This window comes from Geobacillus sp. DSP4a (assembly GCF_013096875.1).
GTDB lineage: Bacteria > Bacillota > Bacilli > Bacillales > Anoxybacillaceae > Geobacillus > Geobacillus thermophilus.
Window position 1 is genome coordinate 1 of the sequence record NZ_SDLD01000029.1, and the last position, 47523, is coordinate 47523.

Genomic DNA, 47523 nt, shown 5'->3' on the forward strand with positions numbered 1-47523 from the left:
TCAATACAAACCGAATCGGGAAATCTTTCATCATATCACCTACTTGATGAAGAATCGTCAACGTCGTTTTCCCTTATCGTATCAACGGTTTGCGACCATTGTAAAGATGTTTTGTCACGGATTCAGGTGAAGTAAAAAAAACTGGTAGATGGGAACATCGCCCATGTCCTCTTTCAAGATGAGTCGATGATTCGTGATTACCAAGCGATTCAAAAAACATGGTTTGTCAAAGGAAAACAACGAATCATTCCGACGTTTGGAAAACATCAAGGGCTGAAGGTGATTGGCACGTTAAACTACGAAACAGGGGAAGTGTTTTGCATCGAAGAAGAACGCTATGACGCGGAAACATTTCTTCGATTTCTTCAACTTGTGTTAGAACGCTATCCCACAGGCAAAATAGTGATGATTTTAGATAACGCTCGAATTCACCATGCCAAACTCATTCAGCCATTTTTAAAAGAACACGAAGATCGGTTAGAGCTCGTCTTTTTGCCACCATACAGTCCGCAATTGAACTTGATTGAAGGGCTATGGAAATGGCTAAAATCAGACGTGATTTACAACGTGTTCTATTCGAGTGTGCAAGAAATTAGAAAGAATGTCCAAGCCTTTATTCAGCGAATCAACCAGAAACCAGAACAAACGATCGATCGTTTGTGTGTTCAGTTGTAAATCTTTAATTCAACTTATATAGGAGGATTTAGTATGAATTTTTTTAAGGATTTTAAGATTGCCTTTTTCTCACCTGGGTCTCGCCCCCTGCTGATTGCTTCTTTTTTGTCTAATATTGGAGATTGGATTTATTTCGTCGGTATGTCAGCGTTGCTATACAATACAGCTGGTGCTTTAGCCATGACAGCGTTCATTATTATTCGGCAATGTATGTATATTGTTTTTTCTCCGTTTACTGGCTACATCGCGGATCGTTTTCCCAGAAAATCACTGATGCTAATTACAGATCTTCTAAATGGGATACTGATGTTTATCTTAAGTTTCCTCTCAATTCAACAAATAAATTCTATTTCGCTGTATATTACTCTTATTTTATTAGTTGTCATATTTGGTCTAATTAATCGCTCTGCTAGATTAGTGGTAATTCCAAAATTAGTGGAAAAAGAATTTCTTTTATCATTAAATGCTCTAACTAATATAATTGGAACTACGTCTTTAACAATTGCTCCAGTTATAGCTGGACTAGCTATGAAAATGGGGGGAGTGAGTTGGACATTTCTAATTAATGGAATTTCCTTTCTGTTAAGTCTATTATGTAGTTTAGCTCTACCAAGTAGTCTAAATAAGATTGAGGGCGCTAAGAAAGATATGGCTAACAGTTATACAACTAAATTTAGAGAGATTACAGAAGGGTTATCCTTTGTTATAAGAGTTTCGAAAGCACGTTCAATTACTTTTTTTCTTATTACCTCGCATTTAGTAGTAGGAGCCACATGGGTATTCATCCCTGAACTATCCAAACTACTACAGCAAGGAGATGCAGGAATTGGTTATCTAAATTCTGCAGTAGGAGCTGGTTCTGTACTGGGTGTATTCATTGGTGCTTGGATTGGAAGCAAACGACTAGGAACATCTGCAATAATTGGTGTTATAGGACTGAGTTTGTCTGTTCTTCTTTGCTCCATTAGTTCTATCTATAGTTTTAGTCTACTCATCGCTACTTTAGTAGTATATGGATCTGTAACCCTAATGGGTATTTTTGCGAACATTGCTGATGCTCCGTTATGGACAATGATTCAGCAGGTTACTAACGACAGTAATGCAGGTAGAGTTTACTCAGCAGTTGATGCCTTGACTGTAGGCGGGATGGCTTTAGGTTCATTTTTAGCAGGTTGGATTATTTCCCATCTATCTTTATCTTTTACCTTAGTCGTAATTTCTATTATTTCCCTGATCATGACAGGAATTTTCATTCCGGGCATTGTTCGAAGCACACAAAAAGAGAAATCAATTAGTCCTTCAGGTGAGAGTTATGGAAAATGAACAGTTACAAAAAGTAGTATAAAGATTGGAGATTATCAAAATCAACTAGAAGTAGATTCTTTTACAGAGCTTTACTTAAAAAATTTTTGACACAACTCCAGAACCACAATAATAAATTATGAAAGTAACCAATAAGATCTGATAAAAGATGGCTCAATCGAATTCTTCATGCTGCGTTTGTTTTATTGAGAATGTGTGAAGGTTTAAGTAGGTTAAAAAATATCATTCTACTCTACCTATATAAGTTTCAATAAAGATTTTCCGATTGTTCGATTCTGTTTTCCTTCATAACAAGTCATTTTGATAGAATGCGGTGGGCGCTCTACTGGATGTAAAACAAAGTTTCAACTTATATAGGTGAAATATTTTAAAATGTCAATACTTTTTTAAGGCGCCAAACAGGCAAAAGCATGAAGAAGAGGGATGGCGACTTGGGCTTTTATTAAGGGTTTGAACATGAAAAAGGAAGGCGGCGCTCATGCTGATGGAGCGCCGCCTTCCTTGATCCTATTTCGCCTAAATTTTCATAATCCCCCCCGTGCTCGCCGAGGTGACGTGTTTCGAGTAGCGGGCGAGATAGCCGGTTTTCACTTTCGGTTCAAAGCCTTTCCAGTTCGCCTTCCGCCGTTCGAGCTCTTCATCGGACAGCTTGACGTTGATCGTCCGTTTCACCGTGTCAATCTCGATGATGTCGCCGTCTTGGATGAACGCGATCGGCCCGCCTTCGGCCGCTTCCGGTGAAACGTGGCCGACGGATAGGCCGCGCGAGGCGCCGGAGAAGCGGCCGTCAGTGACAAGCGCCACTTTGGTGCCGAGCCCCATGCCGACGATTTGCGACGTCGGCGCCAGCATTTCCGGCATCCCTGGGCCGCCTTTTGGCCCTTCGTAGCGGATGACGACAACATGTCCCGGCTTGATTTTCCCGCTGGCAATGCCCTCGAGCGCTTCCTCTTGGGAGTCGAAGACGATCGCGGGCCCTTCATGGCGCGTGATGCCGCCTTGCACCGCCCCGGTTTTAATGACGGCGCCGTCCGGCGCCAGGTTGCCAAACAAAATGGCGAGCCCGCCCGTTTCCGAATACGGGTTGTCAATCGGCCGGATGACGTCATAGTTTTTCACTTCGCAGCCGGCGATGTTTTCCCCGAGCGTTTTGCCCGTGACGGTGAGCGTATCTAAATGAAGCGTGCCTTCTTTTTTCGCCAGCTCGTTCAACACGGCCGAAACGCCGCCCGCTTCATGCAAGTCTTCGATGTAATGGATGTCCGACGCCGGGGCGAGTTTGGCCAAATGCGGCACGCGCGCCGCCACTTCGTTGATGCGCTCAAGCGAGTACTCGATGCCGGCTTCGTTGGCGATCGCCAGCGTATGCAGCACCGTATTCGTCGAGCCGCCAAGCGCCATGTCGAGGGCAAACGCATTGTCGATCGCTTTTTCGGTGACGATGTCGCGCGGTTTAATGTCATGCTCGATCAAATACATGAGCTGTTTCGCCGACTGGCGGACAAGTTCTTTGCGCGCCGGGTCGACCGCCAAAATCGTGCCGTTGCCCGGCAGTGCAAGCCCGAGCGCTTCAGCGAGACAGTTCATCGAGTTGGCCGTAAACATGCCCGAGCACGATCCGCACGTCGGACAGCCGTACCGTTCGAGTTCTTCAAGCCCTTTCTCATCGAGCGTTCCCCCTAAATACGCCCCGACGCCTTCAAATACAGATGACAGTGAAATTTTCCGCCCATCCTTCGTCACGCCGGCTTTCATCGGTCCCCCGCTGACGAAAATCGTCGGAATGTTAAGACGCATCGCCGCCATCATCATTCCCGGCGTAATTTTGTCGCAGTTCGGAATGCACACCATGCCGTCAAACCAATGCGCCGAGATAACCGTTTCGATCGAATCTGCGATGATTTCCCGGCTCGGCAGCGAATAGCGCATCCCGATATGGCCCATCGCAATACCGTCGTCAACGCCGATCGTGTTCATTTCAAACGGCACGCCGCCCGCTTCGCGAATCGCTTCTTTCACGATTCTCCCAAACTCTTGCAAGTGAACGTGCCCCGGAATAATGTCGATGTATGAATTCACCACCGCAATAAACGGTTTATCAAAGTCTTCTTCTTTTACGCCCGCCGCTCGCAATAGGCTTCGGTGCGGAGCACGGTCAAATCCTTTTTTGATCATGTCGCTGCGCCGTTTTTTCATCATCGGTCCCTCCATCATGCGGTTTGATTGATTGCTAGTATTGTACCACTTTTTCTAATAGAAAGACAATTACCTTTATTATGAATGCGATTTCAAAATCCACTTCGACGAAAAAACAAGTCAGAAAAATCAGCCTTTCCTCTTGACAACCGGAGCATTTGGCGTCATAATTTCTTACAAATTGCACTCCTTGACAAGAAAACAACAGGAACGGCACGGGACTAGTAAACCGAGGGAACGCGCCAGAGAGTGGAACCCATAGGCTGGAAGGTTCCTCGCGGGAAGCCGGTTGAACCTGCCCTAGACGGCCGCTTATGCAAACATAAGCCGCACGCCTGCGTTACAGGCTCGAGGGGGCGCTTTAGGCGCCAAAAAAGGTGGTACCGCGGAACGCTTTTCCGTCCTTTTGCGAAAGGAGGAAAAGCGTTTTTTATTGGCCGGCCGCTTCGCAGGACGGCTAGGCGATCCAACTCATGCCATTCAACACGCAAAGGAGGGAGGAGCGCGATGAAACGGCAGCGCGTAGTGGTCAAAATCGGCAGCAGCTCGCTCACCGATCTGAAAGGTGGCCTTTGCCGCGACAAGCTGAACGGCCATGTTGAAGCCATCGCCTATCTGAAACAGCTCGGCCATGACGTCATTCTCATCACGTCCGGCGCTGTCGCCGCCGGGTTCGGGCCGCTCGGCTACCCGGCGCGGCCGACGACGATCGCCGGCAAACAGGCCGCGGCTGCCGTCGGGCAAAGCTTGCTCATGCAGGCGTACAGCTCGGCGTTCGCCCAATTCGGCTTTACGGCCGCTCAGCTGTTGTTGACGCGCAGCGACTTTTACAGCCGCGAACGGTTTCGTAACTTGTTCGCCACGATGACGACGCTGCTCGAACACGGGGCGATCCCGATCATCAATGAAAACGACTCCGTTTCCGTTGAAGAATTGACGTTTGGCGACAACGATATGCTGTCGGCGCTTGTCGCCGGCTTTTTGCACGCCGATGCGCTCATGTTGCTTACCGACATTAACGGGCTGTATGACGCCAACCCGAAAACGAATCCACAAGCGAAAAAATACGCCTTTTTGCCGCACATTACCGACGAAATGATCGAAGCGGCCGGCGGCAGCGGCTCGGCAGTCGGCACCGGCGGCATGCGCTCAAAGCTTCTCGCCGCTCAAAAAGCGTTGTCCTTCGGCGTCAGCGTCTTTATCGGCACCGGGCGAGGCAAAGAAGCACTCGCCGATATTTTAGCCGGAAAAGGTGATGGGACGTACATCGGCGCCCCATTTCCGAAGCAAATGCAAATGCACAAGCAATGGATCGCGTATCACGCGCCTGTCGCCGGCACGATCACCGTCGACAGCGGCGCGGAGGAAGCGCTCCTTGCGCGCGGCAAAAGCTTGCTTCCCGCCGGCGTCACGGCCGTTTCCGGCGACTTTCATGCGATGGATGTCGTCGATGTTGTCAATGAGAAAGGGATCACGATCGGCCGCGGCCAAGTGTATTATGCCGCCGCCGATTTAGAAAAAGTAAAAGGACTTCCGAGTGAGGAAGCGCGGCAATACTCTTACCTTCACCGCCCGGAAGTCATCCACCGCGACAATTGGGTCACGTTGCGAAAGGAGAGTGTATCGAAATGAGCGAACTGCTCGAAAAAGCCGAACGGTTGAAAACGGCGTCACAAACGTTAGCCATGCTGTCTACGAAAGAAAAAAACGCCGCATTGGAACAGATCGCCAAAGCCATCGACCGCGAACGCGCCTTCATTTTGCAAGAAAACGAAAAAGATATGGCCCAAGGCCGCGAGCAAGGGCTGTCACCGGCTCTGCTCGACCGGCTGCAGCTCACCGACGAACGAATGGATCAAATCATCGGCGGCGTCCGCCAAGTCGCTTCCCTCCCCGACCCGGTCGGGGAAGTTGTCAGCGAGTGGACGCGGCCGAACGGGCTTCGCATCCAAACGGTGCGCGTGCCGCTCGGAGTGGTCGGCATGGTGTATGAAGCGCGACCGAACGTCACGGTCGACGCCGCCAGCCTTTGCCTGAAAACCGGAAACGCCGTCCTGCTCCGCGGCAGCTCATCAGCGCTTCATTCGAACAAAGCGCTCGTTCGCGTCATGAAAGAAGCGCTCCGCACGACGACCGTTCCGGAAACGGCGATTGAACTGCTCGAAGACACGAGCCGGGAAACGGCGCAGCGTATGTTCCGTCTCAACAACTACTTGGATGTGCTCATCCCGCGCGGCGGAGCCGGGCTCATCCGCTCGGTCGTCGAAAACGCCACCGTGCCGGTGCTTGAGACCGGCGTCGGCAACTGTCATATGTTCATCGACGAATCAGCCGAGCGGCAAATGGCGATCAACATCGTCCTGAACGCCAAATTGCAGCGTCCGTCCGTCTGCAACGCCATCGAAACGGTGCTCATCCATGAGCGTTGGCCATATGCCGACGACTTGCTTGAGGCGCTGCACGCCCGCGGTGTGGAGCTGCGCGGCGACGACCGCCTCGCGTCATCGCACCCGTTCATCAAACCGGCGACGGAAGACGACTGGCATGCGGAATATTTGGCGCCGATTTTAGCGGTTAAGCTCGTCGCCGATGTCGATGAGGCGATTGCCCATATCCGCCGCTACGGGACGAAGCACTCGGAAGCGATCATCACCGAAAACGAAGCGAACGTCCGCCGCTTTTTCCAAGCGGTCGACGCGGCGGTCTTGTACCATAACGCCTCCACCCGCTTCACGGACGGCGAACAGTTCGGCTACGGAGCGGAAATCGGCATCAGCACGCAAAAGCTGCACGCCCGCGGTCCGATGGGGCTTGTCGCCATCACGACAACGAAATCGCTCGTGTACGGGACGGGGCAAATTCGGGAGTCATAACGATGGCTGCAACGAAGACGGTTTTCACTAAGTTTCTAAAGCATAAAACGATCCGGACCCAACGCATGGCTTCCGGATCGTTTTCTTATTTTCCCGTCTCCACAAAAACCCAATAACGGCTGCCGATAAAGTTCACCGCCATCCCGGCGATTGTCGCCGCCAGTTTCGCCAGCCAGAGCGGCGCGAGCCGTTCCGCGGCCAGCAAAACGGCAAGCGATGCACCGAACGACAGCCCGTTGACGACAAGAAAGCGCAAAACTTCCTTTATATTGGCTTTCCGTTTGACTTGAAACGTCCAACGCCGATTCCAAATGTAGCTGTTCGCCATCCCGGCGCCGTAGGCAACGGCTTGGGCAACCGCCGCCTTAGCGCCTGCAGCAGTCAACAAAAAAAAGACGGCGAAGTCCACCGCGGTATTGCTCACCCCAACGAGGCCAAACCGCCATACGGCTTGTTTTTCTTTACGGAATATACGAAGGCTTTCGTTCATGTTTCGTTCCGACTCCCCACGTTTCATTGACAATATAGAGCGGACGCTCTTTCACTTCATCGTAAATCCGGCCGATATATTCGCCAATCGCGCCGAGCATGAGCAGTGTCACCCCGTTGCCAAGAAGCACGGCCATCAACAATGACGCCCAGCCAGCGACCGTTGAATGAGCAAACCATTTAAGATAAAGGACAACGAACATCCCTACAACGCTGGCCGCCGACAACAAGAACCCAAGCCAACTCGCCAGCTTCAGCGGCTTGTATGAAAACGAGGTGATGCCATCAAGCGAAAACCGAATCATCTTTTTGAGCGGGTATTTCGTCTCGCCGGCGAAACGCGGCTCCCGTTCGTATTCAACCGCCGTCTGCCGGAAGCCGACCCAGCTTACCAGCCCCCGAACAAACCGGCTTCGCTCTCTTATATAGCGTAACTGATCGCACACTTTCCGGTCAATAAGGCGAAAATCGCCTGTATCGACCGGAATGTCGATTTCAGTCGCCGCTCGCAGCAACCGGTAAAACACGTAAGCCGTCCATCTTTTGAACACCGTCTCGCCCTTGCGCTTGGCGCGCCGGGCATACACCACTTCATACCCTTCCTTCCAGCGCTCGATCATCTCTAAAATAAGCTCGGGGGGGTCTTGCAAATCAGCGTCAATGACGATGATCGCTTGACCCGAGGCATAGTCCATCCCCGCAGTAATGGCGATTTGGTGGCCAAAATTGCGGGAAAAGTCAATGTACTTCACGGTGTCATCCTTCACGGCCAATTCCCTCAAGATCTCCAGCGTCTCATCCGTGCTGCCGTCGTTAATGAACAACAATTCATACGGTTCGTCCGTTTGCTCCATGACGGTTTTCAACCGCCGGTACGTCTCGCGGATGACCAGCGCCTCATTATATACAGGGATAATGACAGAATAGGTCGCCATTCATGTCCCCTCCTTCGTTCGCTTCTTGCCTTTTTCTGCGAAAAGACAGCTCACACACGCCTCTATCCTCACACCCGAAAAAAGAGAGCGATGCAAACCGCATCGTTTTTGCACCATCGTGCTCAAAGCGCAGCTTTTCGCGTGCGACGTCCCATGATTTCGCGAAAAACCGCACGGCGCTTCCGTTGCAAGTGGAAAAACGTTATCGAAGTATTCGCCAACATACTCGAGCACCAGATGCTAGCCGTTGTACACGTACAGCGTCATTCCTCCGCGGCCCATGCCGCCAAAGGTCTCGCTTTGCCCACCGCCCCATTGTGACGACGGCACTTCTTGACAATGCGTTTTGATCCATTGCACCAGCTCATTGTCGCCCCGTCCCTCTCCAGAGAGAAGGAAATACTTCACCTCGCCGTTTTGGACCATCTTCTCCAGCTTCGCGGGGGTCAACACTGGATCGGTTCCCCCAAATCCACCCATCGCCATCACCGCGCGGTCGGTATGAAGCATCATCTCCGCCGCTTCGGTTGCTCGAATGGTCGCGGCCAAGTATTTGGCTTTTCCAGCATGTTGCTCTAAATAAGCCACTAAAGCGGCCAATGAATGGCGGCCTCCAAGCTCAGTCCCTTCATCCGACCGCACATCCCTTTGCCCTTGCCGCCAGCGCCCGTCCTGCCCCGCCGGCATCGCTGCAGTCAGCATGGCGCCTCCTTCCCGGCGCAAATCGGGCCCTGCATATGGAATCGTGCTGTTCGTTCCGTACAACACAGGTGTGAGCGACCAATACGCCGGCAGCACAAGCAAACCAAACAGCGCGGCCGCATAGACGATTCGCTGCCAGCGCTCGCGCCCTTCTATCGCCAACCAGAGGCAAACGATCGCCAGTCCGTAAAATCCGACCGCCATCGGCCACACGGCCGACAATGAGTGGTTGTATTGCCAAGCAATCCATATATCAAACGCATAAGTGGCCAAAAGAGCCGTCGGAAACAGCCATGACATTCGACGTTCACCGGTTCCAAACGAAGCGAGCATCTTTCCTCCGGATCCCACCAACACTGCAATCGCCGGAGCCAGCATACTTAAATAGTAACGATGGTAAAACCCGGCGATGCTAAAAAACACCATCATCGGTCCAAGCCAAGCAAGCCAAAAGAGCAAGAAACGATGAAACAACGTTATTTGGCGGCGGCGCCATACATCAGCCATCCATCCGACAGCTACCACCATAACAAACGGCAGCAGCCAACTCGCTTGTCCGGCTAAAGGAAGCTGGAACAGCCGAAAAACGCCGGGATCGCCAATCTCTCCGCGGCCGATGCCGCCCATGCCGCCTCCTGGAGCAGAAGGAGGGGCTCCTGGCGCTCCGGACATCGAAGGCGGTGCTCCTTCTGAAGGAAATGCGCCATTCTCTCCACCGTTTGGCGGTGCAGTGATGCCGCTCGTTTCTGTCAACCTCTCTCTCCCATTAAAATCCGTCCCCATTCTGCCGCCCGGCCCGGCCTCCCCCGTCAGCCGTTCAATGCCGTTGTAGCCTAGGGCCAGCTCCAACACCGAATTGGTTTTGCTGCCGCCAATGTATGGGCGTTTATCGGCCGGAATCAAAGCGACAGCTCCCGCATACGAAAGGGAAACGGCAAGCAGCACGACTGTGGCCATCGCCAAATGGCCCGTCCGTTTTTTCCACGATGTTTTCGCCGCCAACCAATAGAACAAGTAAAACGCCGGCAGCACCATGTATGCCTGCAACATTTTCATATTAAACCCCACCCCAACGACCGCAAAGCTGCCGATCAGCCATGCGAGCCGCTTGGTCATGACGGCTTTCATCAACATCCAAACCGCGACAAGCAGCGTAAACACCAATACGGCATCAATGTTGTTCGTACGCGCCACGGCAACAAACACCGGGGTGCAGGAAAAAATGAAGCTTGCCCAGCGCGCCGCTATCCGCCCCGCCCACGGCTTGACGATCACGTACATCATCCACGTCGAGGCAACCCCCGCCAACGCTTCCGGAAGAAGCACGCTAAAATCGCTCACTCCGAACACTTTCACGCTCAACGCCTGCAGCCAAAGCGCCGCCGGCGGCTTATCAACGGTAATGAATCCCTCCGGATCAAGCGCGGCGAAGAAAAACGCCTTCCAACTTGCGGCCATGCTTTTCGCCGCCGCCGTATAATACACATTGGAACCGCTGTTTCCAATTTGATAGAAGTGCAAAAAAGCTGACCAAGCCATGATCGCAGCAATCCATCCATCCCATTTCCATTGTATTTTCTTCATCGACTCTCCCTTTCCGTCATGTTCTTCGTCTCCTGCCGTTACGTTACCCCGTGTTGGTGAAAGTTTGGTGAAAAAATCGAGCGAATGGACAAGGTTTTCATTTCGCTGACCGCAGACGTGTGCTATGATAAAAGGCGAAAGGAGGTGAATCGTGTGGAAGGAGCCACCATCGTGCAACAAATTTTAAAGGCGCTCGACTTGCATTCCGGAAAAATCCAACAACAAATGAAGGAAATGGAAGATCGGCTGCGCACCGAAATCCAAGATACTGAAAGCCGACTGCGTGTTGAAATTCAAGATACGGAAAGCCGGCTACGCGCTGAAATTCAAGACACGGAAAACCGACTGCGCGCGGAGATCCAAGATACGGAAAACCGACTGCGCGCGGAGATCCAAGATACAGAAAATCGGCTGTATGCCAAAATTCGCGAAACGGAAGACCGGTTGCACCAAAAACTCTTGGATCTGGAAAAACGCACCGACGCTCGGTTTGAGCGCTTGGAAACGAAAATGAACTATTGGCGCCTTGAATGGTCGGAAACACAGGAAACCGTCGACTTCCTCGCCCGCAAAACCCTCCAACATGAACGAAAACTCCGTTCCCGGGCTGGACAAAACGAAATCTCTTAAAAAACGAAAAAAGCCAAACCGGCCGCCGGCACTTTCCTGCTTGACGATCGGTTTGGCTTCTGCCTTCTGTTGTTTGAACAGGCGCCTGCTTTGATGAATGATCGCGATGTCGAGAGGAGGCAAGCCCTTTTCTTTTTATTCCACTCCCTGCTGCTTTGCGATGTCCACGCGTGAAAACGCCTCTTTCATCACCTCATACGACTGCTTCAGCCGCTCATGATAGCGCGGCGCCTCCCACACCGGCCACGTGTACTCATAAAATCGCGCGGCCGGCAGCACATTCCCGTTCATCGCCGGGAAAGAAAACGAATCGTCTCCATCCTCAACGTACAAACCAAGACGAATGCCTTCAACGATGACACGGCTTTTGAGCCCGCCTTTCGACCACATGTCGCCCATCACCTCGCGCCGGCTCGGATCGGTCACGTTCAAAAGCGCCCATGGCAGGCGGATTTCGTACATATCGCCATCGCGGCTGACGCTGATATCCGTGAGTGAATCGTATGCCTCATCGTCGGGGTTGGCCGTGCCAAACCGCAACACCCCTGTTTCATATGAGTCGAACGGCACAGCCTTGCCGCGGGCTTCCTCCAATTTTTTGTTCAACGTCAGGCGAATCGGGTGGTAGACGCCGTTATCTTTGCGATTGGCGTACGGGGCCGCCGGCATCATATGCAGCTCTTTTCCGTAATGGAAGTAAAACGTGTCATAGTAGCTGTCGACAAGCAGCCGGGCGCTCTGTTCTCCATGAATGACCAAGGCAAAGTCAATTCCCGCTGTCCGGACGCCAGACAGGCCGGGCAGGAGCGATTGCCCTTGGTTCGGAATCGTGTCAAACGCCATGTAGACCGTCGTCCGATCGGTGATGCGTCCGCTGTCAAGCCGCACATACAAATACCCTTCATCGCTTGTGACGTACAGCGCCCGCTTGCCCTCTGTCCAAGCCGGCCGGATTCCGTTGAATGTCCAATCGTCTTTTCGGCCGTCGACCTTCATCATCGCGGCTGCGCTTGGACCTGGCTCAAACCGAAGCAATCCAAATTGTTGTTCGTTCGTCTGCACGTTCAGCCAAAACGGGCGGCGGTCCTGGTTGTCATAATCCATTGTGTTCCATGTCCGCTTGAACCATTCATCCTGCCAGGAAAACAACAGCCCTCCCGCCATCCACTCATGGACGATGTCCTCAAACAGCTCCCGGTCGATCGTTCCTTGTTCTTGTTCCGACAAAAACCCCTGATTTTTCCCGTGTACATTTCGATGCGCCATGCCGCGCGAAGAAGGAACGCCAAATTCAGCGACCAAAATCGGCATCCGGTGCGCCGCCTTCATGTCATGCAAGTAGGCGGCATAGCTGTTCTGCTCGCCGCGTTGGTCAACATAGCTGACGTATTTTTCCTCACGATTCAAAAAGTCAGGGTAATACGGATAAATATGGTATGACGCAAACAACCCGGCCTGCAGCTCGTGAGTGGCGTACATGACATTGGGGTTGACGGAAACAAAATCTTCTTTCACAAACGGTTCGGCCGGATGGCGGAGGAGGTCGGTCGTCACCCAATTCGTAAAACTGACCGGCCGCTGCCAGCCGTATGTTTCCGTTTCATACGCCACCGCTTCGTCGATCATACGGGCCAGCCATGCCTCAAACGGGCTCGCTCCTTTCGTGTATACGTATTTGCCGCGGTAGTCGCCCTGCTTCGGGTGTTTTTCGTTCGTCGCCGCCACAACGTCCGGATCCCACTCGACACCGAAAATCCAGCCGAGAACATACGGAGAAAGGTCGTATCGGTACATCCCGCCGGCATGCCCAGGCCGTTTTGCAATGCGGGCCTTGCCATGAACGAGGTCAATCGTACGGCGAATGTCCGTGCGAAACACCTCACTCACCTCAGGCGCCCACACATCCTTCGTCCGCAGCATCGCCCCTTCATCGATCCAGACGCCATGGAACAAATAAAGCGGCTGCTTCGCTATTTGGTTGTACTCGTAAAGCGCTTCGTAAAACGCCGGCGGGTGGATCGTATAGACGCGGATGGCATTCGCCCCCATCGCCCCGATGTACTGCAGCCAGCGGAAATATTCTTCCTTCGTAATCTTCGCCTCTCCCGGAAACGCGCCGGGTTTGCTGATGCCGAGGTTGACTCCTTTGATGAGCAGCGGCTCCCATCTCCCGTTGCGGTATACTTGCAAATAGTCGCGCCCGACCGTTCCCGCCAAGCGGACGCCGCTTTGTTCCACCGTTTGAACGGCGTCCTGCAGCTTGCCATCTTCCTTATATGCCTTGATTTCCCGCAAAATCGCTTTCATCATCGGCACGTACGCCTTCCAGTAAAAGGCCGCGCCGTTGTCCGAGCGGCCGTCCTCCGTCCATTTGCGCCATACATCCAGCCCCACGGTCTGATAAACGGAAGGCAGTTCCCCTTGATCAGCGTAATCGCCGCAAAAGTAATACGACTGATACGTCTTTGTCTCATAGCGGACAACGGCCGGAAAGGAAAACGGCAGCCCGATCGCCCGCAGCTTCTCTTTCCCGCGCTCAGACAGCGACAGCGTGTACGTTGCGAGCACCATGCGCTCATCAAGCGGCTTGACGATGTCAAACCAATACGAATACGATGTGCGCATCTTGCCGCCCCAACGGGCTTCCCCCGCTTTTGTGGAGGAAAACATGACGCCACCGCCGCCAAGGTCGCGCCGATCGAGGACAAGAAGCCGATCCGACTCATCGACCAACACCATACCCGGCCCGCGGAACGAAAACGCCTTTCCGTATTGCGCTTTGTAGTTTTCTTTCACCCACACTGGCACTTCCTGGCTGTTCAAATCAGGAAAATAACGGCCGATCCAGCCGGTCCACTCAAGGCCGAACAGCTGGGCAAACGAGGCGCGCACTTCGTTTTCTGTCGGATGGGCCATCGAATTGAACTCGGCGATCAACGTTTTCCCGCCTTGGCGGGCAAACCGCCAAAGCGACTCCATCTCCTGCCGCTCAAGCCCGCCGTACACTTTCGCCCGCGCGCCGTCCGTTTGCTTGTGGACAAACTCTTCCTCATATACCCCATATGTGTCAACGATATAGACCGCATCGTACCGTGCCATCTCCTTTGGCAGCGGCCGCACCTCGTACGTTTCATCCTGTTTCGGCGCAAACCCGGCGTAATCGCGCGCAGCTTTGTATCGCTCTCCGTTGCCGTGGACGTATTTTTGCTGATTCAAGACCCAAACGAGCCCTTGATGCTCGCGATACGACCGATCGGGCACCGTTTTGTCGACAATGAGCAAATTAAGCTTTGTTTCTGGTTTCAGCCACCAAAGCCAATAGGGCGCGAACAGAACCAGCACTGCCAAGACCATATACACATAAAGCCAGCTGAACACCCGCTTCTCCATCTCCCCACTCTCCCAATCTTTCACCTATTTCCCCTATTTATAACAAACGAAACGATTGTCCGGCAAGAACAGGCGGATGCGGCATTCGAAATTTCTTTTTTGGTCAACCGAAGTCCATTTCCAATCAAGTGGCGGCAACCCTTGCCAATGAGGAAATCAAAAAAGCAAGCCCCTTTGCCTAGGAGCTTGCTTGCCCGCGGCTAAATCCTCTCAACGGTTCGGCTCGTACACATCCCATGTCCATTTAATCGACTGAACAATTTGGTCCGCCGCCTGTTCAGCCTCGAGCTCATTGATAATGACGCGGGAATGATGGAGCGCATAGGCTGATTGGCGCTGGAAAAAGAGCTGCTCCACTTCTTCCAACGTTTTGTTTTTCAACACCGGCCGGCTGTCGACAATAAGCGGCAGCCGCTCTTCCTTCCAATGCTCCCACGACAAGTCAAGGAAAAAGACGATGCCGTGGGCCAAACAGGCGCGCCGCACGTCTTCCTGCAAATACGCGCCGCCGCCGAGCGAAAGAATTTTCAACCTCGTATTCGTACATAAATCAACGATCAGCTCGCGCTCAACCTGCCGAAAATACGCTTCCCCTTTTTGCGCGAACATCTCCGGAATCGTCATCCCGTGCCGCCGCTCGATTTCCGCGTCGACATCGATGAAGTCGCGGTACAGCTTCTTCGCGACAAGCTGCCCGATCGTTGTTTTCCCCGCCCCCATAAAGCCGATCAAAATGATATTTCGCTCGCGAAGCGGGATGACCGTCTGCCTCTCCACGCTGCTTCACCTCTTTTCCTCTCTCTTCCCAGAAGACTGGCGAATGACAAGCTCCGGATGCAAAATCGTCCGTTTCGGTGCACTCGCATCCCCTTTCATGCGTTCATGCAGCTGCTTGGCCGCATAGGCGCCGATCTTCTCAGGAAACGCGGCGACAGTTGTGAGCGGCGGCTGAAACAGCGCCGATTCTTGAATATTGTCAAACCCGACGACCGCGATGTCGCGCCCTGGAACGATCCCTTCCTCTTTTAAGCCAAGCATCGCCCCAAACGCGACGACATCGTTGTAACAAAAGAGCGCTGTCGGCGGGTTCGGGTGCTGCAACAGGCGTTTGACCGCCATCCGCCCGCCTTGCCTTGTCGTCGCCGATGGCACAAGCAGCGTGTCATCCATCTCGATGCCCGCCGCACGCAACGCTTCACTGTACCCCGACCGGCGCGCTTTCCATACGGACGATTGCGGAGACCCACCGATAAAGGCGATGCGCCGATGGCCGCCTTCGAGCAAATGCTCGACCGCCATCCGCCCGCCGGCTATATTATCGATCCCAATATAATCAAACTGTCCGGCCGGAAGTTCATCACGGGCAAACAATACAACAGGAATATCCCACTGCCGCAGCCGCTCGAGCATCTCTGCCGAACATCCAGGAACCGGGCTCATGATCACACCGCCCACCCGATGCTCCAGCATCGTCGACAATAAGGCGTCTTGTTTTTCCGGCCGGTCAAACGTCGTGCCTAAAATGACCGTATATCCTTCCTGATCGAGCGCCTCATGGACGCCAACGAGCAATTCGGAAAAAAACGGGTTGTCAAGTTCGGTGATAATAAGACCAACTGTCGACGAACGCTGCGAACGCAAATTGGCCGCCACGCGGTCATAGACGTAGCCAAGCTCTTTCATCGCTTGGAGCACTTTTTTTCGCGTTTCTTTCGAAATATTCGGACTCCCACGGACGACAAGCGAGGCGGTCGCCCGCGACACGCCGGCGTGTTTGGCGACTTGTTCGAGCGTCACGCGGGAACGCTTTTTATCTGACACCGTTCGAATCACCTGCTTTACCGTCGCTTTCACCTATCAAAAGTATAAAGGCTGGCGGCAAGCAGTGTCAATGCAAGGCGTGGGCTGCCGGGAAAACAAACTTCGAAACAAAAAACCCGGCAGCCTCGCACAAGGCAAGGAGCCGGGAAGGCGGCAAGCCGCCGTTCGTTCATTCATATGATCTCGTTTTCTCGCAGCCGCTCAATGTCTTCCTTGGACATGCCAAGCATCGTTTGCAAAATCTCTTCGGTATGCTCGCCTAAATCCGGAGCAGTGCGGCGGATGGCACCTGGTGTTTTTTCGAATTTCGGCACAATGCCGGGCATTTTAATTTTGCCAAGGCGCGGATGGGCGACTTCGATGATGTTTTCCCTTGCTTGGTAATGCGGATGCTCAAAAATATCTTTAATGCTCAAAATCGGGCTGACCGGCGGACGGTCCGGATACCCTTGCAAATACGTAAACCCGCTGAACGCCGTCGCCGGCGTGCCGAATCCGGCTTTCTCGCGAAACGGACCTGTTTGCCCGTAGCCCGAGACGCGAATCATCACCAGCTTCGGATTGATCCGCTTCAGTTCTTCATATCCGCCGCCCCATTTTTCGAGCGTGCCGGGGCGGAAATTTTCGATGACAATATCGACGTGGCGGACAAGCTCTTTAAAAATATTCATTCCTTCTTCTTTGCGCAAATCCAACGTGAGCGACCGTTTATTGCGCGCCAGTCCGGGCCAGCGGAGCGGCTCCCCATCCTTGAACGGCCCGACATGGCGGAGCGTATCCCCTTTTCCTGGCAATTCCACCTTGATGACATCGGCGCCAAAATCACCGAGCAAAACCGCCCCAAACGGCGCCGCGATCATTGTCGACACATCGAGCACTTTGACGCCTTCCAGCGGCAAACGCGCCATGACAATCTCCTCCCCCATTTCGATTTATTGTCCGTATGTCATGATGACCGACAACGCGGTCCGGACGTCTTCAATCGGAATTTGCCCCGGCGCCGAGCTTTGCCGTCCGACTGCAAAGGTGACGGCAGAGCCGAACAATCCGCCTGCCAGGCGGGTGATGGCGCCCAATGCCCCCATCGACATCGTGATCAGCGGGATGTCCACCTCTTTTCGCGCTTCTTCCGTCGCCTGCAGCAGCGTGAGCACATCCCCCCGCGTTTTCGGCATCACAGCTGCTTTCGCGATGTCGGCGCCGCATTGTTCCGCTTGACGCATTTTCGCGACAAGCTCTTCCTTCGATGGCGTATGATCAAAATTGTGGTAAGACAACACAAGGCGCACTCCATAGCGGCGCGTCAGCTCCCGGACGATCGGGATGCGCGTCCCATGGGCAAGCTCGTAATCAAGCAAATCGATCGCCCCGCTTTCACAGACGGTTTCAAACAACCGAATCTTTTCCTCTTCCGTCAACGAAATCGGTTGCCCGCCTTCCTGTTCGGAACGAACCGTAAACAAAATCGGGATGTCTCCGGCAATCGCCCGCATCTTTCTCGATGTGGCCGCCACTTCCTGTTCGTCCCGAATCGCCTCGAAAAAGTCCGCCCTCCATTCAATGAGATGCGGCTTTTTCTCCGTGATTTGCCTTGTTTCCTCCAACACTTGCTTCGCGTCCGCTCCGACGACCGGGGCGCAAATGCACGGTTCGTCTCCCCCGATCAAGACATTGCGCACACGGACAGCACGCTTTGCAATCGCCATATGCTCTCCCCCTTATGGTCGATAACCTAGTTTTTCGGAAATGGCTTGTGCTCCTTCTTTTACGAGCCTCTTGAATTGTTCCATCACTTCCCGTGTAAATCGATGCGCCGGCCCAGAGACGGACAAGCAGGCGCCCACTTCCCCGCGGATGTCGAAAATGGGCGCCGCAACGGCCGCAGAGCCGACTTCCCGTTCATCGATGCTAGACGCAACGCCGCGCTCCCGAATCGCCTCAAGCTCCGCCGCTAGACGATCCAATCGTTCCTTTGTCGGCACTTGCGCAAAAATCCGCTCTTGAACTTCGGGCGATTGATAGGCCAACAATACTTTTCCTCCCGCGCCCGCCCAAAGCGGCAGCCGCTCGCCGATTCTCACCATATGGCGCAGCGCCTGAAGCCCCTCGCACTGTTCGACGCAAACGCGGGCATCTTGTTCCAGCACGTATAAGTTCACCGTCTCCCGCGTCTCGTCGCGCAGCCGCTCCATCACCGGCCGCGCGATTTCCCGCACTTTAATCGATTTGCCGGCAATATATCCTAAATAGTACAATCCTTGTCCAAGACGGTACTTTAACGTCTCCGGATCTTTGACGACCAAGCGGTTTTGCTCCAGCGTGGCGAGCAGGCGCGTCGTCGTCGATTTGGCGAGCGAAATCTTTTTCGCCCCGACGCGAAACCAGCCTCCAAGCCCAGCGAGCAGCGGAGACCGGGCCAGCATCTCGACAAACAACCCGGCTCCTAAAAACATGAAAAAGTAGTTTCCCAATCCCTCTGTCCGCTCTTTCCAATGGCAGAGCGCCATCACCGCATACCGCTTCACCCGGCGCACAAGCAGCGCCCATCCGAAACAAAACAATCCAACACCAAATGCAAAAAACAGAGCTCCCGACACCTGGTACACCCCGCGGGCGAAAAACGCGGACACAATAAACGCTGACAGCGCTGCAGCTCCCATAGCATAGTGAACGGGGGCCGTCTCGACAAACCGGGCCACCATATACAGCGCCACCGCCGCTGTATACACCGGCACCCGCCACATTCCAATCCAGTCTTGAATGCGATCGTGCGTCATTGTTCTCCCCTTTCGTTGCCATACGTTGAGATGATGATGCGACTGTTGTCCATAAGCGGCGAAAACGATTCCCCTCTCCGACAGCACACATTCACGTTTCAGCAGACGGGGCAAGCACCGGAAACCTGAGCCTCTCTACATCCAAAGCGATGTGGTGAACGTCCAATCGAAAAAAACGGGTGCCGCTACACCCGTTTCGCAAGCAGCCGCTCAAGCCCCGCCGCCACCCCATCTTCTTCGTGGGAGGACGTCACCATGTCGCAGATGGCTTTCAGCTCCGGCTCAGCATTGTCCATCGCCACGCGATAGCCTGCGACCTTAAACATCGACAAATCGTTATGGCTGTCGCCAAAGGCGACCGTGTCGCGCACATCGATGCCGTAATGGGCGGCGAGCTGTTTGAGCGCCTCGCCTTTTGTCGCTCGTTCGTTGTTCATCTCAATATTGTGCGGGTGCGACGAGGTGACCGTGACGCTACGGAGCGCGGCGAATCGCGACGCTGCATCACGCAGCCGCTCGCGGTCGAGGGCGAAAATCAGCAGCTTATACATCACCGTCTGCGGGTCGTCCCACACCGTGCGGATGTCATCGACATACATCACCCGCGCCTGCTGGAACTGCTTGTTCACGAGCCACTTCACCTCTGGCGCCGCATCGGCCATCCCGGAAGCGAGCGCCTCCCATTGGGCGCGGTTGTGCAGGCCGACATAGACCGCATCGCCCGTGTACGTCTCGCAATACAAATCGGACTGTTCGCGCACCCACTCAAGCGTCGGACGGACGATTGTCCGCTCGAGCGGCGCCTCGCTGATGACCGTGCCGTCTTCGAGCGAAACGACCGCGCCGTTTAAGCTGGCGATCGGGCAGATAATGCCCGCCTCGCGAAGCGGGGCGAGCGCGTCTTTGCGCGCCCTCCCTGTCACGACGGCGACGATGTGGCCCTGCGCCTGCGCTGCAGTGATGGCCGCCCGGTTTCGTTCACTGATTTTTCCTTCCCCGTTTAATAGCGTTCCGTCCATATCGAGTGCAATCAACATGTTCATCCCTCTTTCTGCGTCGTGCAAAGCGCTCTTAGAAAAACGGAATCCTGGCAGAAGCAGCGGGCTAGTGGAAAGCCGGAAATTCCTGCGCTTTTCACTCCGTACCCCAGCGCCTGCCCCCATCATCTCCTGTTCGGCATCACGATCGGCTTCTTCTTAGAATTCCGGTGAAAAACAGTTGCCACGCGCAAATCAGCGGCATTTCACCAAAAAAGAAGACTGATTTCGCAAGGTTTTCTAATTAAGAAACAACCGGAACTAACAGTGTTTTCTACTAAATCACTAGACCTTTAGATCGCAAACTGTTCAAACAATTCCCTCACTTCATCGGAACGAGGGGTTGGGCCTGTGCTCATATTCACACCCAACTCGCGCAAAAGCGGGGCCAGCAGCGGACCGTGTTCCTTCGTGACGCGCACATGGCTCGGTACACGCCCGAGCGCGCGAGCAAATTCAAGAAAACTTTGTTGCAGCGTCTTCGCCTCCAGCTGGCCGCGAAACACTTGGTGATGCAAAATGACTCCGCTCGCTGCATCGGCAGCCAGCGCCAGCAGCGGAAAATACGGGCGCTCCCAGCGTCGCTCCTGAATCGGCTTGTTCACATAAGCGATCGAAAACTCCGCAAACAGCGGGGCGCGATCGAGCGCCTTGACCTTTTCCAACTCGTCCGTTCCGATTTCAAGCACCGGTGTTTCCTTTTTCTTCGCCTTCGGGCGCGACACCCAGCCGTCGCGCCAATGAAGCCCGTCTTCTCTCCGTTCGGCAATCCGGGCAAACAATCGGTTGCCGCGAGCGGACAAAGCTAGGGACAGCTCGCCATCGCGCAGCCGCTCGGCGACAACGACCGCTTGTTCCAATGCCATAGCCGCCCATGCCGCTTCCTGTTCCGAAAGAAACCATGGATAATATCCAGGGGCAAAACTGCGGAACATCGGCAACAGCTGTTTTCCACTCACAGGAATGTGATACTTCCGCAACATCGCTTTATCGTCTCTTTCCAAGTCGTTTCGGGGCGCGAACGACACGAGCAATGCGCGCTCTTTAAACACAGCGTCTTTTGGATGCAACGTTCCAGATAAAATATCTTGCAAGCATGCATACCCTTCCTCACCGATGTAAATGACAAGGCCGTACTCCTGGCCAAGCGCCCCGATCACCGTACAATACAACGATTCCCCATCAGGAGTCACCACGGCAAAAATTTGATCATCGTCCATCCATGTCCACGGGGCCAAGTCCCTGTAGGCGAGCGCTTGATCGAACAGCGTTTTCCATACATCCTGTTCCACTTCTTCGACTCTGCCTTTGCTTGCGGCTCGTTTCGTTTTTTTCGCCTCACCTTCTTCCTTCACCACTTTTCGTTGAAACGGGGCGAGCGCCACATTCACGTTCGCCGTCAGCTCCGCTGTGCTCATCTCTTCCTCTATGGCTTGCACTTCTCCCCAGCTGTCCTCTTTCAAACCCACTCGCACGGCCTTGATACAGCACGGATACAACGCGTCGGGAACTGGATCGACGATCTTTTCCAAAACGATGTCATGCTCCCACATATCTCCAAAATCATACACGTATTGGGCGCGGTCGCCTTCTTCGACAAACCATTGCCCAATCCTTTCCTCCTGCTCATCGTAATCGGCGCCGTCCCATCCAGCCGCTTCGTTGCCGATTTCAATGCCCAGCCGCGCTGTTCCGCCGACCTTTGTCATGTAAAACGTATGCAAATGTTGGTCCATCCAGCCGAATGCGGCTTGCAACACGCCATGCAGCTCGGCGAACGTCATCTCCCCCGGCACAAGCAACCGACGCCAAATGGGAGGGCGCGTATGCTTCAATTGCACTTTGAGTTGATAAATCATTCTCTTCTTCCTTTCTCATTGGCTTGTCTTGTCCTCTATTATAACAGATCAACGGAAACATGATGAAATCTTCCCTCTTTTCGTAGTATAATAGATGGGCTCTTCACCAAAAGTTGTACTTGATTTTTTCTGAACATACCCTATTTACGCTTGTGAGGGAAAATCAGCACTTTTTGCCTATCCTTACGCAGGAAACCGCATTGCTTGTCAAGTACATGTTGTGGTGAAGAGCCAATAGATGAAAAAATTCTCAACGAAAGCGAAGGGATCGATATGTGGATCGTGTATGCTTTGTTGGCGGCGGTGTTTGCGGCGCTGACATCGGTGCTGGCGAAAATCGGCATTGAAAACGTCAATTCCCATCTCGCGACCGCTATTCGCACCGTTGTCGTGCTCGTGCTCGCATGGCTGATCGTCTGGATGACAGGCGCCCATCAAGGCGTCAAAGTGATCTCAACGAAAAGCTGGGTGTTTCTCTGCCTCTCAGGAGCAGCAACCGGATTGTCGTGGCTTTGTTTCTACAAAGCAATCCAAATCGGCGATGTCTCGCGCGTCACCGCCATTGACAAGTCGAGCTTGGTGCTGACGATCTTGTTTGCGGCGATGTTTCTCGGCGAACCGCTGTCCGCGAAAGTGGTGATCGGGGTGCTGCTCATTACCATCGGGACATTGATCATGATGTTTTAGCCAGCCGCCTTCTCAATCGTTTAGCCTGTTCTTCTCGAAATATTGCCGCCATACTCAATTTTGGCAGTTTTCCATCAAGCCTATAGACAGGACAATCCAAAAGATGTTATGATAAATTTTATAGTGACCTAGAGCTTTTCTCCGCCCTCCGCATCATTTCGGCATAGAGGACAGCTTTGGGGATCACCTTATGAAATAAGGTCTTCGTTGCGACCAAGAGTGTGTGAATGGCTTCACCGCTGCTTGTCAAACGGAGAGTAGTTTGAAAGGAGATCACTGAATGAATGATTTTCACCCGTTCGGCTGGTACGCGGCGAAAATGACCCCGTATTTGCCGAAAAAAGCGTTTCAACCCGTGAAGTCCCGCTTGTTTGGAGGTCTGGCTTATGTAGGGCTCGTCATCGCCGGCATCCTCGCTGTGTCCCTTTTCCACCTCCATCCTGTATGGAACCTCCTCATCTCGGTTGTGCTTGGTTTCAGTTTTGCTGCGTTAGGATTTTTAGGACATGAAATTTTGCACGGCACCGTCGTCCGTACACCATGGCTGCGCGATCTTCTCGGAGCGATCGCCTTTTGGCCGCTTTGCACCGGTCCGAAGTTGTGGAGAAAATGGCATAACGCCAGCCACCATGTGCATACCCAGCATGAAGAAAAAGACCCGGACGCGTGGCCAAGCATGGAGAAATTAGCGAAAAGCCGCCTGCTCTCTTGGGTATACCGCATCCCGTTTCCGATTCGCGCGTTTTTCTCGTTTAGCTCCTTGTCGGTGATGTTTACCCTTCATTCGGTGCGGATGCTGTTTTACTTTTTCAAAGACTTTCGCTGGAAAAACCGCGCGGTTGTCCTGTTTCAATTTTTCTTGCCTTGGGCGACATGGCTCGGGCTGTTATGGCTTGTCGGCTGGGAAAAATGGCTGTTCGCCTTTTTGCTTCCGCTGCTCGTCGCCAACACGATCGTCATGAGCTATATCGCAACCAACCATCGTCTCAATCCGTTAGTGCCGGTCAACGATCCGTTGGCGAACAGTTTGTCGGTCACCGTGCCAAAGTGGGTGGATATCCTTCACTTCCACTTTTCGCACCATACTGAACATCATCTCTTTCCAGCGATGAGCTCGAAGTACTACCCGCTCGTGAAAAAACACATCAAACAAATGTGGCCCGACCGCTACCACGAAATGCCGATGGGAAAAGCGTTGGCCGCCCTTTGGAAAACGCCGCGCGTCTACTACGAGCACAACGAGCTCATCGAGCCGAAGCAAGGCCATGTGTACGGCACGCTCGGCAATGGGCTCAACCCTGACCGGATTGTGCATCGCGAGCTGGAAACGGAAAAACAGCCGCGCGCAGCCAAAAAACGGGCAAAAACAAAAAAAGCGGCGGGGCAAGAGAATTTGTAGAAAGGATGGGCTTTGCGGCCGTCCGCCTCCTATGTGGATCAAATAGCGGCGAAGAGGGGAAAAGAGCGCTTTTCTTTCGGCAAACCTGCGTTTCCGTTTATATGTGCACAACCAAAAGGTGCCCCGTCTGTGGGACACCTTTTTCCTTTTCACTGACGGCATTGGTCAATGCAAGCGACCAACCTTTTCTCAATATCTTCCGCGATTTCCTTCAACGCCGGCTCGTTCACCATGCCAACAAGCATTGTCGGCTTCGGCATGCCGATTTTCGTTGTGCCGTTCTCTTGATAGACGACGAGTTTGCACGGCAAAAAGTAACCGACCAACAAGTTTTCATTTCACACCCGCGCCGCTTCTTGCGGGTTGCACACTTCGAAAATGACCATCGGCGTGGAAAAATCAAGCCCCTTTTCTTGCAGCTTTTCGGTCACGCTGAACCGCCAGAGCACGCCAAACCCTTCTTGTTTCAAGTTCTCTTCCAAACGCTCGATCGTTTCGTCCATGCCTGTTGGCACGTCAACCGTGTAATGGAACATCGCTCATTCTTTCCTTCCGTTATGTTTTCCCGTTGTTTAGCATGCCCAAATCGATCGCTCACCATCACGCAGAAAACGGACGGCGACACATGATCAGTTCCAGCGTTCACATGTCTTTTCCCATGACCCGTCGCCTTTCAAGCGCTTCGATCATAAAATATCCACCCAAATTTTCACCGCCGTCGCCAAAATCAACACGGCAAGGATGACTTGCAGCACTTTCGTGTTTAGTTTTTGCCCCGCTTTCGCTCCTAGCGGAGAGGCAAGCAAGCTCGCGACGACCATGATGAGCGCCGGGATGTAATCGACTTGGCCGGTGGCGATTTTCCCGAACGTAGAGCCAATGGAGGAAATGAACGTAATGGCCAAAGACGTGGCGATCGTCATTCGCGTCGGGATTTTTAGGACAACGAGCATGACTGGCACAAGCAAAAACGCCCCCGCCGCCCCGACGATACCGGACCCGACGCCGATGAGGAACGCCAAGGCGGCCGCCACCCCTTTGTTGAACGTCACTTGGTCAAGCGGAATGTCATCGATCCCTTTTTTCGGCACAAACATCATGATCGCGGCTAATGCCGCCAAGACGCCGTAAACGACGTTAATCGTTCCCTCGCTCATCAGCTTCGAGCCGTAACCGCCGACAAAACTGCCAACAAGAATGCTTGCGCCCATATAGAGAATGAGCGATTTGTTCAAATAGCCGCTTTTTCGATACGCCCACACGCCGCCGATCGTGGCGAAAAACACTTGCACCGCGCTGATTCCCGACACTTCATGGGCGCTGAACGCCGCCAGCCCAAACAACGGCGGAAGATACAGAAGCATCGGATATTTAATAATCGATCCGCCGATCCCCACCATCCCAGAAATAAACGAACCGACAAAACCGATGAAAAAGATGACAATGAGAAACGCGAGCGAAACATCCATCGATCATCCTCCCTTTTCGTTTCAAAAGGGACGGGGCACGCCCCCGCCCCCTGTCAATCTGTGCCGCTTCTTTAGGCATGGGCATGATGCAGCGCGCAGCGGTTCGGGCCGATCTCAAGCTCCCGCTCTGTTTCGATATCCACGGTTTTGAGCCCGCGGTTGATGGCGACAATGTCTTCAAAGTTCGGCGGGGTTTCCGTTTTGGCGCTTTGGATGACGAGGTCGATGAATTCGTCTTTCGGTTTGTTTTGCATCATCTCATTGCGGGCGCGGATGCGGCCCAACGTATCGCCGACATACCCCTCCGCGTTGATTTCTTCATCCAAGTTCGCGTAGTGAGCCGGCAAGACGATCACATCATCCGCCATGGCCGCGACTTTTTCGTACACGGTGTCATACAAATCCGCCGCCCATTCCGCCACTTTGCCGCCGAGGTCCGGCCGCCCGAGACCGCCGACGAAGATCGTGTCACCCGAGAACAGCCATTTGCCGTTGACAAAGAACGAGACGCTGCCTGGCGTATGGCCTGGCGTTTTCACGGCCAACACTTCCAAATGAACGTTGGCAAAGTCGATCGTGTCATGCTGCTCTAGCGGCTCGAAATCAAACACCGCTCCCTCGCTTTTCATCAAGTAGTACGTTGCCCCCGTTCGTTCGGCCAGCGCCTTGCCGCCGGAAAGATGGTCGGCATGCAAGTGCGAGTCCACGATATGCGTGATCTTCACCCCTTCTTGTTGGGCGGCTTGTTCGTACACGTCAATAAACCGCAACGGATCGACGACAAGCGCTTCGCTTCCGGAGATGACCATATACGACAGGCATCCTTTGCCGACGCGGATGAATTGGTAAATTTTCAACTGATCATCTTCGTATACTTTCGCTTGATGGAGATGCTCACTCCACGCCTGCATCCCGCCAGCGAGAGTATAAACGTTGTCAAACCCGGCTTCCGTCAGCTGTTCGGCGACAAACGCCGCCGATCCGCCCTTCGCGCACACGACGACGATGTCTTTGTCTTTCGGAAGACGGTCGACAATCGAGTCAACCCCATCAATCAATTCAAAATACGGCACGTTCAAATAGTCAAAGTTTTTCCCTTCGATTTTCCAATCGCGAAAATCGCTTTCGTTGCGGACGTCCAAGATGAACAGCGATTCTTTGTTGAACACCTTTTCCGTCATTTGTTGCACGGTCATTTCTTTCACCATATTAACATACCCCCTAATGTATATTTGATTGTTAAAAAAGGCCGCTCATTACGATTGAGCGGAATCAAGCGGCCCGTTCCATTGCGACATGCCGGGAACGACGTTGCGCACACGGTCAAATCCTTTTTCGGCCAGCTTTTGCGCAGCCAAATCGCTCCGTGTCCCTGTGCGGCACACGACATAAATCGTTTTGTCTTTCGGAAGTTCGGCCATCCGATTCTCGAGCTCCCCAAGCGGAATTGAAACGGCGCCCGGAATATGGCCAAACGCATACTCCGCCGGTTCGCGGACATCCAAGACAAACGAATCAGGATCGTGAAGTTTTTCTTGCAATTGTTCATTCGATACGACATGAGGGAATGCCGTTTCGTTGCGTGTTTCACTTTCTACTGCCTTGCGGATATAATGTTTCAAAACCCCATTTTCTTCAATCGTTCCTACATATTGATGCCCTGTGCTTTCCGCCCATGCTTTGATATCGGCTTTGGATCCCTTATCCGTCGCCTGCACTTCCAGCACTTGACCCGGTTGCAATTCATTGATCGCCTTTTTCGTTCGAACGATCGGCATCGGGCAGGACAGTCCTTTCGCATCAACGGTCATATCAACTTTAATCATGAACGAATCCCTCCTTACAGCTTATTCGACAGGCCCTTCCCAGGCGAGCATGCCCCCTGTCATGTTGACGACGCGGTAACCGCGGCTGTCAAGAAACTCCGCCGCACGGCCGCTGCGGCCGCCGGAACGGCAGACGAGAATGTATTCCTCATTTTTGTCCAATTCATGCATGCGAAACTCGATCAAACCGAGCGGAATATTGACCGCTCCTGGAATTTTGCCCGCAGCGACTTCCTCCGGCTCGCGCACATCGATGATATGAAGCGATTCTCCCGAGCGAAGCCGCTCTTCTACCTCTTTTGGCGTGATCGTTTTCATCATCATCCTCCTCTACTGCCAGGCGTTTAGGCCGCCTTTGACGTTCGTCACGTGCTGAAATCCCATTTTCTTTAACAGTCGGCTTGCTTTTTGGCTTCGCATCCCGCTTTGGCAAATGACAATCACTTCTTTCTCTTTCGATAGTTCGTGAGCACGGGCTGTCAATTCGTGCAGCGGGATGTTCCGAAACCCTGGCAGATGGTAAGACTGAAACTCCAAAGGGGTGCGCACATCAATATATTGCACCCCAGGTTCTTTCAACCGGCGTTTCAATTCCGCTGTTGTGATCATCCGCACCCCTTTCGGCGGGATGAAGCGGCTGGCAAAAAACCAAACAAGCAAAACAAACAGGATGATGTTGATGATGGTTTGCGACATAGGATTCCCTCATTTGATTAAATGAATAAGTTCACATTTCCTTCCGACGCATCAGCCAAATACGCGGCGACGCCAGCAAACTCAACGCCATCGATCAATTCCTCCGGCTTCAGCCCAAGCAAATCGACTGTCATTTGGCAAGCGACGAGTTTCACGCCTTGCTCTTTCGCCATCTCGATCAACTGCGGAAGCGGCATGGCGTTATGTTTTTTGATGACCTTTTTGATCAACTTCGGGCCGATGCCGGCAAAATTCATGCGCGACAGCCCCATGCGGTCCGCGCCGCGCGGCATCATCTTCGCGAACATCTTTTCAAGAAACCCTTTTTGCACTGGAACCGACGCCTCTTTCCGCAAGGCGTTCAGCCCCCAGAACGTATGAAAGATCGTCACGTCATGGTCGTAGGCAGCGGCGCCGTTGGCGATGATGTAAGCCGCCATCGCCTTGTCATAGTCGCCGCTGAACAAAATGATCGTCGTCTTTTTCTTCGGCTGTGTCATCTGGCTGCCTCCTTCCCTTCATACCTGTATGGGTATAAAAATGTGCACACATTATCCTTTTTGGATCCAGAACATCAACACACCGTTGTCTTCTTTCATCTCAAGCACCGTATGGCCGCTCGCTTTCGCCCATGCCGGCAAATCGTTTTTCGCCCCTTTATCGGTCGTGTGCACCTCGAGCACTTGACCTGATTGCAATTCGTCCATCGCTTTTTTCGCTCTCACCACCGGCATCGGGCAGGCCAATCCTTTTGCATCCAATACTTTCGTTGCGTTCATTTTGATAACCTCCTTGATATCATACGTCTTATTACCATTACCCCTATAGGTATATTACTACGAGAAAAAGAACGTTGTCAACACCTTTTTGTTGAGCAACGCATTAACGGCTTTTCACAAGCAGTTCCACTGCTTCTTTGACAAGACTGTCTGTGCTTTCTCCTTTTTCCATGCTTTCACGCAGGCAATGTTCCAAATTGGTGCTGACGATGACGGCAATGGCGCGGTCAATGGCATTGCGCGCCGCTGAAAGTTGGGAAACGACGCTCTTGCAGTCTTTCCCTTGTTCCATCATGCCAAGGACGCCTTTAATTTGTCCTTCAATCCGTTTTAAGCGGTTTTTGATCTCTTTGTTATATTCCATCGGCTCGTTCGCCCCCTTTCTTGACAATCGCAAGCCATGATCGAATAGCTGTTCACCTCATAGCCATAGCGGCGCAACAGGCGGATGCCGACGTTTTTTTCGATGTCATCCTGAACGATGATATGAAGCGGCTTTCGCGGAATATCCCGCGCATGCCGTTTCAAATACGCCACCGGAATATGCAACGCTTGGCCAAATATGGAGCCGTTGCTTTCATTATAATCGCGCAAGTCAAGAAGAAGCAAGCCGTCCGGCACCTCTTCTACCGGAAGGCATGGGATATGTTTTACAGGATAGTAGCGTCGATACAACGCTGCGCCCAAAAGAATGAGAAAGAATAACAAACTGCTAACGATCAACGGTTCACCCCCTCTATTCACCCTATGCATGATCATTATATACCCTATATGGTATAATGACAATAAGAAATATTTTCCTCAACAATTGGTTATTCCCAGCGAATCAAAAGACCATAGACAGCTGGGTGAAAACGGACAAGTTCCACGTTGCCCGCCTTTTGCTTCACATAGGAAAACAGTTCCTCCGACGGAATCCGCTCATGGAGCGGCGGCCCTATTTCGCTTTCCATCGTCTCCCATTCGATCAACAGAAACTGCCCGTTTGGCCTCATCACACGGCGAATTTCGTCAAGGGCGGCTTCTTTTTGTTCCACCTCATGAAAGACAAATGCCATGATCCCTTTGTCCACCGAATGCGAAGGCAAGGCAGTCGAAGCGACATCCGCCACCCGATATTCGATGTTGGTGACCGCTAGTTTCGCGGCTCGCTGTTTTAGCAATTCAATCATTTCTGGCTACACATCGACCGCATACACTTTTCCGTTTGTCGCCTGCGCGAGAGGAATCGTGAAATAACCATTCCCGGCGCCAAGATCGACGACCGTGTCATCCGGTTTCACGGACAACATCGAAATGACCCGTTGCGGGTCGATCCATTCCTTGCGCTTCGGATCCAATAATCGTTCAGCATGTTCGTAATGAAAACGATGCCCTGTCATCCTTTTCCCTCCTATTCCTCATTTCCATTTCATTATACTCGCAAAGAGAGGAAAAAAGCCGGCATTGGAAAACGCCGGCTTTTCCCTACCGAACGGCGCACCGGTTTGAACCGCTTTCCATCTCCCGTTGTTCCTCTTCCGTAGGATGCAATTTCCCCATGTTGGTCTGCCGAATTTCCTTGTAAGCCGGATCGAGCTCGACATTCACTTCCATGAACCTCTCCCACTTACAGAAGTGGGAGTTTCCTGTTTCCCCTTCGGGGTGGATGCGTGATAGGTTGGTCGGCAGCCTATCTGCAGGCAACGCCTGGCATCCGTCCCGTTGGGAGCGACAGGCAACATGAGTATCATCGATACTCAAGGGCGGGAACTCGCCATCTACGACTTCTTGCTTATGCAATCCGTCGATACGTAAACGGTTTGACCGTAAATTCCAACGGGCGAATTTCGCCATAATATACTTTGGCAAATAAATTCATCGCTCCGTGGATGTCACGGTGTTGTTTGTATCCGCATTGACATGTATAATTTCTAGAAGAAGATTTATTCTTCTTCCCGCAAACAGGGCATGTTTGCGATGTGTAGCTCTCGTCCTTTTTCTCCATTTCAATGCCTTCGGCATTCAATTTGTATTTGAGATAATCAAATAGTTTTCCAAACGACCAATTGGATAATTTCTGATTGGTCTTTTTGTTTCGTTTCTTTTTCGTGTTCCGTTGTACCCCCTCGACATCCCCAATGACGACTTCTTTCACTTGGTTTTCCAAACACCAACGAACAAATTGTCTCGTGGTTTTGTGCAACGCATCCTTTAGTTGTGCCTCTGATTTCGAAAGTACATATTGTTTTGCCCGATTGTACTTTTTCCATTGTTTGGAGCCTTTTTTGCATCTGCTCATGAGTTTTTGCAGTTCTTTTAATTTTTTGTTTCTCAACCGATGGATGCTTCTTATTTTTCTTCCCGTGATGATGAGGTTTTCCCCATTTTCACAAACGGCTGCGATGGTGTGAATTTCCCCTGGGTCAATAGCGACACGGTTTTGATTTTTATTCTCTTTTGGTTCTTTTCCATCTTCATACAACAAACAAAGCCACAAACCACGGTCATAAACGAGTTCGATTTCTTTCACTTGACCCTTTGGAATTTGTTCTTTATCCATTTTCACCACCAAAGGAGATTGTCTTTTCCGTTTCCAAATTCCTAGCGACAGTTCCAACGTCCCGTCTTCATGCAAAACAAACCCATCTTTTGCCCATTTTGTATTGAAGTGTTTTTTCTTTTTGTACGGAAATTTGGTTTTCTCCCCTTTTTTCCGTGCTTCTCTTGCTCCGTCACGGGCAAATATATACTTATGCACAACGGCTTGGATGCTTTGGCTGTGGATAGGAAAACGACCTTTTGTTGCTTTTTGCAGTTCCGTTTTGGTTATCCATTTTCCTGTTTTCAAATGATGTTCTTTCGCCAAACGAAGACACTCATTCCAAACTTCTGCGGAGATGCGATTGCATTCAAAAAGTTTATCAATCACTTCTTTTTTTGCTCGAAAACGGGTTTTCAGCGTTCGATACATGGTTTCACCTCCTATGTTTATTGTATTCTATCGAAAATCAAAAGAGAAGGGAGAAACAAAAAACATCCATGAGCAAGCCTTGCTCCCCACCCTGGCATGAAAATGACTTATCAAGGCGGCGCATTTTCACAGAAAACATCCATGAGTAAGCTTTTACTCGCCACCCAAGCATGAAAATAACCGCTCATGGATTCATTATTTTCACAGAAAACATCCATGAGTAAATTTTACTCCCCACCCAGGCATGAAAATCCATCTCTCCTTCCATAATGGAGGATCATCAAGTTTCAGGAAAAAAGGAAACTGCCTGTCTCCTGCAGAGTTCAGGAAAACAGGCAGTTTACATGTAGAGCGTTATTTCAAACAGCTGTAAGGAAAACGCTATTTCGATAGCCGTTTCATGAGAGCCGCTTTTTCCGCTTCAAACCCCGGTTTGCCAAGTAAGGCAAACATATTGTTTTTGTATGCTTCCACTCCCGGTTGGTCAAATGGATTTACACCGAGCAAATGGCCGCTGATGCCGCAAGCTTTTTCGAAGAAGTATACCATTTCCCCAAAGGTGTATTCATTCATTTCATCCAGTTCAACAATTAAGTTAGGCACTCCGCCGTCTACGTGTGCGAATAGCGTGCCTTGGAAAGCTTTTTTGTTTACTTCATCCAGTGTCTTGCCGGCCAAGAAATTCAATCCATCGATATTTTCTGGGTCTTCTTGAATCGTCAGTTCGATTCGCGGTTTTTTCACTTGCAGCACTGTTTCGATCAGAATGCGGCTGCCTTCCTGAACGTATTGCCCCATGGAATGTAAATCTGTTGTAAAGTCAACGGATGCAGGAAAGAGTCCTTTTTGATCTTTCCCTTCGCTTTCGCCAAACAGCTGTTTCCACCACTCAGATACATAATGAAGGGATGGCTCATAGTTCACCAATAATTCGATCGCTTTGCCTTTGCGATAGAGAATATTTCGCACGGCAGCGTACTGATAACTTTCATTGGTTGAAAGATCAGGATGGTTATATTTATAATATGCCGATGCTGCGCCTTCCATCATTCGATCAATATTCAATCCAGCGACGGCGATTGGCAACAGGCCAACTGCTGTCAGCACAGAATATCTTCCGCCTATGTCATCCGGAATAACGAAAGTTTCATAGCCTTCTTGATCAGCGAGCTTTTTTAATGCTCCTTTTGCGCGATCGGTAGTAACGTAAATCCGTTTTCTTGCTTCCTCTTTTCCATATTTTTTCTCCATGTAGTCGCGGAAAATCCGAAAAGCAATGGCTGGCTCTGTCGTTGTTCCCGATTTAGAAATGACGTTGATCGACAGATCCTTGCCTTCTAATACATCTAATAAATGAGAGAGATAAGTGGAACTGATATTTTGGCCAGCGAAATAAATTTGCGTCATATCGTTCATTTGGTTATGAAAGGAATGGGATAATGCTTCAACAGCGGCCCTTGCCCCTAAATAAGATCCGCCAATGCCGATGACGACAAGAGCATCTGAATGATTGCGGATTTTTTCGGCTGCTTGCTTGATTCGCGCAAATTCGTCCTTATCATAACGAATCGGCCAATCCACCCAACCAAGAAAATCGGATCCTGGGCCTTTCTTTTCATGAAGCATATGATGAGCCGCTTTTACAAATTCGCTTAAATAATGTAGTTCACTCTCTTTCATAAATGGCAAGGCATTGGAGTAATCAAAAGAGATAGCCATATACACTTCTCCTTTCTCATTCTATTTTGCAGCGCATGTCCATTGTATGCCTTCCTGCAAGGGGATTTTATGTTATTTCTTCTCATTTTTTTCTACAGCATGTCCGCCAAATTCATTGCGTAGAGCGGCTACCACTTTTCCTGTAAATGTATCGCTTTCTAATGAACGATACCGCATCAATAAGGCCATGGCGATGACAGGAGTGGCCGTTTGCAGATCTAATGCTGTCTCGACCGTCCATTTTCCTTCGCCGGAAGAATGCATAATTCCTTTGATTTCCTCTAATTTTGCATCTTTTGAAAACGCGCGTTCTGTTAATTCCATGAGCCATGAACGAATAACCGAACCATTGTTCCACACTCTCGCCACTTTTTCATAGTCGTAATCGAATTCGCTTTTTTCTAATATTTCGAATCCTTCGCCAATGGAAGCCATCATTCCGTATTCAATCCCATTGTGGACCATTTTTAAGAAGTGGCCGCTGCCTGCTTTTCCAGTATATAAATACCCATTTTTTACAGCAGTGTCGCGAAAAAGAGGCTCGACCATATTCCAAGCTTCGGGATCGCCTCCAACCATGTAACATGCTCCGTTTCGAGCGCCTTCGACTCCGCCAGAAGTTCCCGCATCCATAAAGTGAATTCCAATCTCCTTTAGCTCGTTATAGCGGCGAATCGATTCTTTGTAGTGAGAATTGCCACCATCGATCACAATGTCTCCTTTGCTTAAAAATGGCGCAATTTCACTAATCACCGAATCAACAACGGTGTGGGGAACCATTATCCAGACAATTCTCGTTTTTTCTAATGATAGGGCGAGTTCCTTTAAAGTGGATGCGCCTTTAGCACCGTATTTTTTTATTTCTTCCACCGCATTTGTATTTATATCGAACGCCACTACTTCGTGCTTATGGTCCATAAGATTTTTGCCTAAGTTTAATCCCATTTTTCCTAAACCGACTAGCCCGACTCTCATGCTGACTACCTCCTAAAAATATCTTGGTCAAAGAAGATTGGCTATTCCTATTAGTTTATCCAGAAATTATGTTTTCAGGTTTGCTCCGGAAAAGCTTATTTACCGCCAATAAAATCCGTCTTCTTTCAATAATTGATAAGCAGCATCTGGCCCCATCGATCCTGAACGATAGGAGTAAAGAGGAAGGCGGTTTTCCGCAAATGCCTCTAAAATAGGTTGCAGCCATTTCCAAGATAGTTCGACCTCTTTCCAATGGGAAAAGAAAGTCGAATCGCCGTGCAAAGCGTCAAAAATTAAGAGTTCATACGCTTCAGGCACCTCTTTCTGATTCGTTGCGAAGTCCATATGGACAGGCTCCATCTTTCCGTTGTTGAATACATTTTTACTATTGAATTGCAGCGAAACGCCTTCGTTCGGATTGATTTGAATCACCAAAAGATTAGGAGCTGTTTCTTCATTTTTTGGCAAGTACCATTCCTTTAATGGATTTTTAAACTCCATCACGATACGTGTGGACTTTTCCTTCATTCTTTTACCTGTACGGATGTAGAATGGCACCCCGCTCCAGTTTTCATCATCAATCCACAGACGGGCCGCAACAAACGTCTCCGTTGTCGAAGAAGCATCGATGCCAGGTTCTTCTTTATATCCAACCACTGGTCTGCCATCGATTTCTCCAGGACCGTATTGGCCGCGAACAACGTGCAAGCCTACTTCTTCCTTCTGTATTGGTCGAAGAGATTCCATAATTTTTCTTTTCTCGTTACGGATGTCTTTTGCGCTAATCTGTTTTGGCAGGTGCATGGCTGTCATCATCAACAATTGCAGCATATGATTTTGGAACATATCGCGAATGGCGCCTGCTTGATCATAATAGCTTGCTCTTTGTTCTACCCCAACGGTCTCGCTAGCTGTAATTTGCACATTGGCTATAAATTGATTATTCCATATCGCTTGAAACACAGGGTTGGCGAATTTTAAAGCTTCAAGGTTTTGCACCATCGGTTTTCCAAGGTAATGATCTACCCGATAAATTTCTTCTTCCTCGAAAGCTTGGCTTAATTTTTCGTTTAAATCTTGGGCCGATTGGATATCGTGGCCAAACGGTTTTTCGATAATCAGACGTTTCCAACCTGTTGTGGATCCTAATCCGCTTTCCTTGATGTTCGACGCGATCACATCAAAAAATTCCGGCGCAACAGATAAATAAAACATGCGGTTTTCAGGAATATTCAATTCTTTTTCCCGTTGTTGAACCATTTCAAGCAACTTTTTATACCCTTGTGCATTCGTTACATCTAGAGAAATATAGCGAAACGCGCGAAGAAACTCCTTCATTTTGGAACGGTCATTTGCCAAACGTCTAGAAAAGGTTTTTACCGAATTTTCCACATATGTTTGAAACGCTTCATCGGACAATTCCCTTTTGCTTACGCCAATAATGGAAAATGGCTGCGGCATTTTTTGATCAAGAAATAAATTATATAATGCAGGGAAAATTTTTCGTTTCGCTAAATCACCTGTTGCTCCAAACAAGATAAAGGTCATTGAATCCAATGTGATCCCCCCTGACTTTTCGAAACATTAAAGAATAAAGTTGATAGAGCAGATATAACGATGTTTACTACATTGCTTGCTGAAAGAATTTTCTGAGTTTTATCAAGATTTCCGTTTTTCTTGACGGAGCGGCCGCCATGACGAGGGCAACTTTTGTTCCTTCCAGTGTTTTTAAAACATCGAGAGCATTCTCTCCAAAATAAATATCACGAGGAATAGTAAAACGATTCATGCTGCTCCCTCCAGTACTCGTGATTGGTTTACAGATGGTAGTATAATGTGTATAAAACTTATTGAGAAGTACGAACTTTCTTATCATGTAGTGATAAAAATATAATATAGTGTAAAAAAATATACTTAATGATATAAAAGGCATCCAGATGCAATGAATGCACTGTATCATCCAGAAAGAATGAATACAATTTGCAATGAGTGAAAATAACAGGTATATAACATTTATTTGTAAGTATGTTCTTTATGATCATAAAGTGACAAACAGTATACTATCAGGTTATAATCAACATGGGGGTGAAATGATGGGACACGTTTGTGGCAAGACGTATAATTGTGAAAAAGAATTAACACTCGCTGTTATTGGCGGTAAATGGAAAATGCTTATTTTATGGCATCTAGGAAAAGGGGGAAAGAAGCGGTTTAGCGAACTAAAAGCCCTCATGCCTGGGATCACCCAAAGAATGCTTGTTAACCAGCTGCGGGAGCTGGAGCAAGATCAAATTGTTCATCGCGAAGTCTATCCGGTTGTTCCGCCAAAAGTGGAATATTCATTGACCGAACATGGGAAAAGTTTGATGCCAATTCTTGATGCGATGTATGAATGGGGCAAAAACTATATGGAGACGGTCGTAAAGGGGCAAGTAAAAATCAATGAAGCAGCCAAGTAGAAAGCTTTCTCTGTTATGAAAGCTTCGAAAACGATCTGCGTGTATGTTATATGCACTTTTCTTTTTTTGCTGGTAAACAAAGAAATACACACATGGAAGATAATGAGGAAAGCAATAAGTTTTATAATTAGACGCGAAAAACCAACGGACAACCATCTTTATGAAAGAACCGCTGTCCGTTGGTTTTTCTGTATATGCGTTGATGACTGTTGATGGAGTCCCGAAAATGGCGTAAAAAGAAAAACGGCAAAAAAGTGCTTTTGTTTTCCAGTGATCCAAGTTCACTGGATGGAGAATGGATTTTACACAATAATGTGGACTAGGCATGGCTGTTCGAATGCGAGGAAGGTCTGGAAAAAATATTCCGAATTTCTTTTTTTATTTTTAGGTATAATTTTTCACACTATGTAACACGAAAGTATCTACTTGTTAAATGGAATGATGTGCCTAATAATATCAGTATCGCCACATGAATGGGCGATACGTTGCTAGATGGATAATGAGAGAGGAGGGGTAAGAATGTATCGAAAGGAGTTTTATGTCTTTGACCAAGATCGTCCTGTTCCAGCGGTGATCCGAAATTATGAAGAAAAGGACTTTCCTGGATTAATCCGCATTCAACAGGAAAGTTTTCCTCCGCCATTCCCGTCTGAATTATGGTGGAATATGGAACAGCTGAAAAACCATGTGACACTCTTTCCAGAGGGAGCCTTATGTGTTGAGGTGAATGGGGAAATTGCGGGGTCAATGACAGGGCTTATTGTCGACTTTGACCCCAGCCATCCGGACCATACATGGGAAGAGATCACGGATCATGGATATATCCGCAACCATAACCCAAACGGGAATACGCTTTATGTCGTTGATATTGGCGTGCGCCCTGCCTACCGCAAATGGGGGCTGGGAAAATGGCTGATGCTATCCATGTATGAAGTGGTTGTTCATTTGGGACTAGAGCGGCTGTTAGGCGGAGGGAGGATGCCTGGCTATCATAAAAAAGCGCATGAGATGACAGCGGAGCAATATCTCGAAGCGGTAGTAAAAGGCGAATTGAAAGATCCTGTTATTACCTTCCTGCTTCGCTGCGGCCGCACACCTGTCAAAGTGGTGGCGAACTATTTAGAAGATGAAGAATCGTGCAATTATGCTGCACTGATGGAATGGAAAAATCCTTTTTATCGCGCAAAATCTTAAAGGAGAATGATAAAAATGGAGTATCGCAGAATTACGAGCATTGAAGACCCTTTGTTTAAGAAAATGCATCAATTGATGCAAAATGTATTTCCTCCGGAAGAAGTATTGGCATTTGATTTGTGGAAAGAGCCTCTGGAAGATCCAGGAATTCGTGTGTGCGTTGCTGTTCACGAAGGAGAGGTAGTAGGCGCAACGGAGTACCGTTATTATGAAGATTTAAATGTCGCGATGACAGATTTCACCATTATCGGCCAAGCAGGACTGGGGATCGGCCGGTTTTTAGCCAAAAAGCGGCTGGAGGATTTGCAAAATTGGGCCGCTGCAAATGGAAAGCAGTTGTATGGCATGTTCGCCGAGATTTATGATCCTTATCGGGTGAAGCATTATGAATTTGGCGGGATTAAGCCGATGGATCCATATGTTCGTCGTGAGGTATTATCTCATTTGGGATATAAGCGGCTTGACTTCCCTTATGTCCATCCATCTTGGAACAATGATGGAGAAGCCGTAACCGGGCTTGATCTTTGTTTCCTTCCGATGGACGATAGCGTAAATGAACTTCCAGCGGATCTTGTTGTGAAGTTTTTGAAACGTTATTATTCTGTCTTATCGAACAAACCAAGGGATTGGTATGAAATGATGGAAAAACTAGAGGCGAAAAACACCATACCGCTATTACCGATTTAAACCTTAATAAAAACACCATGCTTATGGAACCTTAAAAAAATTCTTCCAACTTCAGCGCGTCTTTTATCGTTTCCCTATCGAAAGCAGCAAAAATGCTATTTCGATGCTGGAAAGGGGAAGGATGCTTTATCTTTCGGATGATCGTTAGGCCTCACGCTAAGAAGGCAAGCGTTCCAAAAACGTTTGAACCGCTGCTTTCTATGTTTCATGTCGCTCCTTTCGATGAAAACGAAGGGGTGCCGGAGCGGAATGGTCTTTACTCTTTTAGGGCGAAAGGAGTGGTACCCATGTCGAAAGTCGGTATTGCTGCGGAAAGTCGTCGGATCGACACGCTTCTGCTTCGTGCGCTTTGCTTTGGCCCGAAATCCTACTGGGAACTGATGAGGGAAGGGAAAGCTCAGACGCACCAAGTGCTGAAGGCGCTGCAGTCGCTCTTGGAGGGAGAGCTGGCGGCCTACAACGGCGACCGCTTTGTGATCACTGAGAAAGGGCGTCGTCAGGCAGAAACTATGGGCCTAGAACGGGTGGCCGAACAGCGCTGTGAGGTTTGCGCGGGGCGCGGCATTGTTCTGAGGCCGCCTTTTGACAGCGTCCTTGCTGCTTTTCAAGATATCGCAGCCATGCGGCCCAAGGCGACGCCCGACTTTGACCAAGGGTATGTGACGCCCGAGACAACCGTTCGGCGGTTGGCACTGATGGCCCAACAGGGAGATCTGATGGGGCGAGACATTTTGCTGCTGGGCGATGATGACCTTACAAGCATTGCGGCTGCGCTCTCGGGGCTGCCGCGGCGCATCTGTGTCTTGGACGTGGATGAACGCATTGTCCGCTTTGTACGCGATGTGGCTCAGGACCAAGGTTGGGACCACGTCCACGCCGAGGTCTACGATGTGCGGGATGAATTGCCGTCCCATCTCCGCGGCCAGTTTGATGTGTTCTTCACGGACCCGGTCGACACCGTCAAGGGACTCCTGCTTTTTCTAAGCCGCTGTACAGAGGGGGGTGCGTGGGCCCGGTGCCGCGGGCTATTTTGGACTCTCTTACTTGGAGGCCTCTTGGCGGAAATGGCGGCAGATCCAGCAGGGCATCCTTGACATGGGCTTTGCCATCACTGACATGCTGAGCGCCTTCCAAGACTATCTGTTAGAGGATATTGTGTTCCTAGACTGGGCGCACATGGCACCGGCGCCGGTCAAAGAACCCGATATCCCCTTCTACGTCAGCACCGTCTATCGCTTAGAGATGGTCGAGGAGCCTCGTCCCCTCTTTTTCGGGTGGGTGGAGTTTGAGCAGGACTTCTATTACGACGAAGAGTTCTGCGGCAAAGAATAGCGATAAAGACTGCCCGCCTTCTGTAGCGGGAATACCCGTTGCCGAGGGCGGGCGTTTTGTTCGCCGTTTCCTGACATCTGCATGCGGAGTTGCGTTCTTCAAGGTTTGCTGAATGACATTTGCCACCATCGCACGATTTTACCGATGGATTATGGAAGGCAACAGACTTTTGAGAGTTTTTGACGCCGCGTGCAACCATGAAAGGAGTGGTCATCGATTTTGCAAAAAGTCTTGGCACCCCCCGCGTTCCGACTATAACCGATTTGATTTGTAATGATCATCGAGGGAATGCTGATAGTGGGAGAGCGGCTGATGTGCACGAAGGGAATGAACGATCATGGATCGATCACAAGAATCCAATCTCCCGATCAAAAAAAGACCGCAAAGCGTTTCTTAAAGAAAGCTTTGCGGCCTTTTCTCCTTTCCCCCGTGATTAAGTTGAAAATTTCGTTTAAATAGCTTAAAATTTCGAATGGTTAAAGATGTCTGCGCAGCATTCCTTATACTCTATTCCAGATTGGCGTGTCTTTTGAACATGGTATTGGAGTCCAATCCTTTTTTCTCCATGCATCTTAATATGATCGCATCATAAAACAGCAAGAGGGTTTGCTCAAAAAGCGATCCCATCGGCTGTATCGTTTTGTATCCGTTATCTGACTGGTCTTTAGGCGAGCCAGGCAATTTGACCGTGATATCAGCCAATTGTCCAATGGTCGATTCAGGGAAAATGGTCACTAACGCTACGGTTGCCCCTAAGCTTTTCGCTTTTTCAGCCATGGAAACTAAACTTCTCGTTTCCCCTGAACCCGATCCAATGATCAAAATGTCGTCTTGTTCTAGGTTAGGGGTGATGGTTTCGCCTACGACATAGGCGTCTAGCCCCATGTGCATCATTCGCATCGCAAAAGATTTGGACATAAATCCAGACCTGCCTGCGCCAGCTACAAAAATTTTCTTTGCTTTGAGAATCTCATTCACCAATTTTTCCGCTTCTCCCGCGGCGATTAAATCGGCTGTCCGATTTAACTCTTTGATGATTTCGCCTAAATATTGCGTAGCTTGCATCATTCATTCACCTTGTTGGATCATTTTTTTCATTTCAGCAGCTACAGCGCGTTTGTCTTCTTGGCCAGTAATACCGCCGCCTACGATGATAAGATCAGGTTTTGCTTTAATGACTTCAGGCAATGTGTTTAATTTAATGCCGCCTGCGATCGCAGTTTTTGCGTTTTTCACGACACGTTTGATTGTGGCAAGGTCTTCAAGAGAGTTTTTGCCGACTGCTTGAAGATCATAACCTGTGTGTACGCAAATATAGTCGACTCCAAACCCATCTACTTCTTTCGCTCGTTCTTCTAAATTTTTAACCCCGATCATGTCCACCAATATTTTTTTGCCTTGTTTTTTAGCTTCTTCCACAGCACCTTTGATGGACAAATCTTCAGCAACTCCAAGTATCGTGATAATGTCGGCTCCGGCTTCGGACGCTTTCATGACTTCATATGCGGCGGCATCCATGATTTTTAAGTCTGCCAATACTTTTAAGTGAGGAAATTCTTGTTTGATTTCTTTTACAGCTCTAAGACCTTCATTAATGATAACTGGAGTGCCGATTTCTACAATATCCACATACTCCTCAACTTCTTTTACTAATTGTTTCGCTTCTGGAATGTTTACGAGATCCAATGCTAATTGTAATTCCATGAATCCTTCACCTCTCATAAAAATTTTGCAGGTTGCATAAGCAGTAGCATTTTTATGTGTTTATCTCTTACACACTGATGAGTATACTATGTATGTTTTTCCTTTAAAAGTACGCACTTTATTTTTATATAGTATCAAAAAATACACTATTGTTCATTATGTATACTATTTGGGAAAGAGGGGCTCTCCATTTCCAGACAAATTTTATTTTGAAATGGCCCAAAAATAAGAAAAGCAATATGCTATCCATTGCTTGTGGCATTAACTGAAGAACTGTTTCTTTGTCAAGCCATATGTAAAAAGGGCTATCTCATCTTTGTGAGACAGCCCTAAAACGCCGGATTTTATTTCCTGAGTTCGACAGTTTTGAGGCCATTTCAGGCAAATGAACATGGCCAAAATGCTGTGATATCAAGGATTTCGCCATACGGATCCTAGAAAAAAGAGCTGAATTTCACAGGCACACGAATTGACAATTTATCCTTTTAAAAAGCCTAATATCGTTTATAATATAGGCATGTACATACGACGAGTAACACACAAAAACAAAGACGGAACGACCGTGGCGTATCTCCAGCTTGCTCACAACGGATAGGATCCGAAGGCCAAATATGCGAAAGCGAAGGTGATTGATTCGTTTGGGCGCGCAGATGAAGTGGATCGCGCCGTCCTGGAACGTCTGGCCCAAAGCATTTCGCGATTCCTTTCTCCTGACTCATGAATCATGGCCAAAAGTAAGAGACGAATGTGAGCGTCTCATGCTTGGTCATTTTTCTTCCAAAAACGGCGACCTGCATCAACGGACTGAACTGACGGCCAAACAAGCGCAACTCTTTGCGGCTCTAGGGCTGGAACCTCCTCCGAAGATCCTAGGCATCCATCCTCGCGCCTAAGCTACACGCCCAAAGTGTGCCCAAATGTCTCTCGTCACTTTTGCATCAAGGGGCGAAAGGCATTTTGTTTGCCTAGTCACTGTCGAACTCGGGCATCACATTATCGCCGATTTTGAATCCCACTCCGTTCAAATAAAACGACTTCGGCGATGAAATGGTTCTTTAAATCCCACTCCGTTCAGATAAAACGGAACGGTGCTCGCCAGCCTGCCGCTTGAAATCGGCTTTAAATCCCTCTCCGTTCAGATAAAACTGTTTTGCCGTATGCTTTAGGTGTTTTTGCTCTGTCTCTTTAAATCCCACTCCGTTCAGATAAAACACAATCGATTTTCTTCATCTTTCCTGAATCGTTTCACTTTAAATCCCACTCCGTTCAGATAAAACGCAACGGGCGGGCTTGCAGTGGAGAGTGGGCGGTGAGCTTTAAATCCCACTCCGTTCAGATAAAACGTGGCGGCCACCCTTGATTTGCCGGTAGACAAAAATTCTTTAAATCCCACTCCGTTCAGATAAAACCGAGGCGATTCCTGTACTATGTAAGTACAGGGTCATCTTTAAATCCCACTCCGTTCAGATAAAACAGACGAAACGGGATTGGCAATCATCAAAGATATTACTTTAAATCCCACTCCGTTCAGATAAAACCCATGTTGGGCCACCAGTCTTCCCGCTTTGAAGACGCTTTAAATCCCACTCCGTTCAGATAAAACTCGGAAGCCGTTGGATCGTTTGACGAGACGATTTCGGCTTTAAATCCCACTCCGTTCAGATAAAACGGGATGCTGGTGATGAACGGAGTGACGTTTGATGTGACCTTTAAATCCCACTCCGTTCAGATAAAACGAGCGAGAGCGTAAGCGATGGCTTGTATAAACTTTCTTTAAATCCCACTCCGTTCAGATAAAACTTGTGAGATGATCGATGCTGTAAGCAATGCCCCTTCCGACTTTAAATCCCACTCCGTTCAGATAAAACTATAATGCTGCGGACTTGTGAGCTTTTTCCAGCACCCTTTAAATCCCACTCCGTTCAGATAAAACGGGCGGTTGAGGAAGTCGCATCGATCTTCTTCAAAAACGCACTTTAAATCCCACTCCGTTCAGATAAAACCTTCTTTCATCCCGGCATTGAACCCGCGCCAATAATCCTTTAAATCCCACTCCGTTCAGATAAAACCACCGCTACGCAAAACAGGGACAAATTCTCTTGTCACTTTAAATCCCACTCCGTTCAGATAAAACCACCGCTACGCAAAACAGGGACAAATTCTCTTGTCACTTTAAATCCCACTCCGTTCAGATAAAACGAGCTTGTTCATCTGTTGATTTGTCGAGTATTTTGCTTTAAATCCCACTCCGTTCAGATAAAACGGTTCCGGCGTGCCGATTAACCCTGTTTCCGGCTTTCTTTAAATCCCACTCCGTTCAGATAAAACCCGTCGATACACGAGCGTAAATAGCTTTCATATCGTCCTTTAAATCCCACTCCGTTCAGATAAAACCCTGTCGCGCTTGCTCTTGTCTCCATCCTCCAATAACTTTAAATCCCACTCCGTTCAGATAAAACTCGGGCTCGCAGAAACACCCTTTGCCGTGATTGCATCTTTAAATCCCACTCCGTTCAGATAAAACCTGACCAGTACCCCAGTGCCGTTCGTGATTTTCTGAATGCTTTAAATCCCACTCCGTTCAGATAAAACTGATCTCCTCTTTGTTTAGTCCCAATTCATACAAACTTTAAATCCCACTCCGTTCAGATAAAACCCGGGATTCATGCTACCAAGATGAAAAACCCGATCAAGCTTTAAATCCCACTCCGTTCAGATAAAACCCATAAGCGATATAAATGTCATTCCGCATAATGTAGCTTTAAATCCCACTCCGTTCAGATAAAACGCAATTTCCGTTTGTAACTTGAAGCAAAGTTTTGCGTCTTTAAATCCCACTCCGTTCAGATAAAACCAGCACAAGCACAAATTATTCATCATTGTTCTTTCGCTTTAAATCCCACTCCGTTCAGATAAAACGGCCGTAGTGTGATGTCCCTCCTTCCATGTCACGCCTTTAAATCCCACTCCGTTCAGATAAAACTCGATCAGCATTGCCGTAGTTGTGAGTTTTTTTCGGCTTTAAATCCCACTCCGTTCAGATAAAACACATTTCCGCGACCGTTAGACTGTCAGTAAGTACTCTTTAAATCCCACTCCGTTCAGATAAAACCGCAGCTTTCACACGTGCTTCCAACCCTGCATACAACTTTAAATCCCACTCCGTTCAGATAAAACGAAGCCTTCAAGGCCGGATGATTGGCGGATCATCTTGCTTTAAATCCCACTCCGTTCAGATAAAACGACGGCAGAAATGCTTCTGATGTACGCACAGCAAACTTTAAATCCCACTCCGTTCAGATAAAACTATCAAAGAAGTCGCGTAACTTGAACATCTCGTCACTTTAAATCCCACTCCGTTCAGATAAAACTTGTCAGACACTTTTTGTTGTGGTTTCGGCTGCGGTTGCTTTAAATCCCACTCCGTTCAGATAAAACGCTGTGGCGGTGATCGGGCAAGCTAATTTGATGTGAACTTTAAATCCCACTCCGTTCAGATAAAACATCTAAAGAACTGATGGAGAAATACCAAAGGCGGCACGAACTTTAAATCCCACTCCGTTCAGATAAAACGGCACTTCCGTCTCAAGCTGGGCGATGTTCGGGATGCTTTAAATCCCACTCCGTTCAGATAAAACGGAAGCCCACGCAACACAAGCCGCGTGATGAAGGCGCCTTTAAATCCCACTCCGTTCAGATAAAACGGAACGATCACGATACATAATGATGATCGTCGCCATGTCCTTTAAATCCCACTCCGTTCAGATAAAACATAAACATCCCACCCTTGAGATTTAACAAAATGAATAACTTTAAATCCCACTCCGTTCAGATAAAACGCAATCATCTGTCTTTCGTTTGCTTTTAAGTCAATTCTTTAAATCCCACTCCGTTCAGATAAAACAAAGACGTCTGAAAGAAGAGACCGATCCATGAAATACTTTAAATCCCACTCCGTTCAGATAAAACGCCGCCCCACTCGAATCCTAACTGTTTCGCCTTCGCAACTTTAAATCCCACTCCGTTCAGATAAAACGGAATATGCTGTTTTAAAATCATAATCCCTGCCGTTCTTTAAATCCCACTCCGTTCAGATAAAACAGGATGTCGGCTTTGGTTTTGGTCTCGTCCATAAATCTTTAAATCCCACTCCGTTCAGATAAAACAAGAGTGATACAGTCAGCTAGATACAACATACTTCTTTAAATCCCACTCCGTTCAGATAAAACGGTCAAGCTCATTAAGATAAAGATTCGCAAAGAGTCTTTAAATCCCACTCCGTTCAGATAAAACAAACGCGATCAAAGACATGTTGAAAGCTATCTCAACTTTAAATCCCACTCCGTTCAGATAAAACTTTCTTTTTCTTTTTGCCCACGTATCGTAGACGTATCGCTTTAAATCCCACTCCGTTCAGATAAAACAATTTTCCAATGTTATATAAATATGATTACTTACACACTTTAAATCCCACTCCGTTCAGATAAAACGCTCACCTCGCTTTAGGCTTATTATCACCAAAACCAACTTTAAATCCCACTCCGTTCAGATAAAACCTGCTAGTTTCATATCGCCTGGCAGGACGTTGCTTTAAATCCCACTCCGTTCAGATAAAACTCCTGCAAGCATTGCCACAAAAAGTGAAAACTGCAACTTTAAATCCCACTCCGTTCAGATAAAACTTTCTCCCTTGTGGATGTGCTTGCCGACATTGAAGAAGCTTTAAATCCCACTCCGTTCAGATAAAACTCGGTCGCTACGCTAATTTAAAGCAAGTCGATAACGCTTTAAATCCCACTCCGTTCAGATAAAACTAAGTACAAGCCGAGTTGGAGACTGGAGGATTGAATGACTTTAAATCCCACTCCGTTCAGATAAAACAAGCTTTTCGTTCCGCCTCTTTATTATCTATCTGCCCTTTAAATCCCACTCCGTTCAGATAAAACCCGGCTGCCCTGTGAGGGGCGTTCCTTTTACGGTTAAAACTTTAAATCCCACTCCGTTCAGATAAAACAGTTAAACGGATTTAATGATGGATTTCCGTTATGACTTTAAATCCCACTCCGTTCAGATAAAACGTAAGTGATTTGTGATACTCTCCCGTTTGAATCATCTTTAAATCCCACTCCGTTCAGATAAAACTCAAGATTGAATCCTGCCGTTGTGATGACGACGATCAACTTTAAATCCCACTCCGTTCAGATAAAACACGATTATGAGTATAACTGTAAATTATCATTTTATTTCAGCACAAAACGCCCATTTTTTTGCACATTCTTTCAGAAAGCCCTCTCCCCTTTTCTGAAGGAATGTGCTAAATTTTTTGTGAATTGTTTCGGACAAAGATTTCCTT

General features: G+C 49.5%; 39 protein-coding genes, 6 pseudogenes and 1 CRISPR repeat array. Of the genes and pseudogenes, 14 read left to right on the forward strand and 31 right to left on the reverse strand.

The features are described 5' to 3' along the window. Positions 1 to 135 precede the first annotated feature (135 nt). A pseudogene (locus ETC02_RS11105) lies at positions 136 to 675 on the forward strand (IS630-like element ISBs2 family transposase); the annotation flags it as partial. Positions 676 to 708: 33 nt separating this feature from the next. Continuing rightward, entirely contained in the window at positions 709 to 1998 is a 1290-nt protein-coding gene (locus ETC02_RS11110; protein WP_050367393.1) for an MFS transporter, read from the forward strand. Between the two features lie 516 nt (positions 1999 to 2514). Here ETC02_RS11110 and ilvD read toward each other — a convergent pair. Further along, positions 2515 to 4194 (reverse strand): dihydroxy-acid dehydratase, encoded by a 1680-nt coding sequence (gene ilvD, locus ETC02_RS11115; protein ID WP_033006220.1) that lies wholly within the window; start codon positions 4192 to 4194, stop codon positions 2515 to 2517. Positions 4195 to 4701: 507 nt separating this feature from the next. On the opposite strand from ilvD, the gene proB reads away from it, so the two are divergent. Both proB and ETC02_RS11125 read left to right on the forward strand, forming a co-directional pair. After that, positions 4702 to 5826, forward strand: a complete 1125-nt coding sequence (proB, locus tag ETC02_RS11120; RefSeq protein ID WP_063211445.1) for a glutamate 5-kinase — start codon at positions 4702 to 4704, stop codon at positions 5824 to 5826. Continuing rightward, the gene (locus ETC02_RS11125; protein WP_063211443.1) at positions 5823 to 7067 is read left to right on the forward strand and encodes a glutamate-5-semialdehyde dehydrogenase; all 1245 of its coding nucleotides are present in this window, start codon (positions 5823 to 5825) and stop codon (positions 7065 to 7067) included. The genes proB and ETC02_RS11125 overlap by 4 nt, the downstream gene beginning before the upstream one ends. 85 nt (positions 7068 to 7152) lie before the next feature. On the opposite strand, the gene ETC02_RS11130 is transcribed toward ETC02_RS11125, so the two are convergent. The 3 genes from ETC02_RS11130 to ETC02_RS11140 all read right to left on the reverse strand — a co-directional run bounded on the left by ETC02_RS11130 (position 7153) and on the right by ETC02_RS11140 (position 10777). Further along, a complete protein-coding gene (locus ETC02_RS11130; protein ID WP_094238821.1) occupies positions 7153 to 7557 on the reverse strand; it encodes a GtrA family protein in 405 nt (134 codons plus the stop codon). Then, positions 7529 to 8491 (reverse strand): glycosyltransferase family 2 protein, encoded by a 963-nt coding sequence (locus ETC02_RS11135; protein WP_063211441.1) that lies wholly within the window; start codon positions 8489 to 8491, stop codon positions 7529 to 7531. Before ETC02_RS11135 ends, ETC02_RS11130 begins: the two co-directional genes overlap by 29 nt. 240 nt (positions 8492 to 8731) lie before the next feature. Then, positions 8732 to 10777, reverse strand: coding sequence for a glycosyltransferase family 39 protein (locus ETC02_RS11140; RefSeq protein WP_063211439.1), 2046 nt, complete (start codon positions 10775 to 10777; stop codon positions 8732 to 8734). Between the two features lie 153 nt (positions 10778 to 10930). Here ETC02_RS11140 and ETC02_RS11145 point away from each other — a divergent pair, with 153 nt between their 5' ends. Further along, positions 10931 to 11407, forward strand: coding sequence for a hypothetical protein (locus ETC02_RS11145; RefSeq protein ID WP_044742358.1), 477 nt, complete (start codon positions 10931 to 10933; stop codon positions 11405 to 11407). A 135-nt stretch (positions 11408 to 11542) separates the two neighbouring features. On the opposite strand, the gene ETC02_RS11150 is transcribed toward ETC02_RS11145, so the two are convergent. The 8 genes and pseudogenes from ETC02_RS11150 to ETC02_RS11185 all read right to left on the reverse strand — a co-directional run bounded on the left by ETC02_RS11150 (position 11543) and on the right by ETC02_RS11185 (position 22291). Further along, on the reverse strand, positions 11543 to 14797 hold the full coding sequence (locus ETC02_RS11150; RefSeq protein ID WP_063211437.1) for a hypothetical protein: 3255 nt from the start codon (positions 14795 to 14797) through the stop codon (positions 11543 to 11545). 210 nt (positions 14798 to 15007) lie between these two features. Then, positions 15008 to 15574, reverse strand: coding sequence for a shikimate kinase (locus ETC02_RS11155; protein WP_015375117.1), 567 nt, complete (start codon positions 15572 to 15574; stop codon positions 15008 to 15010). 6 nt (positions 15575 to 15580) lie between these two features. Next, positions 15581 to 16618 (reverse strand): LacI family DNA-binding transcriptional regulator, encoded by a 1038-nt coding sequence (locus tag ETC02_RS11160; RefSeq protein ID WP_171698275.1) that lies wholly within the window; start codon positions 16616 to 16618, stop codon positions 15581 to 15583. 173 nt (positions 16619 to 16791) lie between these two features. Then, a complete protein-coding gene (locus ETC02_RS11165; RefSeq protein WP_063211434.1) occupies positions 16792 to 17526 on the reverse strand; it encodes a CaiB/BaiF CoA transferase family protein in 735 nt (244 codons plus the stop codon). A 24-nt stretch (positions 17527 to 17550) separates the two neighbouring features. After that, the gene (gene aroD / locus ETC02_RS11170; RefSeq protein WP_063211432.1) at positions 17551 to 18324 is read right to left on the reverse strand and encodes a type I 3-dehydroquinate dehydratase; all 774 of its coding nucleotides are present in this window, start codon (positions 18322 to 18324) and stop codon (positions 17551 to 17553) included. Between the two features lie 12 nt (positions 18325 to 18336). Next, a pseudogene (locus ETC02_RS11175) lies at positions 18337 to 18987 on the reverse strand (IclR family transcriptional regulator); the annotation flags it as partial. Positions 18988 to 19580: 593 nt separating this feature from the next. Next, a complete protein-coding gene (locus ETC02_RS11180) occupies positions 19581 to 20432 on the reverse strand; it encodes an HAD family hydrolase (RefSeq protein WP_050367401.1) in 852 nt (283 codons plus the stop codon). Between the two features lie 293 nt (positions 20433 to 20725). Continuing rightward, positions 20726 to 22291, reverse strand: a complete 1566-nt coding sequence (locus ETC02_RS11185; protein ID WP_050367402.1) for a plasmid pRiA4b ORF-3 family protein — start codon at positions 22289 to 22291, stop codon at positions 20726 to 20728. A gap of 273 nt (positions 22292 to 22564) precedes the next feature. Here ETC02_RS11185 and ETC02_RS11190 point away from each other — a divergent pair, with 273 nt between their 5' ends. Both ETC02_RS11190 and desB read left to right on the forward strand, forming a co-directional pair. Then, on the forward strand, positions 22565 to 22978 hold the full coding sequence (locus ETC02_RS11190; RefSeq protein ID WP_011231547.1) for an EamA family transporter: 414 nt from the start codon (positions 22565 to 22567) through the stop codon (positions 22976 to 22978). 280 nt (positions 22979 to 23258) lie between these two features. Then, a complete protein-coding gene (desB, locus tag ETC02_RS11195) occupies positions 23259 to 24377 on the forward strand; it encodes a Delta(10) desaturase DesB (protein ID WP_171698276.1) in 1119 nt (372 codons plus the stop codon). Positions 24378 to 24526: 149 nt separating this feature from the next. On the opposite strand, the pseudogene ETC02_RS11200 reads toward desB, so the two are convergent. The 17 genes and pseudogenes from ETC02_RS11200 to ETC02_RS11275 form a co-directional block, all read right to left on the reverse strand. Continuing rightward, a pseudogene (locus ETC02_RS11200) lies at positions 24527 to 24913 on the reverse strand (DUF302 domain-containing protein). 150 nt (positions 24914 to 25063) lie between these two features. After that, the gene (locus ETC02_RS11205) at positions 25064 to 25846 is read right to left on the reverse strand and encodes a sulfite exporter TauE/SafE family protein (RefSeq protein ID WP_020278582.1); all 783 of its coding nucleotides are present in this window, start codon (positions 25844 to 25846) and stop codon (positions 25064 to 25066) included. Positions 25847 to 25917: 71 nt separating this feature from the next. Continuing rightward, complete coding sequence (locus ETC02_RS11210) at positions 25918 to 27054, reverse strand: MBL fold metallo-hydrolase (protein ID WP_033015460.1); 1137 nt, start codon at positions 27052 to 27054, stop codon at positions 25918 to 25920. Between the two features lie 48 nt (positions 27055 to 27102). Continuing rightward, entirely contained in the window at positions 27103 to 27672 is a 570-nt protein-coding gene (locus ETC02_RS11215; RefSeq protein WP_171698277.1) for a sulfurtransferase TusA family protein, read from the reverse strand. Between the two features lie 21 nt (positions 27673 to 27693). Next, positions 27694 to 27990: a rhodanese-like domain-containing protein gene (locus tag ETC02_RS11220; RefSeq protein ID WP_171698278.1), complete on the reverse strand. Its 297-nt coding sequence runs from the start codon at positions 27988 to 27990 to the stop codon at positions 27694 to 27696. Between the two features lie 12 nt (positions 27991 to 28002). Continuing rightward, positions 28003 to 28368: a rhodanese-like domain-containing protein gene (locus tag ETC02_RS11225; RefSeq protein WP_050367406.1), complete on the reverse strand. Its 366-nt coding sequence runs from the start codon at positions 28366 to 28368 to the stop codon at positions 28003 to 28005. Between the two features lie 17 nt (positions 28369 to 28385). Then, the gene (locus tag ETC02_RS11230) at positions 28386 to 28868 is read right to left on the reverse strand and encodes a DsrE/DsrF/DrsH-like family protein (protein WP_015375138.1); all 483 of its coding nucleotides are present in this window, start codon (positions 28866 to 28868) and stop codon (positions 28386 to 28388) included. 51 nt (positions 28869 to 28919) lie between these two features. Then, a complete protein-coding gene (locus tag ETC02_RS11235) occupies positions 28920 to 29147 on the reverse strand; it encodes a sulfurtransferase TusA family protein (protein WP_020278577.1) in 228 nt (75 codons plus the stop codon). A gap of 103 nt (positions 29148 to 29250) precedes the next feature. Next, on the reverse strand, positions 29251 to 29511 hold the full coding sequence (locus ETC02_RS11240) for a metal-sensitive transcriptional regulator (protein WP_013145015.1): 261 nt from the start codon (positions 29509 to 29511) through the stop codon (positions 29251 to 29253). Continuing rightward, on the reverse strand, positions 29478 to 29870 hold the full coding sequence (locus ETC02_RS11245; RefSeq protein WP_050367407.1) for a hypothetical protein: 393 nt from the start codon (positions 29868 to 29870) through the stop codon (positions 29478 to 29480). Before ETC02_RS11245 ends, ETC02_RS11240 begins: the two co-directional genes overlap by 34 nt. An 89-nt stretch (positions 29871 to 29959) precedes the next feature. Then, positions 29960 to 30529: pseudogene (locus tag ETC02_RS11250) on the reverse strand (class I SAM-dependent methyltransferase). A gap of 85 nt (positions 30530 to 30614) precedes the next feature. Then, complete coding sequence (locus ETC02_RS18095; protein ID WP_256370905.1) at positions 30615 to 30743, reverse strand: hypothetical protein; 129 nt, start codon at positions 30741 to 30743, stop codon at positions 30615 to 30617. A 178-nt stretch (positions 30744 to 30921) separates the two neighbouring features. Then, a complete protein-coding gene (locus ETC02_RS11255; protein ID WP_050367409.1) occupies positions 30922 to 32100 on the reverse strand; it encodes an RNA-guided endonuclease InsQ/TnpB family protein in 1179 nt (392 codons plus the stop codon). Between the two features lie 381 nt (positions 32101 to 32481). Beyond that, positions 32482 to 33819, reverse strand: a complete 1338-nt coding sequence (locus ETC02_RS11260; protein ID WP_063329989.1) for a glucose-6-phosphate isomerase — start codon at positions 33817 to 33819, stop codon at positions 32482 to 32484. Between the two features lie 72 nt (positions 33820 to 33891). Beyond that, positions 33892 to 34794 carry a phosphogluconate dehydrogenase (NAD(+)-dependent, decarboxylating) gene (gene gnd, locus ETC02_RS11265; protein ID WP_021321721.1) on the reverse strand — a complete coding sequence of 301 codons (903 nt, stop codon included), beginning with the start codon at positions 34792 to 34794 and terminating at the stop codon, positions 33892 to 33894. A gap of 99 nt (positions 34795 to 34893) precedes the next feature. Then, positions 34894 to 36351, reverse strand: coding sequence for a glucose-6-phosphate dehydrogenase (zwf, locus tag ETC02_RS11270; protein ID WP_171698279.1), 1458 nt, complete (start codon positions 36349 to 36351; stop codon positions 34894 to 34896). Between the two features lie 67 nt (positions 36352 to 36418). After that, positions 36419 to 36583 (reverse strand): hypothetical protein, encoded by a 165-nt coding sequence (locus ETC02_RS11275; RefSeq protein ID WP_171698274.1) that lies wholly within the window; start codon positions 36581 to 36583, stop codon positions 36419 to 36421. A gap of 304 nt (positions 36584 to 36887) precedes the next feature. On the opposite strand from ETC02_RS11275, the gene hxlR reads away from it, so the two are divergent. From hxlR to ETC02_RS17715, 5 genes are all read left to right on the forward strand, one after another. Beyond that, entirely contained in the window at positions 36888 to 37253 is a 366-nt protein-coding gene (hxlR, locus tag ETC02_RS11280) for a transcriptional activator HxlR (protein ID WP_003252445.1), read from the forward strand. A 519-nt stretch (positions 37254 to 37772) separates the two neighbouring features. Continuing rightward, a complete protein-coding gene (locus tag ETC02_RS11285) occupies positions 37773 to 38447 on the forward strand; it encodes a GNAT family N-acetyltransferase (protein WP_063211419.1) in 675 nt (224 codons plus the stop codon). 15 nt (positions 38448 to 38462) lie between these two features. Next, positions 38463 to 39134, forward strand: a complete 672-nt coding sequence (locus tag ETC02_RS11290) for a GNAT family N-acetyltransferase (RefSeq protein ID WP_033015477.1) — start codon at positions 38463 to 38465, stop codon at positions 39132 to 39134. Positions 39135 to 39421: 287 nt separating this feature from the next. Continuing rightward, positions 39422 to 40228, forward strand: a complete 807-nt coding sequence (locus tag ETC02_RS11295) for a bis-aminopropyl spermidine synthase family protein (protein ID WP_253264126.1) — start codon at positions 39422 to 39424, stop codon at positions 40226 to 40228. After that, a complete protein-coding gene (locus ETC02_RS17715) occupies positions 40137 to 40466 on the forward strand; it encodes a bis-aminopropyl spermidine synthase family protein (RefSeq protein WP_371810204.1) in 330 nt (109 codons plus the stop codon). The genes ETC02_RS11295 and ETC02_RS17715 overlap by 92 nt, the downstream gene beginning before the upstream one ends. Positions 40467 to 40973: 507 nt before the next feature. Here ETC02_RS17715 and hxlB read toward each other — a convergent pair. After that, positions 40974 to 41531: a 6-phospho-3-hexuloisomerase gene (gene hxlB, locus ETC02_RS11300; protein ID WP_015375154.1), complete on the reverse strand. Its 558-nt coding sequence runs from the start codon at positions 41529 to 41531 to the stop codon at positions 40974 to 40976. Between the two features lie 3 nt (positions 41532 to 41534). Then, complete coding sequence (hxlA, locus tag ETC02_RS11305; RefSeq protein ID WP_015375155.1) at positions 41535 to 42170, reverse strand: 3-hexulose-6-phosphate synthase; 636 nt, start codon at positions 42168 to 42170, stop codon at positions 41535 to 41537. A 517-nt stretch (positions 42171 to 42687) separates the two neighbouring features. Here hxlA and ETC02_RS18585 point away from each other — a divergent pair. Beyond that, positions 42688 to 42885, forward strand: a pseudogene (locus ETC02_RS18585) (IS1634 family transposase); the annotation flags it as partial. Then, a pseudogene (locus ETC02_RS11310) lies at positions 42884 to 43063 on the forward strand (IS1634 family transposase); the annotation flags it as partial. The pseudogenes ETC02_RS18585 and ETC02_RS11310, both read left to right, overlap by 2 nt. 110 nt (positions 43064 to 43173) lie before the next feature. Then, positions 43174 to 47379: a CRISPR direct-repeat array (repeat unit 29 nt; unit sequence CTTTAAATCCCACTCCGTTCAGATAAAAC). Positions 47380 to 47523 lie beyond the last annotated feature (144 nt).

Excerpts from the sequence above, each read along its gene's own strand:
- ETC02_RS11110 (WP_050367393.1), top strand. The coding sequence starts at position 709 with ATGAATTTTTTTAAGGATTTTAAGATTGCCTTTTTCTCACCTGGGTCT.
- ETC02_RS11185 (WP_050367402.1), bottom strand. The coding sequence starts at position 22,291 with ATGATTTATCAACTCAAAGTGCAATTGAAGCATACGCGCCCTCCCATT.
- ETC02_RS11130 (WP_094238821.1), bottom strand. The coding sequence starts at position 7,557 with ATGAACGAAAGCCTTCGTATATTCCGTAAAGAAAAACAAGCCGTATGG.
- ETC02_RS11165 (WP_063211434.1), bottom strand. The coding sequence starts at position 17,526 with ATGGCGCGTTTGCCGCTGGAAGGCGTCAAAGTGCTCGATGTGTCGACA.
- ETC02_RS11290 (WP_033015477.1), top strand. The coding sequence starts at position 38,463 with ATGGAGTATCGCAGAATTACGAGCATTGAAGACCCTTTGTTTAAGAAA.
- ETC02_RS11225 (WP_050367406.1), bottom strand. The coding sequence starts at position 28,368 with ATGTCGCAAACCATCATCAACATCATCCTGTTTGTTTTGCTTGTTTGG.
- ETC02_RS11150 (WP_063211437.1), bottom strand. The coding sequence starts at position 14,797 with ATGGAGAAGCGGGTGTTCAGCTGGCTTTATGTGTATATGGTCTTGGCA.
- ETC02_RS11215 (WP_171698277.1), bottom strand. The coding sequence starts at position 27,672 with ATGATTAAAGTTGATATGACCGTTGATGCGAAAGGACTGTCCTGCCCG.
- ETC02_RS11210 (WP_033015460.1), bottom strand. The coding sequence starts at position 27,054 with ATGGTGAAAGAAATGACCGTGCAACAAATGACGGAAAAGGTGTTCAAC.
- ETC02_RS11190 (WP_011231547.1), top strand. The coding sequence starts at position 22,565 with ATGTGGATCGTGTATGCTTTGTTGGCGGCGGTGTTTGCGGCGCTGACA.
- ETC02_RS11230 (WP_015375138.1), bottom strand. The coding sequence starts at position 28,868 with ATGACACAGCCGAAGAAAAAGACGACGATCATTTTGTTCAGCGGCGAC.
- ETC02_RS11125 (WP_063211443.1), top strand. The coding sequence starts at position 5,823 with ATGAGCGAACTGCTCGAAAAAGCCGAACGGTTGAAAACGGCGTCACAA.
- ETC02_RS11235 (WP_020278577.1), bottom strand. The coding sequence starts at position 29,147 with ATGAACGCAACGAAAGTATTGGATGCAAAAGGATTGGCCTGCCCGATG.
- ETC02_RS18095 (WP_256370905.1), bottom strand. The coding sequence starts at position 30,743 with ATGGAAGTGAATGTCGAGCTCGATCCGGCTTACAAGGAAATTCGGCAG.
- ETC02_RS11285 (WP_063211419.1), top strand. The coding sequence starts at position 37,773 with ATGTATCGAAAGGAGTTTTATGTCTTTGACCAAGATCGTCCTGTTCCA.
- gnd (WP_021321721.1), bottom strand. The coding sequence starts at position 34,794 with ATGAGAGTCGGGCTAGTCGGTTTAGGAAAAATGGGATTAAACTTAGGC.
- hxlA (WP_015375155.1), bottom strand. The coding sequence starts at position 42,170 with ATGGAATTACAATTAGCATTGGATCTCGTAAACATTCCAGAAGCGAAA.
- ETC02_RS11260 (WP_063329989.1), bottom strand. The coding sequence starts at position 33,819 with ATGGCTATCTCTTTTGATTACTCCAATGCCTTGCCATTTATGAAAGAG.
- proB (WP_063211445.1), top strand. The coding sequence starts at position 4,702 with ATGAAACGGCAGCGCGTAGTGGTCAAAATCGGCAGCAGCTCGCTCACC.
- aroD (WP_063211432.1), bottom strand. The coding sequence starts at position 18,324 with ATGGCGATTGCAAAGCGTGCTGTCCGTGTGCGCAATGTCTTGATCGGG.
- ETC02_RS11205 (WP_020278582.1), bottom strand. The coding sequence starts at position 25,846 with ATGGATGTTTCGCTCGCGTTTCTCATTGTCATCTTTTTCATCGGTTTT.
- ETC02_RS11220 (WP_171698278.1), bottom strand. The coding sequence starts at position 27,990 with ATGAAAACGATCACGCCAAAAGAGGTAGAAGAGCGGCTTCGCTCGGGA.
- ETC02_RS11275 (WP_171698274.1), bottom strand. The coding sequence starts at position 36,583 with ATGAATCGTTTTACTATTCCTCGTGATATTTATTTTGGAGAGAATGCT.
- ETC02_RS11135 (WP_063211441.1), bottom strand. The coding sequence starts at position 8,491 with ATGGCGACCTATTCTGTCATTATCCCTGTATATAATGAGGCGCTGGTC.
- ETC02_RS11240 (WP_013145015.1), bottom strand. The coding sequence starts at position 29,511 with ATGGAATATAACAAAGAGATCAAAAACCGCTTAAAACGGATTGAAGGA.
- desB (WP_171698276.1), top strand. The coding sequence starts at position 23,259 with ATGAATGATTTTCACCCGTTCGGCTGGTACGCGGCGAAAATGACCCCG.
- ETC02_RS11140 (WP_063211439.1), bottom strand. The coding sequence starts at position 10,777 with ATGAAGAAAATACAATGGAAATGGGATGGATGGATTGCTGCGATCATG.
- ETC02_RS11180 (WP_050367401.1), bottom strand. The coding sequence starts at position 20,432 with ATGTTGATTGCACTCGATATGGACGGAACGCTATTAAACGGGGAAGGA.
- ilvD (WP_033006220.1), bottom strand. The coding sequence starts at position 4,194 with ATGAAAAAACGGCGCAGCGACATGATCAAAAAAGGATTTGACCGTGCT.
- hxlB (WP_015375154.1), bottom strand. The coding sequence starts at position 41,531 with ATGCAAGCTACGCAATATTTAGGCGAAATCATCAAAGAGTTAAATCGG.
- ETC02_RS11295 (WP_253264126.1), top strand. The coding sequence starts at position 39,422 with ATGTCGAAAGTCGGTATTGCTGCGGAAAGTCGTCGGATCGACACGCTT.
- hxlR (WP_003252445.1), top strand. The coding sequence starts at position 36,888 with ATGGGACACGTTTGTGGCAAGACGTATAATTGTGAAAAAGAATTAACA.
- ETC02_RS11255 (WP_050367409.1), bottom strand. The coding sequence starts at position 32,100 with ATGTATCGAACGCTGAAAACCCGTTTTCGAGCAAAAAAAGAAGTGATT.